Below are 57,671 nucleotides of genomic sequence, written 5' to 3'. Positions count from 1 at the left end.
ATACCTCTCATTTGCGGGAGTTAATGGTCATTATCAAGGAAACAGAAAATAAGCCGGATTTGGTAAACCAAAATGGCATGGCCAAAATCTGGAGAATATTCGCTTTACATCGGGTTACAGATGCCTACGGCGATGTGCCTTACAAAGAAGCGGTCGGGGCCCCCGAAGGTAAATTCAAGCCTGCTTACGATAAGCAATCAGAGATTTATCCGTGGATGCTACAGGATTTAGAGGCGGCCCTTAAGCAATTAGATCCTGCTAAAGCTTCGTTTGGGGCAGCGGATGTTATTTATAATGGAAGTGTGCCAAAATGGAAATCTTTTGGGTATTCATTAATGCTACGTTTAGCTATGCGATTAACCAAGGTGGATCCAGCTATGGCAAAAGAGTGGGCCCAAAAAGCTATTGCCGGAGGGCTAATTCAAAGTAATGCTGATATAGCCTTACTAAGACATGCGCCTAATAATGAAAATACCTGGAACTGGGATGCCCGTGAGCTGAAAAGGGAAAGTTTACCGGAAGGGAATCAAGGCTTAGGTTTGGTAAAAATGGGAAAAACTTTTCTGGATTTACTGCAGGCTAATAACGATCCCCGCATACCTTTTTACATGACTTTATGGGAAGGTAACATTGATGCCAGACAGGGACAGGTTATTGCACAAACTACTGCGGCTGATAAGCAAAAAGCCTTGCCTAATGGTTATGATCCGAACACCATTGCTACAGCCATTCCGGGTTGGAAGAATGAAATGCTAAAAGAATTATCAGAGCCAAATACAGCTACCATAGCCAATTTTTCTGCGCCATCTATTATTTTAAGTTACTCAGAAGTAGAGTTTTTATTGGCAGAAGCAGCTTTAAGAGGTTGGGGCCCTGGTACAGCAGAAGAGCATTACCACAAAGGCATCAGAGCAAATATGGAGTCTTCTACTTTGTATCCTAACAGTTCAGTGGCTAATGTGGTTATAACACCAGCTGAAATTGCCGAATATATCGCCTCTCATCCGTTAACAGGTAGCGATGAAGAGAAATTCAGACAGATACATACCCAGTTTTACCTGGCTCATTATATGTATTTAGACTTTTTCGAAGCCTGGTCTAACTGGCGCCGGACAGGTGTACCAAATCTTCAGACCATTAATTATCCTTTAAATGCTACAGGCGGACAGCCTTTAAGACGCCTGATGTATTCCTTCGAGGAAAAATCATTGAATACAGCAAGTGTAGAAAACGCTATTAAAAACCAGGGCCCGGATTTATATACTACCCGCGTTTGGTGGGATAAGCAATAACTACCAATAATTTATTGTCTTGTCCTGATTAATCAGGACAAGACATTCTTCTCTTTCCCGCAAATAATTTCCACCACCAAATTAAATTATCATGAAAGACAATAGAAGAGATTTTATTAAGAAAAGTGCTTCCTTAGCGGCAGCCTTATCAGTTGGCGGCGTAACAACTGCTTTTTCCCAAACCCAGGCAGCGAATAAAGCTCCCGCCTCAGCCAAGGCTTTTGCCAGAGACGGGGGAATGAAGTTTGCCTTTGCCATGAGTCCGGATTCGCCCCGGGTACCTTATGCCAAGCAAATAGATGTCATGCATGCAGTATCGGGGGTAAAACGTATAGAAGGACTAAAACCATGGGACCCAGAAGCTATAAAAGCAACGAAAGAAGCCTGGGAGAAAGAAGGTATGAAATGGACCGTAGTGGAAGGGCCACCCTCTTTAGGTGAGCAAACCAAGCTGGCCCTATCTGGCAGAGATGAAGAGATCAGTAACTTCATTACCTTCATGAAGAATCTGAAGCAATACGGAGGGGTAGATGTAATCTGTTATAACTGGATGCCGGTAATCAGCTGGGCCCGCACTACCATGGACAGACCCGGTAGAGGAGGCGCTTTGGTAACTTCTTTTGATAATGAGGATATTAAAAATAAGCCACTTACAAAATACGGCGAGGTTTCAAAAGATGCCATGTGGAAGAACCTGGAGTACTTCCTGAAAGCAGTTGTACCGGAAGCTGAGAAGATAGGTATGAACTTGTCGTTGCACCCGGATGATCCGCAGGTACACAGCATTCAGGGTATATCCCGCATCATGAACAGTGTCGAAAACTTTGACCGCATGCTCAAGATCATGCCGAGTAAGTACAGCGGTTTAACCATGTGTCAGGGCAACTTTTCCTTAATGGGTGCTGATATTCCGGCTTTAATAAGAAGATGGGGTAAGGCCGGTAAGATAAACTTTGTGCATTTTAGGAACGTGCAGGATTTGAGCGGTAAAATACCTAGTACCAAATTCACCGAGACCTTCCACGACGAAGGCCAGATAGATATGTATGCCTCTATGAAAGCCTACTATGATATTGGCTTTAAAGGCACTATCCGGCCAGACCACGTGCCTACCATGTACGGGGAAGAAAACACCCGCCCGGGCTACATGACCTTAGGCACCCTGTATGCCATTGGCTACATGCGTGGATTAGCTGAATCAATTGCCAAAGCTGGGGCGAAAGCCTAAAGAAATAAGATATAGGGGTATGTCTTAATTTAGAATACACTCCGGCCCGGCTTAGTGGGGGCCGGAGTTATTCCAAATTCATAGGCTAATAAAGAATAAATATGAAAGAAAACCGCAGAGATTTTATCATAAAAAGTACTGCTTTAGCTGCTCTTTCAGTTGCCGGCTTAAGTGGCTGTTCGGAGTCTAGAAGTAAAGAAAATGAGAAAAGGGCAGGGCTAAAATCGGTGGGTGCAACCAGCCAGGTAGAGTGGCCGGTAACATTCGGGGAGGGTATGCCCAAGCTTTGTGTACTTGCTGACCGGGATGCCTCATTGGCAGAAATGCGCAAGCTAAAACAGTTAGGAGTTGATTATGTGTTGGTAAACGGACCTAAAATGCCCTGGACAGAAAAAGGGCTACGGGAAATAATGGACCGGTTTAAACCAGAAGGCCTAACCGTAATTAACATGATGATTGGAGGCTTTCCAAATACCGTTTACGGGCGGGAAGGCCGGGATGAAGAAATTAAGCTTCTGCAGGATTCTATCCGGGCAGCCGGAGTAGCAGGGCTACCAGTAATAGAGTATAACTTTTATGCGCACCGGCTGATGGAAGGCTATTATGAAGTAAAAGCTCGGGGCGGAGCCGGTACTACGGCTTTTGATTACGAAAGAGGTAAAGATGCGCCACATGATCCGGCCTTAGGTACGCCACAAACGGCCGAAAGTCTTTGGAACAATTTAACTTATCTGGTAAAGGCCATAATTCCGGTAGCAGAAAAAGCCGGAGTACGCATGGCCATGCATCCCAATGATCCCCCAATTCCTGTATCACATGGGCATGCTCAAATTCTGGCCACATTCAATGATTGGAAGCGCCTGCTTGCTATTGTGGATAGTCCGGCTAACGGAATGACCTATGATTGTGGCGTAGTCAGGGAATTAGGGGAGGATCCAATTGAAGTACTTCGGTATATGGGGGCCCGCGATCGCATTAATCACATGCACTACCGCAATGTAACCGTTGAAAAACCTTATGTAAAGTACCAGGAGGTTTTCTTTGATGAAGGCCAGGTTAATCTGTTTGCAGTAATGCAGGAAGTGTTTCAACAGGGTTACCAGTTTGGCCTGTATCCGGAGCACCCGCGGGAATTAGACTATGACCGGGAACATACCGGCGGAACGGTAATGCAACCCGGAGGAATCAAATATCCGGGAGGAGGCGGGTATGCTGCCCAGGCGTATAATGTAGCATACGCCAAAGCTATGATGCAGGCAGTAGTATCTGCCAACGGCACGGGAGCCAAAGTTTAAATTTCTTTCCTAAAAATAATACCAATCCGAACCCTATTATCCACCCTAAAATTCACCTAAACATTTATTTATGAAAGATAACCGCCGAGATTTTATAAAGAAAAGCGCCTCCTTGGCTGCAGCCATTTCAATGGCCGGATTAAATGCTTGCTCCTCTAAATCCAATGCTACCAGCATAGAAGAAGGCAAGGAACCTACCTCGCAGGCAGATTTAGCTGGTATGGCCAAAGATGCCGGTATGGAGTTTTCACTTTCCATTAGAACCGTAGATTCCAAGAGGGTTCCTTTTGCCAGACAAATGGGCGTAAATGGCGTTGTAACAAGCCTGAGACCTGAAAACCCTTTATTAGCAGGATTAAAACCTTGGGAGCCTAAAGCTATTAAAACGGTAAAAGAAGCTTGGGATAAAACAGGTATGAAGTGGAACGTAGTGGAAGGACCTCCAACTTTAGGTGAACAAACTAAATTAGGTTTGGCCGGAAGAGATGAAGAAATAGCAAATTTTATTGCTTTTATGAAGAATCTGAAAGAAATAGCCGGAGTAAATGTAATTTGCTACAACTGGATGCCGGTAATTAGCTGGGCGCGTACCCAAATGGACCGCCCGGGACGGGGTGGGGCTTTAGTTACGGCTTTTGATTACGAAGATGTAAAAAATAAACCGCTTACCGAGTTTGGAGCCTTTACCAAGGAAGCTCTATGGAAAAATCTGGAATATTTCTTAAAGGCTGTGGTACCAGAGGCCGAGAAGATTGGTATGAACCTGTCGTTGCACCCGGATGATCCGCAGGTAGACAGTATTCAGGGTGTACCACGTATCATGAATACGGTAGAAAATTTTGACCGCATGCTGAAAATAATGCCTAATAAATACAGTGGTTTAACGATGTGCCAGGGCAACTTCTCTTTAATGGGAACGGATATTCCGGCTTTAATCCGACGTTGGGGTAAGGCAGGTAAAATCAACTTTGTGCACTTTAGAAACGTGCAGGATTTAAGTGGTAAATTACCTAGCACCAAATTTACCGAAACCTTTCACGACGAAGGCCAGATAGATATGTATGCCGCTATGCAGGCTTACTATGACATTGGTTTCAAAGGAGCCATTCGGCCAGATCACGTACCTACTATGTATGGCGAAACCAATGAGCGGCCAGGTTATATGGATTTAGGAACTTTATATGCTATTGGGTATATGCGCGCATTAGCCGAATCGGTAAGTAAAACTAAGGTAAAAGCTTAAGTTGCTGAAATAAAAAGTGATATGGCTTTAAAAGCCTCAACTACTCCCCGGTTAAGTTGCTTAAAAGAAAAAAAAATGCTTATTTGTATATCTTTCTGTAGTTGCCTATACATGCTGAAAGATTAAACTGCCACTAAATTTATTAAACAAACAAAAAACGATGAAGGATAATCGTAGAGATTTTATTAAAAAGAGTGCTTCTTTGGCCGCGGCACTTTCTATTGGAGGCGTTGGTTCTGCTGTGTCAGAATCTTTTGCTCAGAGTGCTAAAGCCAAGGCTGAATTACAATCCATGGCGAAAGATGCCGGGATGCAAATGAGTAATGCTTACTTTGCTGGTATTGAGGCGAATAAGCAATTAGTAGAACTGGCAAAACAAATTGATGCAGTTGGTGCAGTTGCTGGTATTGATCCCCGTTTATCTGGAGTTTCTGGCGTTAAGCCTTGGGAGTATCCAGCAATCAAGGGTGTGGTGGATGCTTATAAAAAAGTAGGATTAAACTATAATACCGTGGAAGGGCCTCCTTCGCTTGGCGAACAAACTAAATTAGGTTTAGCCGGAAGAGATGAAGAAATTTCTAACTTCATCACCTTCATGAAAAACTTAAAAAGAGCCGGGGTTGATGTAATTTGCTACAACTGGATGCCGGTAATTAGCTGGGCCCGTACCCAAATGGACCGCCCTGGACGTGGTGGAGCATTAGTAACAGCCTTTGATTACGATGATGTAAAAAACAAGCCGCTTACCCAATACGGCGAAGTTTCCAAAGAAGCCATGTGGAAGAATTTGGAATATTTCCTGAAGGCAGTAGTACCGGAAGCGGAAAAAATTGAAATGAAGTTAGCGCTTCACCCAGATGATCCACAAGTACATAGCATCCAGGGTATCCCACGGATCATGAATACGGTAGAGAACTTTGACCGCGCTCTGAAAATAATGCCTAGCAAATTTAATGGCGTTACTTTATGCCAGGGTAACTTCTCTTTAATGGGAACGGATATTCCAGCTTTAATCAGACGCTGGGGTAAAGCTGGTAAAATTCATTTTGTTCACTTCCGGAATGTTCAGGATTTAAGCGGAAAATTACCTAGCACCAAATTTACCGAAACCTTCCACGACGAAGGCCAGATAGATATGTATGCCTCCATGAAGGCTTACTATGACATTGGTTTCAAAGGTTCAATTCGTCCGGATCACGTGCCTACCATGTACGGGGAAGAAAACACCCGCCCAGGTTATATGGCATTAGGTAATTTATTTGCCATTGGTTATATGCGCGGCTTAATGGAAGCTGTTAGTAAAGCCGGACCGCGTAAAGCATAAAATGCAAGTTTAAAGTTAACTGTTTGTAATTCAACAAACAGTTAACTTTAAATTTTAAACAATTCTTTAGTGACTTGGCTCCTCTCCTTTATTTTATTGTGGTAGGTGAAATATTGGTGGGGCCAAGTAAAGAATTGACCCAATCTAATGGATTTTGATAAAATCCAAAATCCTGTACTTACACCAGGATCAGTAACCACCTGCTTCTGCCCACTTTTGTAAAGTGCTGATTTACCTTCTCTCAAGTTACTTCTAAAGTAATTCTGAAAAATCCTTAAAACTTTATACTAAAAGTAAATATAAGTTGATGTTTTATGATTGACGCTATTCCAAGAATAGTTCTAATTTAAATTAAATTAGGGATTATTCCCTAGATTATTAATCTTTGCTTATATTTTAGATAAAGAAAATAATCTGATAAGGGTAATTCTGCTGTTAAGCTAAAAAGTACTCCTCCTTAATAAATAAATTAATAATTGAAGAATTTCGGAGAATACCTGACCATTTCCCCTATCAATACTTCTTTTCTAAACCATAAGTGCTTAAATTAACTTAATAATGGTTAAAAGAAATTACCTTTTTTGCTTTATACTATTTAGCGTTTTCAGTTTTGCTTTTTCACTTGTTGATACCCGGCAGGTTGAAATTACTAATGGTTTGGTACGCGCTAAATTAAGCTTACCAAATAAAGAAACCGGATATTACCAGGCAACCCGTTTTGACTGGTCAGGGATTATTAATTCCTTAAATTATAAGGGACATAGTTATTTTGAAGAGTGGTTTGGTACATATGATCCAAAGAAAAATGATGCCATAACCGGACCGGTTGAGGAGTTTACCCAAATAGGTTATGAATCCGCTCCGGTAGGGGGCGAGTTTTTAAAAATTGGGGTGGGAATGTTACGTAAGGCAGATGAAAAACCTTATTCTATTTTTTCGCTTTATGATATTGCTAATGCCGGCACCTGGAAAGTGAAACCAGGAAAAGACAAAGTAGAATTTACGCATGAATTAAAAGATGCATCAGGGTATTCTTATATCTACCGGAAAACTGTAAAACTGGTAAAGGGTAAGCCTGAATTAGTTTTAGAGCATAGCTTAAAAAATACAGGGCAGAAGCTTATTGAAACTACTGTATACAACCACAACTTTTTTGTAATTGATAAAGAACCAACTGGCCCGGCTATAAAAATCAAATTTCCATTTGACATTGTGGGCAAAGGCCAGGGAATTGGTACTGTAGCCGAAATAAACGGAAGCGAACTAAATTATCTGCGGGAGTTAAAGCGGAATGAGAATGTATACCTTGGTGATATCACAGGTTATGGAGCTACAGAAAAAGATTATAATTTTCAGATAGAAAATCTAAAAACCGGGGCCGGTGTAAAAATTAAAGGAGATAAGCCTCTGGCTAAAATGATCTTCTGGTCTAGTTCTACAACATCTTGCCCGGAACCTTATATTAATGTTAAAGCTCAAGCTGGTCAGGAATTTAAATGGGTAAATTCTTACGAATTTTATGTGAAGGATAAGAAATAAAGCCTGCTTAATTCTGTTGCAAAAAATATAAATTTAAACCTGCTAGATTTAAATTAAATATAATTACCCTCCGCTTAGCCTTGGTATAGTTTAAATTTTTAAATAAATTTGATAATACTTAAACCGTACAAACTTAAATTGGGCTTCTGCGGGGAAGGTAGATAAGGGAAATTATCTTTCCAATAAAGAACTAATATTCAATATTTCAGACTTTTAATTAAAAATAGAAGCGCTGAAACACGTTTGCCACTTTAAATAAACTATAATAAACCATTTATGAAGTATACAATCAAACCCTTGGCAATAGGCTTATTGCTGTTAGGGAGTTGTGTAAATCCCGGAAGGGATAAAAATGCGGTTAGTGCCAATATCAAAGATTTGGATTACCCTAATTATGGGGGCAACAAAGCTGGTAACCGTTATTCGCCTTTAACCCAAATTAACCTGGAGAATGTGCAGAATCTGCAGATTGCCTGGGAGTATGATGCATCTGAACCAGTAGATCCGGCTAAACGCCAAGGACCTAAAGCCATTCAATGTCAGCCAATTGTGGTAAGAGGTGTTTTGTACGGAACAACACCTGAATTAAAATTATTTGCGCTTGATGCAAAAACTGGCCAACAACTTTGGCGGTTTGAGCCCCTGAAAGACGATCAGAAATTTAATACCAATCGGGGAGTTGCTTATTGGGAAAATGGCGACGACAGACGTATATTATATAGTGTAGGATCTAACCTATATGCTATTGATGCCAAAACAGGTTCTAAAATAGAATCTTTTGGTAAAAATGGAATGGCCGATTTACATGATGGTTTACAGACTGGTATGGACCATGATGTAAGTAAACTTTCGGTAACCGCTACCACTCCTGGCATAGTATATAAAAATACTTTTGTAGTAGGTTCAAGTGTGTCGGAATCAGGTGATGCTGCTCCGGGGCACGTGCGGGGTTTTGATGTGGTAACCGGTAAATTAAAATGGGTTTTCCATACTATTCCGCAACCAGGCGAATATGGTTATGATACCTGGCCTAAAAATGCCTATAAATACATTGGTGCTGCTAATAATTGGAGCGGTATTGTTTTAGATGAAAAACGGGGTACAGTGTATTTTGGTACTGGTTCTCCTGCTTCTGACTTTTATGGCGGCGATCGGGAAGGCGCTAATTTGTTTGCTACCTGTATCATGGCACTGGATGCCGAAACCGGTAAACGCGTTTGGCATTATCAAACTATTCACCACGACCTATGGGACCGCGATCATCCGTGTCCGCCAAACTTAACTACCGTAAAACATAACGGCAAAATGGTAGATGTAGTAGTACAGGCTACTAAAGATGGTTTGGTTTATGTACTAAACCGGGATACCGGGGAGTCTTTGTTCCCGGTAGAGGAAAGACCAGTTCCAACTAATGGTTTACCAGGCGAACATCCTTACCCAACGCAAAAGTATCCGTTAAAACCAGCTCCGTTTGCTCATCAGGTGTTTACAGACGATGATATCACCAACATCTCTCCGGAAGCCCATGATTATGTGAAAAAAGGTTGGGAAGCCATGCGTACCGATCACAAATTTACGCCGCCTAACGAAAAAGGTACCATCTTGTTTGGTTACAGTGGTGGTGCAGAATGGGGTGGTAACTCAATTGATCCGGGTGGGATCCTTTACCAGAACTCCAATGATGAACCCTGGATTCTGCAAATGGTTTCGCAACAAGACCGGAACAAAGAGATTGCTTCCGTTTCTAAAGGTAATGGCTTTTACCTGGCTAACTGTGCAGTATGCCATGGCCGGGACCGCAAAGGAAGTGGCTCTGATTTCCCGAGTTTAGTAAATATAGATAAAAAATACAACGCCGCTGGTATTATGGCGCTCCTGGAAAAAGGAAGTGGTCGGATGCCCGCCTTCTCGCATCTTCCAAAAGAAAACCGCGACGCAATTGTTCGGTTCTTGTTAAATAAAGAGAGCTCAGCCGATAAAGATGCCAGCGAACATGCTGAGAATGGTCCGGCTCAGGAGGCTGGTAAACAAAGCTTCCCGTACGTGCCGCAGTATGTAAACAAAGTTTGGAAAAGGTTTACTGATCAGAACGGTTATCCGGCTATCAAACCCCCTTGGGGCACGCTTAATGCTATTGACTTAAATACTGGTGAATACTTATGGCGGGTGCCTCTAGGTGAGTTCCCGGAATTAACTAAAAAAGGTATTCCAATTACAGGCACCGAAAGTTATGGAGGACCGGTTTCTACCGCAGGTGGTTTGGTATTTATTGCTGCTACCAGAGACGAACGTATCCGGGCTTTTGATAAAAAGACAGGAAAAGTTGTTTGGGAATACCAATTACCAGCCGGTGGTTTTGCTACCCCTATCACGTATATGGCCGGTGGTAAGCAATATGTGGTAATTGCAGCTGGTGGAGCCAGAGGCTTAAAACCAGGTGGCAAATACATTGCTTTTGCTTTGCCATAAACTTAGAACGGTAAATAGCTAAATAAAAACTCCAGTATATTCCTAGAATGTACTGGAGTTTTGTTTTTAATGAAATCGTTGCTAAGTCAAAAAATTTTACTGATTTAGAAGCCTGGCAATTAAAACGAGTAGCTTAAAATTTTAAATTCTATCCTTATATTGTAGCCATATTTATTTTCATTTTCTGAAGCATGGCTTTAAATTATCTCTGGATAGCCTTTTTCCTCATTGCCTTTGTTATTGCTCTTTTTAGATTAATATTCTTACATGATACCGAAGTATTTGCTTCTTTAGTAGGCAGTACTTTTGAAAATGCAAAAACAGGTTTCGAAATATCTTTAGGATTAACCGGCGTAATGACCTTATGGTTAGGCTTAATGAAAGTAGGGGAGCGAGGAGGAATTATAGCCATATTAGCCCGATTGGTAGGCCCCTTTTTTAACCGGTTGTTCCCGGAGTTACCCAAAAATCATCCGGTATTCGGCTCTATTTTAATGAATTTTTCAGCTAATATGCTAGGCCTGGATAATGCAGCTACTCCATTAGGATTAAAAGCCATGAAAGAAATGCAGGAGCTTAACCCGGTAAAAGATACAGCCTCTAATGCCCAAATAATGTTTTTGGTACTTAATACGGCTGGTCTTACTATTATCCCAATTAGTATAATGGTTTACCGGGCCGAATTAGGAGCTGTAGACCCCACTGATGTATTTATTCCTTTACTTCTGGCTACAGTAATCAGTGCATTGGTAGGTTTGATTACTGTAGCCATTTACCAGCGAATAAATTTATTTGACTCTGTAATTTTGGCTTATATAGGAAGCCTTTGCGTAGTAGTGGGTCTTTTAATATATTATTTTTCGACTATTAGCCAGGAACAGGTTTCGCTTATTTCGAAAGTAGCCAGCAATTTAATTTTATTTACCATTATTGTTTCTTTTGTGACCTTAGCCTGGCTCCGGAAGGTAAATGTTTATGAAGCCTTTATTGAAGGAGCGAAAGAAGGCTTTATGGTAGCCATCAATATAATTCCTTACCTGGTGGCCATGCTGGTGGCAATTGGGGTATTTCGGGCATCAGGTGCGTTGGATCTGGTGGTCAATGGGTTAGGCTATTTATTTCGCTTGGCGGGAGTAAACACTGATTTTGTGCCTGCCTTACCGGTTGCTTTTATGCGTCCTTTAAGTGGAAGTGGTGCCCGGGGGTTAATGTTGGATGCCATGAAAACCTATGGCGTGGATTCTTTTGTGGGTCGGGTGGCAAGTGTTATTCAGGGAAGCACCGAAACCACCTTTTATATATTAGCCGTTTACTTTGGCTCGGTTGGTATAAAGAAAACCCGCTATGCCGTTAGCTGCGGCTTAATTGCTGACTTAGCGGGTGCAGTAGCCGCTATCTGGCTTTCTTATCTTTTCTTTCATTAATTTTTAAGGTTTTTTGGCGCTTTGCCATTAACTAATATATTTGTGTAACTACTTACGTAAATAATGTCGCTTATGGATTTTTATGAACGAACTGGCAAAATGGCTTTAGGTAGCCGTTTACGAAAACTAAGTGAAATGCTAACTGAAGATGCTAATAAAATATATGCATTATATGAGGTAAATCTGGAGCCCAGATGGTTTCCGGTATTTTATATGCTGGCCGAACAAAAGGAAATGGGGGTAATGGAAATTTCTCAGGCTATCAAACAAAGCCATGCCTCGGTAAGTCAGGTAATAAAAGAAATGAAAAAGCAGGGGTTGGTTAAGGAAATAAAAGACCTGGCGGATGGGCGAAGAACCTTGCTCTCCTTAACTCCCGAAGGAGAAGCATTAGTGCCAAAACTAAAAAAACAAACAGATGCTGTAGGAGAAGCAGCCGAAGAATTATTAAATGAAATGCAGTACGATCTATGGAAAGGCATAGAAGAAATTGAGTATTTGCTGGAGCGGCAAAGCTTGTATAAACGTGTTGCTGTTAAGAAAAAACAAACCGACTGTATGGAAATAGAAATTGTAGACTATGCGCCAGATTTCCAGAAAGATTTTAAAAAATTAAATGTAGAGTGGATTGAAAAGTATTTTAGATTAGAAGAAAAAGACTTACTCTCTTTAAATAATCCGCAAGCATATATTTTAGATAAAGGGGGCCACATCATAATGGCTAAATATAAAGGCGAAATAGTGGGAGTAGTGGCTTTATTAAAAATGGAAGAAAATACTTATGAGTTAGCGAAAATGGCTGTTAGTCCAAAAGTACAGGGTAAAGGTATAGGTGAACTTTTAATGAAGGCTTCCATTGATAAAGCAAACCTATTACAGGCCGATAAATTATTTCTTGAAACCAATACGATGCTTAAACCGGCAATTAATTTATACCATAAGTTCGGGTTTTATAAAATTACAGGCAAGCCATCTCCTTACGAAAGAGCAAATTTGCAAATGGAGCTACGGTTAAACTAAACCTTTATATAAACATTTTACCAAGTAAAGCATTTCATAATCAAAATAATATATTTCGCTGCTGAATATTTAAGTTTATATTTGAAGTACAGAAATTCTTCAGATTTAATCTGTTACTTTATTAATTGCCAATGAAGTCCTTTTTGTTATAGGATTCAAAATGCTTTTAATCTTTTATGAAAAGCGAAGATTAAAAGTATAAATAAGATAAGAATAGCTTTAGTACCAGCGATATTTTGAAAAGATTATTTTTTGCCTTTGCCCTTTTTTGTTGTTTTTTATCCGAAGGGTTTGCCCAGGACACTAATTACCGGCTGCAGGGAGCCGCTGATGCTAATCCACCTTTTTTAAAGTATAACCAAAAGTGGGTAGATTCGGTTTTTGCTACCTTGTCTCCGGATGAACGCATTGCCCAGCTTATGATGATAGCGGCTTATTCTAATAAGAATAAAGCTTTTGAAGATTCTGTAGCCCGCGTTATTAAAAAGTATAAAGTTGGGGGATTGGTTTTTTTCCAGGGAGGTCCTGTTCGGCAAGCCAAACTTACCAATTACTACCAAAGTGTATCTAAGGTACCATTGTTGATAGCAATGGATGCCGAGTGGGGGCTTGGTATGCGTTTGGATAGCACTACCAAGTTTCCGTACCAAATGGGGTTGGGCGCCATTCAGGATGAGCAAATGATCTACGAAATGGGAGCTGAAATTGCCCGGCAGTTTAAGCGCATTGGCATGCATGTTAATTTTGCCCCGGTAATAGATGTAAATAATAATGCAGAAAATCCGGTAATTAATTTCCGCTCCTTTGGCGAGGATAAATACAACGTGGCACGTAAAGGGTATGCCTATATGAAGGGTATGCAGGATAATGGCATTTTAGCTAATGCCAAGCACTTCCCGGGTCATGGCGACACCAATGTAGATTCCCATTATTCTTTACCTAAAATTTATTACAACCGTAAGCGCCTGGATTCCCTGGAAATGTACCCTTTCCGGGAGATTATGAGAAAAGGGCTGGGTAGTGTAATGGTTGCCCACCTGAATATTCCTTCTTTAGATTCAACGGCTAATTTACCTTCCACGCTATCTAAAAAAATAGTAACCGATATATTGAAGAAAGAGCTTGGCTTTAAAGGACTGATTTTTACAGATGCCATGAACATGAAGGGGGTTACCAATAACTTTCCTAATGGTTTGGCCGATCTAAAAGCCATTTTAGCGGGCAATGATGTATTGGAGTTATCAGAAGATTTAGGCAAGGCTATTAGTATGGTAAAAGAAGCAATTGCCAAAAAAATGATTACCCAGCAAGAAATTGACGAACGGTGTAAGCGGGTATTGGCAGCTAAATATTGGGCAGGACTAAATAATTATAAATCGGTGCCACTTAAAAACCTTTACCAGGATTTAAACAACTCCAAAGCCGAGTATATCAACCGGAAGTTAAGCGAAATGTCGGTTACTTTATTGCGTAACAGTAAGTACATGCTGCCGCTGCAACGCCTGGATACGTTACGAATTGCAGCTTTAGCTATTGGTACCAATGCTCCAACTGCATTTCAGCAAAAGCTTTCCGATTATGTGGCGGTTGATTACCTGTACTTGCCTGCCAACAGTAATCTGGACTATTTACACAATTTAAAAAATAAACTAAAGCAATATAATTTAGTTATTGCCGGGGTGCATGATTTAAGCTCCCGTCCTGCGGCTAATTATGGAGTTGGCCCGGAAACAGTACTTTTTATAAAAGAACTGGCCCGCACCAAACCTACTATTGTCAGTGTTTTCGGAAATGCCTATGCCCTGGGAAAGTTTCAGGATTTAACCAAAGTTAGTGGATTGATAACAGCTTATCAGGAATCTAAAAACTCTCAGGAAATTGCTGCTCAGATTATTTTTGGAGGAAGTGGTGCTCAGGGTAAATTACCGGTAACGGTTTCCAGTACGTTCAAAGCTCAGGCCGGCTTACAAACAAAAGAAGGAAGCCGGTTTAAATACAGTTATCCCGAAGATGCAGGTTTGAGTTCAAAAACGTTTAGCCGGATAGATTCTTTAGTGAACCTGGCCATTCGGGAAAAAGCTATACCGGGTGCTCAGGTATTGGTAGCCAAAGGCGGAAATGTGATTTACCAAAAATCATTCGGATACCATACCTACGAAAATAAAGTGCCCGTTAAAAATACCGATTTATATGATTTAGCTTCTGTTACCAAAGTTAGTGCCTCTATGGCTGCTCTGATGAAGTTACAGGACGAGGGTAAATTCGACTTCAATAAAACTGTTGGCGACTATTTACCTGAATTCAAGGGGTCGAGTAAGGAAAATCTGGTTTTCAAAGAAATATTAGCTCATCAGGCCCGCCTGAAAGCCTGGATTCCTTTCTGGCAAAATACCATGAAGAAGAATGGTAAATTTAAGTGGTTTACCTTTAAAACTGATTCATCTGCCCGTTTTCCCATTAAAGTAGCGCAAAACCTGTATATGCACCGGAAGTATCCAAAAAAGATTTATGAACAAATAAAGGATTCACCGCTAAACGAAAAAGCTGGTTATGTATACAGTGATTTATCATTTTACTTGTACCCGATAATTGTTCAGCGATTAACCGGGCAAAGCTTTGAAGATTACTTGCAGAAGAATTTTTATGAACCACTGGGGGCTACTACGCTAACCTTTAAACCTGAACAACATTTTCCCAATAATCGGATTGTACCTACAGAGTACGATTCGTTGTTCCGGAAACAGTTGTTACATGGTACAGTAAACGACGAAGGTGCAGCCATGTTGGGTGGCGTATCGGGGCATGCTGGTTTGTTTGGTAACGCCAATGATTTAGCAAAGCTCATGCAGATGTATTTGCAAAAAGGGCAGGTAGCTGGCCGCCGGTATATTTCTGAAGCTACTTTAAATACCTATACCAATTGCCAGTTTTGCCCAACCAATCGTAGAGCCTTGGGTTTTGACAGAGTAAATTCACCTTATATAGAGAATGGCAATGCAGCGAAAGGAGCTAGCTCAGAAAGTTTTGGTCATTCCGGTTTTACCGGTACTTTTACTTGGGTAGATCCAAAACACAATTTGGTTTATGTTTTCTTATCGAACCGGGTATATCCGAGCCGGAATAATAACAAGTTAAGCCAACTTAATACCCGTACCAATGTGCAGCAGGTTATTTATGATGCAATAGAAGAGGCAAACAGAAAACAAGCCTCCCGACAATAGCTAACTAAAAAGCAAAAAGGCCGAATGTAATTTTCGGCCTTTTCGTTTATTCTGTATTAACGTTTATTATGTATTAACACGGCGCTTATACCTCTAAAGCCTTGCGGTTTATTCTATTTTTAGCCAGGTTATTTAAAATGGTGTCCGTTTTTTGTTCTTCTTCTAATGTCTGGCGGAGGAGCTGCGCAACATTATTTAATCCCAATTCTTCGGCCAGGTAGGCGGCGGTTCCATAACCAGAAATTTCATAGTGTTCTATTTTTTGAGCTGCGGCAAGCAGTACAGCATCCATTACTTCCGGCGCAGCATCTTTGTGCATTAATTTTTCACCTTCGGCAATTAAACCTTTTAAACTCGGATTGCCTACATCATCTGGGTCAATGTTAAATTGTTTAGCTATTTGCTCCAGGCGCTCCCGTTGGCGTTCTGTTTCTGCTAAATGCTGGGTAAAAGCTGCCTTTAATTCTTCGTTGTGGGCTTTCTCTATCATTCGGGGTAAACCAGCAATTATCAATGTTTCTGCACTATACAACGACTGAATTTCGTTCAGCAGCACGTCATTTAAATCTTTTAACTCTTTCATAGCTTCCGTTTTAATTTTAGTACCAAGATTATAAGGATACGGCAGTAAACTTTGGGAGTTAAATATCTGGTTTTAAATAATTATTAATCCTTAAAAGTCTCCTGATCAGGATTAGCAGAAAATAAGGGAATAATAAAGACAAGAAAAATAAAGCAGTTAATGTAGAAACAAAAAAATAGCCATCGACCTAAATTTTGGGGGCTTATTCTTTGCAAAACTGAGCAGAAAAATCCACTAAACTTACTCAATCTTAAATGCAAAAAATAAAAATAGAGTCGATGGCTATAAATGCTAACCAAAAGCAGGAACCTGTTTTAGATTTCTAACAGTTTAATTAAAGCAAATTATAATACCTACCACGAATATTATACTACGATATTACTACATAATTCTGAAGAAAATCTGAAGAATGATAAAAGTAGGTATTGATTTATAGTGGGTTATAAAAAACTCAAATAAAGTATTCTAAAAATCAATGGGTTTCCTTTTAAAGTTTTAATCTAATTGGTCTCCAATGAAAGAGTTATCAGAAATAAAAGGGAATAAAGCAGCTTAAAGATTTTTTTTTATCTTGCTGAAAAATATTATGATGAAGAAATTAGCCTTACTTGCCCTTTCTGTATTTTTTTATCAGTGCACAGCTAAGCAGCCGGCTGCCTCTGGTAATGAACAAACAGGTAGCGTAGTTGCACCGGGTGCCCAACTTCAACTTTTATCCAAACAATTTTCTTTTACAGAAGGCCCCGCGGCAGATAAACAGGGAAACATTTATTTCACGGATCAGCCCAATGATAAAATCTGGAAGTACAGTACAGACGGGGAATTCTCCGTTTTCCTGGAAAAGACCGGAAGATCAAATGGCATGTACTTCGATAATAAAGGCAATTTAATTACTTGTGCTGATGAGGAAGGGCAGTTATGGTCAATAAGCCCGGATAAAAAAGTAACTGTGCTGGTTAAAGATTTTAAAGGTCATACGTTCAATGGCCCGAACGACTTATGGATACATCCAAACGGAGATATTTATTTTACTGATCCTTATTACCAACGGCCGTATTGGGACCGAAAGAGCCCGGACCCTAACTTGGGAGGAAAAAAAGTTTATTATTTACCAAAAGGTAAAAATGAGGCCGTGGTGGCAGCAGAAGATTTTCAGCAACCTAATGGTATCATAGGTACGCCAGATGGTAAGACTTTGTATGTAGCCGATGTTGAAGGAAATAAAACTTATAAGTTTCAGATTAATAAAGATGGTTCCTTAACAAACCGCCAACTGTTTGTAGACCAAGGATCTGATGGCATGTCTATGGATAGCCGTGGCAATGTATATTTATGCGGAAGAGGTATTACAGTATATAATGCTAAAGGTGAAAAAATTGAGCATATACCGGTTCCTTCCGGCTGGACGGCAAATGCTACCTTTGGAGGAAAGGATCGTAAAACCTTATTTATTACAGCCCTGGAATCGGTGTTTATATTACCCATGCAGGTAAAAGGTGCAAACTAAAATCTAGCTTTAGTAAACACTTATTGTTAAATGTTTAAATTTAGGAAATGGTTGCTTTATCCAAGGCAACCATTTTTTTATGACAGAATTTGCTGAAGTTAAATCTTCTGAATTGCAGGCACCGCTTTTCATAAGTAGCTGCGGGTAAAAAATAAACTGGTTGTTTAGCGTTATACTTATCAGGTAAAGGGCAATCCTTCCTAAGGATAAAAACTTATTATTCTCAGGCTGGTTGGTAATAGTTCAGGAACTTGAGCTTAACTAATATAAATCAACCCTGTACCTGCTAATGCGTTACAATTGGTAAAGTTATTGCTTTACTAACATGGAGATTTTAATCTGGTAAAGGAGTTTAATATAGTATGAATATTATATTAATTACCAGGTAATTATTGCTTATTTACATTTTTTAATCGACTAAAATTTATATATGAAACCAACCTCTTTATTGGCTTTGGGTCTCTTTTTTGGTTCTTTAGGTGCAACTCAGGCGGCTGTGCCTGCACGGCAGACGTTGAGTATTGTAGCTGATACTGCAGGAAAAGCACCTATAAACTGGTTTAACCTGGATCCGGTACAAAATGGAGTGCCAGGAGTAAGTACTGAAAAAGCTTACGAATATTTAAAAAACCGTTCTTCCAAAACAGTAGTAGTGGCCGTAATTGATAGTGGTATAGATATTAACCATGAAGATCTGAAAGACAAAATCTGGACGAACGAAAAAGAAGTGCCCAGAAATGGAGTAGATGATGATAAAAACGGTTATGTTGATGATGTGCATGGCTGGAACTTTATTGGCGGGAAAGATGGCCGTAATGTAAAATATGACACCCAGGAGCTAACCAGGCTGTATGTAACCTTAAAAAATAGATTTGAAGGAGCCCAGGCAGAAAAGTTTAAGAAAAAAGATAAAGCAGGTTTTGAACAATACCTGCAAATTAAAAAAGCTTTTGAATATGAGTTGAAAGAAACCGAAGCCCAATATGAACAATTTCAGAAATTGAATGAAGCCTTCAAAATGGCTAATGGGATTGTGCAGGGAGCCATGGGCAAAGACGAATATACGCTGGAAGAATTAGAGAAACTAAAACCAGCCAATGAACAAGTAGCTCAGGCCAAAACTATGATCCAGTACATGGCTCAGAATAAGCTTACTAAAGAAGCTTTTGCCGAGGGGGAAGATTATTTTCTGGAAAAGCTAAAATATAACCTGAATCCTAATTACGATTCCCGGGAAATTGTGGGCGATGACCCGAATAACATAAAAGAAAAGGGCTATGGGAATAATGATGTAGTAGGTCCTTTTGCCGAACATGGTACCCACGTGGCCGGTATTATTGCTGCCAACCGTACCAATGCAATTGGAATAAAAGGTATTGCCGATAACGTGAAAATTATGGTGGTAAGGGCCGTGCCAAACGGAGACGAACGTGATAAAGACGTTGCTAATGCCATTTATTATGCGGTAAATAATGGGGCTAAAGTTATAAATATGAGCTTTGGTAAAGAATATTCTCCAAATAAAGAAGCTGTAGATGATGCTATAAAATACGCAGCTTCTAAAGGTGTATTATTGGTGCATGGAGCCGGAAATGATTCTAAAAACATTGATAATGCCCACAACTACCCTTCTAAAAAAATAGATGAAAATAAAGAAGTTAAAAACTGGGTAGAAGTAGGCGCTTCGTCCTGGGGAGATGCCACTAACTTTGTGGGGGATTTTTCTAACTATGGTAAGAAGACAGTTGATGTATTTGCACCGGGTGTAGATATTTATTCCACTATCCCTAGCCAAAAATATAAAAATAATAGTGGAACCAGTATGGCGGCTCCGGTAACAGCCGGAATAGGAGCTTTACTTTTCTCTTATTTCCCTAACTTAACTGCTGAACAAATTCGGGAGATTATTCTAAAATCTACAGTTAAGTATACTGATAAACGGGTAAATAAACCTTCGGAAGATAAGCGTCCGGAATTAGTAAAATTTGATGAGTTATCCGTAACGGGTGGTATTGTAAATGCCTATGAAGCGGTTAAGCTAGCGGAATCAATGAGCGCTAAATAAGAAAAATAATAACTATAAAAAAGCCTCCTGTACTTTTGGTGCGGGAGGCTTTTTTATAGTTATTATTTTAACGTTTTTGTTTCTGATTTAAATTGTAGCTCATGCCCAGGCCAAAGCCACCACGCTCATAAGTGGGTACTACCATTAACTGTTTATAGCGGCCTTGGGCAATTTTCTCTTGTAGCCACGGGTACACCACATACGCTATCCGGGTAGATAATATGCCAACACCTGCTCCCGCTACTACATCTGAAAACCAATGCCTGTTGTTTAGCATCCGCATAGCTCCGGTAGCTACTGCAAAGGAATAACCGGCAATGCCATACCAAGGACTAAGGTGTTTATATTCCTGACGCAATAGTTCAGCCTTGGCAAAGGCAGAACTGGTATGTAAAGAAGGAAAGGAATCGAATGTTGTATTATTTGGGCGCTGTTCCTTTGCCATGTTTTTCAAGTTTTTGGTAAATGTATTGCTTAGAAAGCTGGAGAGCACAAAAAGCATACTCATATTTACCAGGTCGTTTTTACCTTTTACTCCGGCCAGATTTAAGCCATATACAGCGGCTAGAGGAACATACCGGGTGTAATCGTCCAGTTTGCTGTTAAAACCGGGATATTGTTCTTGCAGTTGGTCTTGTAAAAATTCATTGGTTGCCAGTAAGGACCGGTTATTTAAAGTAATCAAGCCGTAACCGAGCATTAGCGAGGGCAAAACCAAACTTTTAACATCTACATTTGAACGGACTACATTGCGATAAGGGAGTGTATCTAAGTTGGCTGCATTTAAATAGCCGGCTTTACGATAATTATAAACTTCATTAGCAGCAGGCTTTGTTTTAGTGCCAGCAGGTAGCTGAGAATCTGAGGTATAGGTGGAATCAGACTGAGCATAGCTAATTTGTGCGCAGAGCAAAAGCAATAATAATAAATATTTCATCAAAGATTTATTTAAAACTGGCTGATTAAAGGGCTATGGGAGTATATGCTTTTTAGCCTTGTACCAGTTAAACCCAATACCTTTTCTAGGCTTAAATAGTTCCTGAAATAGTGTTATGTTATTGTTAGCCAGGTAGCTGATGAGAATATTAGTTTTTTAAAATATAAAAAAATCTTAAAAAAGTTCTGTTTTGGTGTTACTGTTTGTGTTGTTATCCGTAAAGAAACAAATGAGTACCTTGAAGGATAATAAGGAGATGGAATCCGAGAATTTTTATTACACAATCATTCACAAATTAAATGCTACCCTTGCTGCTTATCATCACATCGGAGAAATAGATAAATGTGGCGACTCGTTTGATTCTTTAGATATAGCTTTACATTCCAAAGACATTCAAATTAATCACTTACTTTCGATAACTATGTGTTTGTTAAAGCAGGTGCCTAATTCGCTGTATGTAGATGAATTATTTACTAATTTTTTAAAAGATTATGTTCACCTGGTAAATCCGGAGATGCCAATGCATATGGGCGAATTATATTTGTCGGAAGAATTTATTCGGAAGCATAACCAGGATGAAAAGTTAAGTAAGAATTATAAGGTTAATGCTTACCAGGCAAATAACCTTTGGCTTTAAGACTCTAATAATTTACCGCTTTTTAGAAAGTAAAATTTTCTACAGCCTAATACTTTTATTTTATAATTAGGCAACAGTTATCCTTTACTCTACTTATATAAAATAGAGTTAAATTATATTACCTTACTATTTCAGTTTAAGCTTTTTGCTTTATTATTGATACTGAATGTAAAGTGGTTGGGGCTGCAGACGTAATATTTCTTCCGGGGTCATCAGGCGCCAACCTTGTTTCCGGACATCGTTTTTATAAAAGACCTTGAACCCAGTAAACTGTACAGGCTCACGCTGAATGTAGCGGGAATAAGTACTTCTTTTTAGTGCCGGTGAGCCCCATCCATCCATATGCATTACAATCTGTACCCTGGGGTCTAACTTAATATTTTTATAGTTGGTTATCATGCGTTGGGTAAACCTATGAACAATGAGCAATTTGGGCGGAATTTGATGCTCATCAACTAACTTGGCCAACAAAGAAGTGGCATAATTGATATCAGCAGCATCGTAAGAACCAACACGTCGCCCGGGAACCCCATTGCCTTGCATGGCAAATTCAGCATCTATCCCTAAGTGCACATTTGGTTGTTTTAAAAAAGGTATCAGCCGGGGCAATTCCTCTTGTAAGGTGCTCTGCCCAATCTGAATATCGAGAAAAACTAAGGCGTCTTTTTGTTTGGCCCAACCAATTACCTTTTCTGCCACATGATCAGACATGCGCAGCCGGTATTTACCTCCGGGCCCGGGCTTACCCTGGGCAGTTACTACAATTACATGAAAAGCAGGTTTCACAGGTGTGTTCGGGTCGGCTTTTTGCCAGGCTGCTACCTCCTTATCCAGTCTTGCGAACATTTGTTCTGGTGGCAATTCCCCAAGGATACCCATTCTTTTTGAGAGCGGATTGCCGTAATAAGCTATGATCCGGTTACCGGGTAAAACGGCTCCGGGCAATGGTTCTGGTCCTTTAACCGGCCAACCGGGGAGATTTTTTCGCAGACTATCCTGATTAGCTTTTAAGGGAGCTTTAGCTGTTTTCCTGGTAGTGGAGTCTGCAATTGCCGTGTCTGGGGAAGATGCTGGCTTAACTGGCCGGACTGTACTATCTGCTTTTACTGGCCTAACCTGAGAGGAAACAGACTGGGCGGAAGTTTGCTTTTTATTTTCCTGACAACCGCTGGTAAATAGTAATAGTCCTGCGCTGGCCCAGATAATGTTTCTGAGAATTAGGTTAAAAGACCGGAAGCTAGTTTTATAAGGCACGCTAAGCTAGTTTAAAATGGTGGAAAACAAACAGTATAAGCCAATTCTAACAATAAGTAACTAAGTCAGGAAGATAAAGTTAAAACTTTAGCGATACGGCAAAAGGTGAAATAATATTTTATATTTATAAAGGCCTTATGCGGGGAATAATTGCCTCCATTAGTTGATTTGTACAATCTTCTATGGAATGATAACCAGTAAATAGCTCCAGCGAGGGTCGGTCCGGAGCTTCATAAGGAAAACTGACGCCCGATAGATTAACTACTCCACCACGTAAAGCCCGGCCATACAAGTTTTCCTCATCGCGTTGCACACAGGTTTCTAAAGAGCAATTCAAGTATACTTCCATGAAGTTAGTGACACCAATTATGTTACGGGCAATGGAGCGTATATGGCTAGTTGGACTAATAAAAGTACAGATGGTAATAATGCCACTTTCCAGAAATAACTTAGCTACCTCCGAAGAACGCCTGATATTTTCTTCCTGATCTGCATCACTAAAACTTAAATCGCTGGTAAGGCCCAATCGTAAGCTGTCTCCATCCATCCATTGGGTGAAATAACCTTCTTCTAACAATCGGGTTTCTAATGCTCTGGCTAAAGTACTTTTGCCGGAGGCAGGTAAACCGGTCATCCAAATAACAAGCGGACGCTGTTTTAAAATAGCATGCTTTAACGCCTTTGCATGCTGGGAGTGAATTCGGTGAAGAGCTTTGTTCAAAGTTATAATCTTTACCCTCGGCTGTACGTAGGATTTTTATAAACGTAACAATCAAATATATCTTAGCCTTTCAGAACGTTAGAATATAGGTTTTTTAAAATAAATTTACTTAAACCTGTATGTTCCGTATTTACAATAGTATAGGTTTATTCTTGCTTTATTTTTAGATTGATTTTTAGGTATCTAAGCTATTTTCCTAACACGTTTTAAATTGCTAAAAAGAATTTATGAAAATTTCAAAATTAGTTTTATTAGCACCTTTGGCGCTTATTTTTTCCAGTTGCGATCCTTCCTCCGGCCAAAAGGGAAACGATCCTTCTACAAATAATGCTGCTAGTGCTCCTTCTGTTCCTACTGGTCAATATACGCTTACTGCCGCTTTCCCTAATTTAGTTATCGATCTGCCAGTAGAATTAACCAGCCCCGATGATGGTACAGATAGGATTTTTGTGATTGCGCAAAAAGGTAAAATTCATGTTTTCCCTAACCAGGCGGATGTAAAAACTGCCCCCGTATTTTTAGATATTACGGATAGAATAGTTAGTGGCGGTGAAAGAGGGCTGTTGGGTTTGGCTTTCCATCCGAAGTTTAAAGAAAATGGCTATTTCTATGTAAATTATACCGGAGGCAACCCATTAACAACTTATATTTCCAGGTTTAAAGTAAATCAGGGCAATCCAAATACAGCTGATCCGAAGAGTGAAGAAATATTGTTGACCTACCGGCAGCCTTACAGCAACCATAATGGAGGTAAGGTAGCTTTTGGTAACGATGGATATTTGTACATTGCTTCGGGCGATGGAGGAAGTGGCGGCGACCCCTTAAATAACGGCCAAAACCGAAAAGAATTATTAGGTAAGATCATTCGGATTGATGTAGATAATGCAGCTGGTTCAATGAAGTATGGTATTCCTGCCGATAATCCATTTAAAAACAACACAGAAGGATTTCGGGAAGAAATTTTTGCTTATGGTATGCGTAACCCGTGGCGCTTTAATTTTGACCGGAAAACAGGACTACTTTGGGCTGCCGATGTGGGACAAGATGAAATTGAAGAAGTTGATATAATAGAAAAAGGTGGTAATTATGGTTGGCGTTTAATGGAGGCAAATAATTGCTTTAATCCGGCTAACTGCGACAAAACTAATCTTAAGTTGCCAATATGGACTTACCCACACGGTGCCAGTACCGGGTTGTCTATCACAGGCGGTTATGTAAGTCATGATAAAAATTTACCTGGTTTAGAGGGTAAGTATATTTATGGCGATTATGTGAGTGGTAATATCTGGGCACTTACCTATGAAGGAAATAAAGCAGTAAAAAATGAGCAGATAGGTAAATTAGATGTACCACTTTCTTCCTTCGGCGAAGATGCCCAAAATAATTTGTACGTGCTGGCTTATACCTCTGGCAAAATATATAAGCTAAAACCAGGAAGCTAAATTCTTGACTTTAAAAAATAAAACTCCTGTCAGACCCCCGGCAGGAGTTTTTTATTGCCTTATTTTAAGCTCACAGCTTCTTATACATTTAAAATTACCTATATTTGAAGCATTAGTTTTGAAATAATTTAATGAAAAAGGCAGCCACTTTTAATCAGATTTAAAGTATAATAATCTTCTATAAATATTTTCAGAAATTATAAAAAAGGAACAGAATTATGCAGCCACTTTGGGGAATTGATTTAGGTGGAACCAAAATTGAGGGTGTTGTATTAGAGCCCGGTAATCCTTTCAAGATATTAGCCCGCACCCGGGTAGGTACCGAGTCAGAAAAAGGGTATGAACATATCCTGAATCAAATTAAAACCCTGGTACAATTGCTGAAAGAGGAAACTGGTTTGCAGCCAACCAGTATTGGTATGGGTACACCAGGTATTATAGATCCGGTTACCAAGACCATGAAGAACAGCAATACCACCTGCATGAATGATAAGCCTTTCAGAAGTGATATAGAAGCTGTTTTAGGAGTGCCGGTTTTTACCAGTAACGATGCCAACTGCTTTGCGTTAGCCGAGGCTAATTTAGGAATTGTGCCTGATGTATTTCCTAATGCCGAAGTAGTAGTAGGTTTAATTTTAGGTACTGGCGTTGGCGGGGGTATTGTGGTAAATAATAGGGTCGTACAGGGCAAACAAGGTATAGCTGGCGAGTGGGGACATAATTTTCTGGATGAATCAGGTGGGAAATGCTACTGTGGCCGGATTGGTTGTGTAGAGACCGTAATTTCAGGGCCTGCCTTACAACGATTTTATGCAGATAGAAGTGGCCAAGCGTTAAAATTACCAGAAATTGTAAAACGTTACCAGGAAGGAAACGATCCGGTAGCTAAGGAAACCATGGATCGGTTAATTCATTTTTTTGGTAAAGCACTGGCCGTAGTTATAAATATTCTGGATCCGGATGCTATTGTTGTTGGAGGTGGTGTAGGTAATATAGAGTTACTTTATAACGAAGGGGTAGAAGCCTTAAAGACACGTGTATTTAATAATAAACCTGAAATTTCCTTATTGAAACCAAAGTTAGGCGACAGCGCAGGCGTATTTGGAGCAGCCATGCTTACCGCTTAATTTATTATAATTTATTTTTCTACTAGTAGTTTATAACCATAAATGACAGAGCCTTCTAAGCTACGGCAACTGCTAAAAGTACCCGTTATTGTAGCCGCACTCGGATATTTTGTAGATATATATGATCTGTTACTTTTTAGTATTGTAAGAATTCCCAGTTTAAAGTTTTTGGGAGTTCCTGAATCTGAATTGCTGGAGCAAGGAGTTCGGCTAATTAATATGCAGATGGCCGGCATGCTTATTGGTGGTATACTTTGGGGTATTTTAGGAGATAAACGAGGAAGGCTTTCCGTCTTATTTGGGTCAATTTTACTTTATTCTTTAGCTAATATTGCTAATGGTTTGGTAGTAACCGTAAATCAATATGCTATTCTGAGGTTTATTGCCGGAGTAGGACTGGCCGGTGAACTGGGGGCCGGTATTACCTTAGTTTCCGAAATTCTACCTAAAGAAATCCGGGGTTATGGTACATCTTTGGTAGCTTCGGTAGGGGTTTTAGGGGCAGTTTTAGCTTATTTTGTTGTTGATCTTTTTGATTGGCAGATAGCTTACTTTATTGGGGGTGGGTTAGGGTTATTGCTATTATTAATGCGAGTAAGTGTTTTTGAATCAGGAATTTTTAAAGAGGTAAAAGAAAAGCAGGTAAGCCGCGGCAATTTTTTGCAATTATTTACATCTGGTAAGCAATTTTCAAAGTATTTAAGCTGCATCCTGATTGGTTTACCTATTTGGTTTGTAATAGGCATTTTAGTTACCTTTTCGCCTGAATTTGGAGCCGCAATGGGCGTTCCCGAACCTATTATTGCCGGTAAAGCCATTATGTTTGCTTATATAGGGCTTTCAATTGGAGATTTTTCCAGTGGTTTGCTGAGCCAGTTATTAAGAAGTCGCCGGAAAGTAGTCCTTACATTTATATTACTTACCTCACTGTCTATTATCGTTTACTTATTTGTACCGCTTCAGCATTCAGGAATTGTTTATGGAGTTTGTATGGCGTTAGGTTTCTCTATAGGTTATTGGGCTTTGTTTGTGACCATTGCGGCCGAACAGTTTGGTACCAATTTACGTGCAACAGTGGCTACTACTGTTCCTAACTTTGTGCGGGGTAGTGTTAATATTATTACCCCTATGTTTTTAGCGCTTCGGGTGCAATTTGGGGTGCTAAATGGCGCAGCAATAGTGGGCGGAATTACAGTTATAATTGCGCTGCTTGCGCTATCGCAGCTAAAAGAAACCTTTGGTAAAGACCTTAATTTTTTAGAAGAATAAATAAACTTGCTTGCTGAAGTTGAGAAAACATAACCAGCTTGGCTTATTTGGAAAAGAGTAACCGAGATAGTTAAAGTATAAATGGTAAGGTCTAAAATTAAATAAAAAACAGGCGTAAACATTCAGGTTTAGAATAGTTACGCTTGTTTTTAAGTTGGATGGTAAGGCCTCAGATACTAATGTAACAATTATCCAGATAAGGCGCAGCTTCTGCTTCCGATAAAATCTTGTAGGTCGTAATTAAGTTATCTTTCTCTTCGTCAAAACGGGTAATTTCCAATAAGTATAAATCAGTAATGGTCTTATAAAGAGAAAAAGTAGTTGGCACAAGAGATGGGTCATCTAAAAACTTCTCACTTTGCAAAACGCCAAGGGCTAATTGATCAAAAATATCAATCTTAAACTTCTTCCCGCACTCCGTTTCGATAAACCCTGTAAAGTCCAAATCCATACAAACCCTTTTAAGATCTTTTATAGATTTTTATACGAAAGTTAATATAAAAAGGTGTTGCTGCCAGTTTGGGTCCTGTAATCTGTTTATAACAGTTTAATTAGAAGAAATTTTTTAAATATTTTAAATAAGAAGCAATATATAAGGGAAGGTGTATCCAAAATATTAGATCTCACCTTATTAACTGCCCAGAGAGTGATTAAAAATCCCGGATTGAGGTAAATGGCCTTTAATAGAAAAACCTTAAAGCACCTATAAGCTTTTGCCTTTAGGTACTTTAAGGTTTGGATAAATTTAACTTTCTGTTAAAACAAACTATTGAATGGAATTTGCCTTGGCTGCCCGGGCAACTTCTATATCTTTAGCTACTTCTGGCCGATAAATAGACCAGTGGAAGCGCAGCTTATCATTTTGTTCTTTAGTATTTCCTGGCTGCTCACTAAAATGAACCAGTGGCATTTCTTTGTAAATAGGAGAAGTAATGGCTACTACTTTATCCCAATATTCTAAAGATTTTTCCAGGTGTTTTACAGCGTTCTGTTTGTTTGCTTCGCCACCTTTGGTTCGGTAGGTTTGTAAGTCCACCGCTCCCCGCAATTTTTCGGCAAAATATAATCCCAGGTTACCCCAGACTTTTACATCGGCCACTTCATACATAAAGGTATTGTTATTGCCAGGATTTATGTCCTTAACTAAGTCTAATGCTTTATTACTATCATCCTCCAGCATCTTAGCCAGTACCAGGGGGGTAATTTTATTCTTTTCAAAAGTACCGCCGGTAGTTATAGTCTTTACATAATCTTTCACCGAAACATAATCCGGGTCCAATACCGGTTGATTAATCTGACGATCAACTGAAATATAATCTACACTTTTCTTTACCGGATCGAGCGCCAGAAAGCCTTCACTATATAGAGAAAAGTCCCAGGTAAAGTCGAATGAAGAAGCTAAGCGTAGGGGAGTAGTACCGGCATGGGTATAAGCAGCCAATAAGTTTTCGGCTTTCGGGCCATAGCGACGGGTAAATTCTGCTTTAAATAAGGCATCAGGAGTAGTTGGATTATACAGTAACCGGCCCCATGTTTTATAAAATAACCATTGCCGTTCAAAAGCATATTTCCAATCTACTGGTCCGCCTATTTTGGTAAAATAATCTAAAGCAGGAATATACGTTTCAGAACCTATGAAATAACCACCTACATATTCGGGGCTATTCTGAGCAATATGTTCCCGCACAAAGCCAGGTACACCCCAGCGTAGGCAAAAGAAATCCTCGTTGCGGGCTGTCCAGGTTATTTTGTAATCTTTAGGTACGGGATTCCAGTAGGTGCCATATAATTTACCGCCGTGTACTTTAATTAATTTAGGGGTAGAGTGCGCATGCGACCAATTAAATTTTAAATCGGCCCAAACCGGCCCTTCTATAAAAGGCATGGCGGCTTCTTTTTCTATTCCCCGGCGGGTTATCTGTTCCATTTCTACGGAGGTGGCTCCTAAAGAGCCGGTATTGCCGGAGAAAGGAATGCGGTGTACTAGTTTCGTTTTACGGTTGGCATTACGCATGCCAGCAATTATAACTTCTTGCATCCAGTCTTCCCGTTGCTGCGGAGTCATGCCTCCCATACCCTCGCCAAGCGTTAAACCAAAACCTGTTAAATCCGGGTATTCCTGCAAAACCTGGGTTACACTTTCGCGGGTATAGCGTTTTATAATAGCCGAGGTATCCCCGTCTACAAAGAAATGATGTTCCAGGTTATCCATAGCCACATTATGAGCTTTGGCAAATTCGGGACTTACAAATATGTTAAAAGGGATAAGGTAAGTATCTATGCCTCGTTCTTTAGCCATTCTAAAAATTCCCCGATGCAACTCCTGCCACTGTTTTAATTCTTTATCACTGAAGGGGGTGGCCTCTGGGAAATTCTTGGCTTTAATCATGTAGGTATAAGGGTGCAGGTTCCAAAGCGTTAGTGCATTGAACCGGTTTTCTACCATCATATCCAGAAAAGCTTTCCAGTAATTTAAATCCCGGCAGGTTTCGTAGTGCTGATCCAGGGAGTAACTGTGGCGGTAGGTATCCCAAGGCAAGTCAAATTTTATGGCCCGGAAAGGTAGATTAGGCTTTTCGCTAGCGGCTTTAATATTCTGTAAAGCTGTTCCATTGCCTAAGTCTTCGGCTATAGCTAAACTGCCATAGATTAAGCCCGTAGCATCGCCGCCAGTAATGGTGATTTTTTTATTCTCGGTCGTAATTTTGTAAGCTTCTTTACCTAAGGCACCTGATTTAATTTCCAGATTAATAGTATAATCAGTACTTCCGTTATTCAGGGTATAACCTTTCTTTGCTAACGCTTTTTGTAGCCGATCGGCAGCATAACCAGCCTGAGGTAAGGCTTTGTTATAAACCACTTTCACTTTTTGGGCAACGGCAATTTTTAAGAACAAAAAAAAGAATAAAAAAAGAAAGGGGACTCTTTTCATAAAGAAGCTTTTAAAAGTTTATAGAAAAGGAAATTGTTTAAATGCCAAGCTTTTTCCGAAGCTTACTGTAAAACAAACAATAAATTAAGGACGGAAAAGGGAGAAAAGGAAATATAAAAGCAAATTTAATTTTACTAAAATAATCTTAATGAAGTTATTAGGACTACCAAGCTCATCTGCCATAGCCCTTAAAGTCTACGGCCAAATTTTTTTTGATAACAACCGTTATACTTTTTAAAGGCTTTAAGTAATTATTTTACTATAGTTTTACTCTTAGTACTTGGTTTGATTTTTTATTACTAATGCTAAAGCAGCAGTCAGGTTTCTAATCAAGGCATTCCATCCTTTCTTTTCGCCGCTTAAGAAAAATTTCTGATTTACTTCTAATTCAAAGCCTGCGTAGTGCGGGTCGGTAAATTGTTTTCGTAAGTAGGTTGGTAAGCCGTCGGCTATACCTGGGTAAGGCGAATTATATTGAACTTTAAGATCAGAGTTTTGGGCAAGTAATCCGATTTTAAATATATCTGCTATTCTTTGTTCAAAAGAACGGACCGGGTCAAATAAAATTCCAATGTCGGTTTCGCGTACTTTTCCATCCATAGCTGGAGTAAAGGTATGCACTGCTAAATGAATGACTTGGTTGCCATTTGTAATCTCACTTTTAATGGCAGATTCTACCTGTTTCCGGTGTGGGAAGTAAAATTGTTCCAGTATCGTTTCCTTAGCTGGTTCGGGTAAGTTTTTGGTGTATTGGGAAAACAATTCTTCATTATCTAAAGACCGGTTTGCTTCTACCAGTAAACGTGAAGTACTGGTAAAATAAAACGGCAACTTATTATATTTAGCCATAGATTTTGCTAACCATAAGGCCCCAAAATCTATGGCTTTATGGCTATAAAGTACTTCTTCCTGTCCGTAGAATAGGTGCTCGTAGGCAGCAGGAATATTATTGCCGGCGTGTTCACAAGTAAGGATAAAGGATTGGGGCATAATCGAATATTTAAGGCTTGCGTTCAAATAACTCCGGGAAATATTTTAGTATTTATTCCATAAAACGAATGGTGGAACCTGACGTTGTTACCTGGAGCCTAACCGGAATTCCAAATTTTAAAGCCAGATTAGGGCTGCTATGTCCAGCCGGGAAACCAAAACAAACCGGAAAATCTAATTCTTTAACAGCATTATGAATAATTTCTTCCGGGGTCATGCCAAAAGGCGGTTCGTCTTCCAAAATGTCGGTCAGGTGCCCAATAATCAGTCCTTTTAAATACTTGAATTTACCGGCCTTTTTCAACGACATAATGTAGCTGTCTAAACGAAAATGCTTTTCTCCAACTTCCTCTAAAAATAAAATATTACCGTTTGTGTTAACCTCAGAAAAAGTACCCTTGGCATTACATAGAATACTGGCAGTTCCTCCTACCAGGATGCCTTCTGCCACTCCCGCTCTGTTTAAAGGATGGGTTTTAATGGTATAAGATAATTCTTCGCCAAAGAGTGCTTTGCGTAAACTTTCCCACGAGGCTTCCTCATATCCTGCTTCTAAATCGGCGGCCATAGTGGCCTGGATGGAGGCTGTACCAAGCGAACCTTGCAGGTGGCTATGTAAAAAGGTGGTATCGCTGTAACCCACTATCCACTTGGGCTTGTACTTGTAGTTGCGAAAGCTTACCTGGTCTATTATCCGAAATATCCCATAGCCTCCTGTAGTTTGTAGAATAGCTTTAATTGCATCATTATCCAGCATTTCCTGCAGATCGTTTTTTCGCAACTCATCTGGTCCGGCAAAACTGCCCGCCCGGGGGCCGATGGTTTTACCTAGTACAGGTTCTAGTTGCCAGGACTTCAGGATATCTAAGAGCTGGTTTATATAGCTTTCTTCAGTAAAATTACTGGTACTTATAACGCCTATTTTATCACCTGCTTGTAAATAAGACGGTTTTATCATAGCTCCTTTTTTATCTTTATCCGCTACGAAATTTATCCCGGAGAGTTAAAGCAAGGGCTAACACTAATGCTTAGGAATACCTTTGCAGGTTTATCACATTTTTAGCCGTTCAGTTGTTTCCTGTTTTAATTAGAAGCAATTAAGCGTTGAGTCTTTTTGTTTATTCTGGCGTTGCCCGTCATAAAAACTACCGTATTATATACATATTTGCCATCATAAATGGTGTGGATGCCAACGCGGGTATATTGGGGAGTAAGTATAATAGCATTATGACCAGGAGACCGCTGGTATTGGGTAAACATTAATTGTTCAAGGCTCTTAAATGGACTTATGGCCCTGTTTAACGGTTGGTTGTTCATGCCTGCCTTGGCATAACAAATCTCGGCACAGTTCTCACCTGCGGTTGCTACTCCAACTGCACTTACCCGGTCCCGGATACGGGGGAAACGGGCGTTTTGATGAAGTTTATTCACATCATCGCCCCGTTTTTTAAATTTCTTTTTTATATAGTTATCCAGTACCTGGAGGCGGGCCGCTTCTTCTAACCCATCATCATAAACTACTTTGGGTAAACCATAAGCTGCCCGGTACTGATTAATATAATTAAGCAGGTTCTGATTTTTAGATTTTGGATATTTATTGTATTGGGCGGTTGCGGTACTAAAAAATGATAATAAAATTAGGGCAAGTAAAAATAGTCTTCTCATTCCAACTGGTCTATTCGTTTAGTTTGAAGCTAACCTTCATAGGCTTTTGATAAATGAACGAACAGCCGGAAATTTTGATATACCTCAAATTAATTTTTACTACAGGATTTTAAAATATACCGTTCCCCTTATTCTTAATTAAAATAACCTCCACTATTTTATTTGCTAAATCTACTTCCATATCCAAAGCAGAATAAAGGTATTTAATCAATTCTCTTTCTTTTTCGTCTATTCTTCCGTCCGCCAAAACCAACTCAATAATTAGGGCAAATAAGGTCGCCTTATATTCTGGTGAAATAAAATCAACACTGTTATCAATTAATTGTTTGCTGCCAATCTGGGTATGAGCCAACATTACCGTTTTATAATACTCCAGGATGTTATGGCCTTCAAACAATTCTTTATTAGCCAAAGTTTGAGCCAACTCGTCCAATTCTTCTTCGGCTACATCTTCATCAACAGCAATACAAGCATGCATAATGGCTATCCAGGCTTCTTGTTCATTCTGAGGTTGGTAAGTAATATGGGGTAAATTTGTCGATTCGTTAAAAACTCCCATTTGTAAAAGTTTAGTTAAAAGATCAGATATAGTTTAAAACAAAAATAGAATTAAACGCTTATATTCTTTATAAGCAAAATGAATTAACCGTGTACGAAAGTTGTTGCAGTAGTGGCGAAGATAAAAGCTAAATATTAAAATATAAATTAATGTAAATATTTTACCTTAAATTTGTATTATTAAAACAAAAATAAGCTTTTTTTGCTTATATTATATAATTTATCTAATTTAATAGCCTCATGTTTATTAGGAACAGAATAGATATGGTTGAAGTTCGAACATTGAATCTTAAACTACGTCTGGAACCAAATTTGTACGGGAGTGATCGGGGCAAAGGAAATTACCTTATTGAATTAATGGGGGAAAGCCCATTTGATGTAAGTAAGTCTTTCTCTGAAAAGATTTATACCGATAAAGACCAAAAGCCTTTTACTACGGTAGAAGATGCGGCCAAATTTGTAAACCAAACAGCAGTTTTTTGGCAAGGGCAAATTAAGGAGTTTCCTTTGTTGGATATTACCGGTGTACAAGAATTAGCAGATATATGGGAGCAGTTCTCTACTTCTATAAACTCTTTTTACTCTGGTTTGGGTGATCAAACACCTTCACCTAAAGAGAATTATCATAACTAATATACTTTCCATAGAAAATGGAGAGTTGACATTTTATAATTAAGAGACTAAAAAAAAGGCCTGGATTACCAGGCCTTTTTTAATTTAATATTGGGTCTGTTTATTTAGTAGCTAATTTTTCCAGAACCAGGTAACGGTCACGGGTGTTATCAGTTTCTAATCGGGTATTAACATCAATATGCATAACTGGAGCTGGTGCCCCATTTTTGATAGCTGGCCAAGTTGGTAAACCTTTTCCATTTGGGTTGCCAGTTTTAATAAAGTTCTCAAAATAACCTTGCATCACTTCTGATACCTTATAATCCTCCGGAGTCCAGGCATAAACCTTGTTTGTCCCCAGGTTCCCTAGGGCGTATTCAATTTCAGCGGAGTGTACTGCTCCACGTGCCGGAGCTGCTTTTTTAGCGGATGCATCCGGGTTTCTGATTACCCCACCGGCTAAACCTGGTACAGCGTTACCCATTTCTGGGGTCATTTCTGGTCGCGGACGGGAGTACATGTACCGGTAAACCGGTTTTCCGCCCGTTTTGCTATGTACATCTATCCACTTCCAGGTACTAAAACCAATAAATCGGTCGCTAGCCAAATTGGTAGCAGCCTGGGTTGCGTCGGCATCAGTAGTGGCCGGATAAGCTTTTAATACTTCCCCTGCATTTTCTCCGTAAAGTTTTTGTAAGGCTTTTGTGTAGTTTTCCAGGGTCGGAGCATCCTGACCTAGAACAGATCGGGCGTTTTGTTCTTCTGAGTTCCAGCCCGCCAGTAATGGCACATGGGCTTGCTCCCCGGCTGCAAAGATATCGGCCGGTGCCTTAGGAAAAAAGTAACCGTCTACTACTACCGGAAAGCGCGGAGTACCCGGTTTGCCGGTAGCTTCTAAAAGCTCCTGGGCCGGTAGTGCCCGTAAAGCGGTCAAAGAGTTTGCTCCTAAGCTCTGAGCAAATTTTACGCCCTCCTGTTCAGCCTGAGCGAGTTTGGTAGTTGGTTGTAGGGCTAACAAAGACCCACTTTCACCAATTGCTCCGGCAATTAAATGTCGCGATAAAGGCGAAGCCATTTGGGCACTCACGGAAAAAGAGCCAGCAGATTCTCCGGCAATAGTTATTTTATTAGGATCGCCACCAAAAGCAGCTATGTTTTGTTTTACCCATTTTAGGGCAGCACTTTGGTCCATCAGGCCGTAATTGCCGGAAGCCTTATTCGGCGATTCCTGCGTTAGTTCCGGATGAGTCATAAATCCAAATACACCCAGCCGGTAATTTACGGTTACTGCTACTATACCTCGTTGGGACATACTTTCGCCATCGTACCGGGGTTCAGAACCATCGCCAGCCACAAAGCCTCCGCCATAAAAGTAAACCAGAACAGGTAAACGTTCTTTGCCCGTTTTGGCCGGCGTCCAGACGTTTAGGTAAAGGCAGTCTTCACTTACCCCATTAGAGCGAAAATTCATGTCGCCGAACAATGGCAATTGCATTGCACGTGGCCCAAATTGTGTCGTTTTTTTTACGCCTTGCCAATTTTTTACTGGTTGAGGAGCTTTCCAACGGAGTTCACCAACCGGAGGAGCCGCAAACGGAATGCCCTTAAAGGACCGGATACCACTCTTTTCAACAGAGCCTTCCACCTGTCCGTTTGCAATAGTAACACGGTTGGAAGTACTATTCGAAGTGCTTTTAGTTTGGGCCTGGGTTAAGTGCAGTAACGGAAAAGTTATCAGCCAGGCACAAAACATTTTATTAAGAAAGTGCATAGATTATTTAGTTGTTGAATATTGGTTTAAAGTAATGAGTTTATTCAGGTCTTTTGAATAAGCCGGAATAAGCAGCTTTCCCTAAAACATGCCCCTGAATAGCCTGCATTACCTTGGTGCGGGTTTCAAATGCATCAGTGGTAGGAGGAAGGTTTACTTTAGTATCTAAGGCATAAATTTCAAAAATATAATGATGCAAAGGGCCATTTGCGGCGGCACCAGGCCCCCGGTAAACTAGACCGGTAGCGCTAATCTGGTAAGAACCATCTTTTAGTTGAGCTCCTTTGGGTACTCCTTCCGGCAAGCCAGTAGCAGTAGCCGGAATATTCCATACCAACCAATGTAATTGGTCGTCGGTAGTTTTGTTTCGGGTTACATCAACATCGTGCATGTGAAGTAAAAAGCTCTGGGTTCCGGCTGGCACATTGGTCCAGGTTAGAGCGGGCGAGGTACCTTCGCCGGGTGCTGCTCCCGGGGCCGCCTGGCTAAATTTTATCGGAATACGGCTTCCATCCGGAAAAGCAGTAGTAGATAAAGTCATGGGGGAAGGAGTGGCTGCAGTTTGTGCCTGACTAAAAGATACCGCACTTAGAAATAATGCAGAAAAAAGTAATATCCTCTTCATATTAAATAAGTTTTAAGGTGGATAACCTACAATACAAACAATTTAACTGATTGATGTAGTACTACAAACTTATTTAATAATATTAAATAATACTGATTAACCTTCCAAAATATAAAGTCGGACTGAAGTGAATTCAAAGTTGAAGGGGGAAGAATATTCTTTAAGTTTTAATCAAAAATTTAATTAAAGAACAATTTTAATTTTAACGTTTAAAATTGAATTCTTGATTATAGGTTTAACGATCTACATTACCTCAATTTCCCAGGAGCGAATTATAATTGTATCTTGTTTAAACTTCTTTTCCAGTTCTTCTTTAAATTTTTCCCACCAAACCCGGTCTAAATTTTCTGCCATTACTTCATAAATAATTATATCATCTTTCACTGTTTTGTTTTCATTTTCCTTCCATAAACCAGTAGCCGGTGTACGGGAATAGGTAGTAATACCACCAAACTTTTCAGTTAACTCTTCCCGGATTTCTATATAATGGTCCTTTGGGAATACCTCAAATTCATTGTTAAACAATGGGAGTAAAATTTGAACGAGCCTCACGTGGTTTTAGGTTGTAGTGTGGGTTTTACTTATTACTTTTACTTATTACTTAAATCAGTTGTTAGTCATAAAAAAATGGAGTTTGACTATTCTTCTTTACCAAGTATGTACCCATAGGGTTGCAGTGCAGGTATTTCATCAAAAATTACTTTTAGTATACCAAATAAGGGTACAAATAATATCATACCGGGTACTCCCCAAAGTAAATTGCCCAATAAAATAATCATTATAGTAGCCAACGGATTTAATTTTACCCGCGAACCCGTTATATAAGGAGTTAAAAAGTTCGCTTCTAATAATTGGGTAACCATAAAAAACAGCACCACTATTACCGGGTACCAAAAAGAGTCTTTTGTAAGAATGGCAAAGGCTATAGGAAAAGCAATGCCTAAAAAGGAGCCAAAATAGGGTACAACTCTTAGTAAGGCTGTAATTACGGCAAATAGCAGGGCATGCTCCAGTCCGATGGCCCAAAAACCCAAAGCATATATGATACCCAAAAGAGAGATTACCATAATTGTGCCTTTTAAATAATCGTGGGCAACTCGAGAGATGCGGGCCAGTAAAATTTTAGATTCTTTTTGATTATTAAAAAGTTTTAACCTGACAAAGAAGGTTTGTATTTTATGCTGATAAATAAGAAAGAAGAAAGTATAAGTAAGTACAATAAAAGTCTGTAATAATAAGAATAAACTTTGTACCGTTACATTTTTTAATACTTTATACATTGCTTTTACAATATCCGGTTTTTTCTCTTCTATAATATTGTCCTGTTCCTTTGTAGTGATATCAGTTGTTTGAGATAAAAGCCATTGCAACCGGTGCGTTTTCTCCTCAAGTTTTACTTCCAATTCCGGTAAGTCTTCTTGTAAAGCTGATATTTGGTAATTGATAATCACACCTAAAAAGCCGAGCGTAATCAGGAGCATACCTATGGCACAAAGGGCGGCAAAAGACTGAGATAAGCCCCGGCGGTGCAAAGTTAAAGTTATCGGGAAGAGCAGCATCGCAAAAAATGCCGCTATAGCTACTGGTACCAGAAATAATTTTCCCAGGAACATTAGCAACGATACCAGCGAAATGGCAATTAAAATTTTATTGAGGCGACCTATATTTATGCGTTCAGTATTCATCTTGAAAAATGACTAACGGAAAAAAAGAAAGCTATGTTTTTAGAGGCATTTAAAGTGGCGAAAGTATTGAAAGGGGGAGGAAAGGATGAATTTTGATTGTGTTGCTTAATAAGGAGTTACCTTTACTAAATATTTTTACTAGTAAAGTATAAACCAGTTTTTTGTAAAGTACTGAGGCAAGTATCATGAGGCCTGGAAAAGTAATTACAAAATAAAATTTGCAGGAGGCGCGTTATTTCTTTTAATTGTTTTTGATCTTAACAAACAATAAAGCCTACTTTTGCGGTCTGCAACGGAAAGAAAGGAGACTATGGGATTATTTAATTTTTTAACTCAGGATATAGCAATTGATTTAGGAACTGCTAATATCCTGATAATGCATAATAATGAGATTGTTCTAGACGAACCATCTATCATTGCTTTTAACCGAACTACAAATGAAGTTGTGGGAGTTGGTAATAAGGCTATGCAAATGGAAGGAAAAACCCATGAGAATATTCGGACTGTTAGACCATTAATGGATGGCGTTATTGCTGACTTTAACGCTGCGGAACATTTAATCAGAGGCCTTATTAAGATGCTGGACCTGCGGAGAAGTTGGCTTTCTCCTTCCTTGCGCATGGTAGTTTGTATTCCGGCGGGTATTACGGAGGTAGAAAAAAGGGCTATCCGGGATTCAGCTGAAACAGCTGGAGCTAAGGAAGTTTATTTAATTCAGGAACCCATGGCCGCTGCATTGGGCATTGGTATAAATGTAGAAGAGCCTACCGGCAACATGATTATTGATATTGGTGGCGGTACTACCGAAATAGCGGTTATTGCGCTAAGTGGTATTGTTTGCGACCAGTCTATAAAAGTGGCAGGCCAGGCTTTTGATGCTGAAATTGTACAGTATATGCGGCAGCAGCATAATTTAATGATTGGTGTACGGACGGCGGAACAAATAAAACTGGCAGTTGGGTCAGCATTAACCGATTTGGATAATCCACCTGAAGATTATCCTGTTCTGGGGCGGGATCTTATGAGTGGAGTTCCGAAACAAATAAAGGTTAGTTACTCAGAAATAGCCCATTGTTTAGATAAAATAGTGGCTAAAATGGAAGATGCCGTTATGAAAGCGCTGGAAATAACCCCCCCCGAACTTGCCGGCGATATTTACCAGAACGGTATTTACCTTACCGGTGGCGGTGCCTTACTACGTGGTTTAGATAAACGAATTGCCGCTAAATCTAAACTTCCGGTACATGTAGCCGAAGACTCATTAAGGGCTGTAGCCAGAGGTACCGGCATTGCCTTACAAAATATTGGCCGTTTTACTTTCCTGATGCGCTAATTCAGTTGTAATAAAATTCTTCGGTTCCTCTTTTAATTTAAAAGGCGAAAAAGCACCTAACTTAATTTTCGGCTATGGACGTATAAGGCCATAGCTGAAAAATTGTATCTGTCTGTTTAATATAAATTATGCGGCTGCGTCACCTGGTTTTCTTTAGTAGATAGATTTTATGAAACCAGCATGAATGTATATTTATAATTCGGACAGATAGAACATTACTTACTTCAAAAAACTACTAATGAGTACTGTTGGGTTGCTATATAAAACATCTGCCTATGTGAGGAAAATCTATGTGCAAAACCCACGGAAGGAGTTTACCTATCATAACCTGAAGCATACCGAAGAGGTTGTACGCATGGCTGATGTTATTGCAGGGCAGTTTAGTTTAACTGAAACAGATTATTTAGCTTTACTGATTGCGGCCTGGTTTCATGATGTAGGCTATTTGTTTACCTCCCACGATTTGCACGAAGAAAAAAGTGCAGAAATGGCAGCTTCCTTTTTAAGAGAAGAAAGCTCTTCGGAGAATTTTATAACGGAGGTGCAGAAAGCCATTATGGCGACCAAAATGCCCCAAAATCCGGTTTCCGAAATAGGTAAAATATTAGCCGATGCAGATGTTTTTCATTTTGGCACCAGCCATTTTCAGTTTACCGACCGGCAGGTTAAAGAAGAAACCGAGCTACGCATAAAACAGGAAATAACGAACGATGTGTGGTACAATATAGGGTTTAAGCTGTTAGAAAAGCACGAATTCCAGACCGAATATTGTAGAAAACTACTGGCAGAAGGTAAGAATGAAAACCTGCAAAGGTTAAAAGTATTAGCTTCTGAGGCCGAACAAGCAAAATCCATAGTTCCGGAAAAACCAAATGAAGCAGATAAACCTAAAATAAAGGACAAGGAAAATAAGGCTAAAAAGCCCGAACGAGGGGTTGAAACCATGTTTCGGATAACAGCTGCTAATCACATGCACCTAAGCGATATGGCTGATAATAAAGCGCATATTTTACTTACTATTAATTCGGTTATTGTTTCGGTTATTGTTTCTTTTCTTTTCCGGAAAATTTCCGATGAACCTCACTTTCTTATTCCAGCCATTCTTTTCCTGATTACTTCGTTGGTGACTTTAGTGGCAGCTATTCTGGTTACCATGCCTTCAGTTCAGGGAGGGACTATAACTTTAGAGGATATAAAAAGAAAAAAAGGAAACCTATTGTTCTTTGGTAATTTTTATAATATGCGTTTTGAAGATTATGAATTCGGTATTAATGTAATGATGGAGGATAAAGATTATTTGTACGGCAGCATGATTCGCGACAATTTTAACCTGGGACTTGTTTTAGAGAAGAAATATAAAAAGCTTCGTTTTGCTTATGCCTTCTTTATGTTTGGATTCGTTATATCGGTTATTTCATTTATGATAGCCGAGTTTTTTTCCTTCTGAAGAGCCTTCCTTGTATTTGCTTCGCAGAAAATAGCTAGTAAAAGTCCGAAGTTATTTCATCTCTCCCAATGTTCTGTTTTAGGTTTACATAGTAATACTAGAAAAGTGTACTTCACAAATACCCCGGAGTTTATTGAATATGGGTAAAGAAACTACCTTCTGGGCCTTCGGGGAAAAAAGGTATCTCTTAATAATACTCCTGCGATTACTGCAAAAGCAATCAGAATATAGTCAACCATTCCATGATCTAAAAACGGCAAAAAGATATTTGATATTTTACATTTGAACCTGTTTTTTCGGCTGCTCAACCACCTATTTGCGGTTACCGGACTTTTGATTTTTATCCTGCTTTTTACTAACCCAGGCCCTAAACCATAAGGCCAGCGTAATAACTGCTAACCAAATTAACCAATGATACCATTCCATAAAGTTTAATTACTTTATTTTAATAACGTCAAATTTAGGTAGTTGAAGTTTACAAGGGCATAGTTAATAATAAAAAATTTCTTCTATATTAAGCCACAAAGACTTGTGCTATAAATAAGTATTTAGAAAGTAAATAAATGGTTTTTTAGAGCCAAAGGTCAAAAAGTTATCAATAAATCTCCTTTATTTAGTTTCCGGAGAATGCAATCTAATTTTATTATTTTACATGGATAAAAGAGTAAACATTGTTAAAACAGAAGTACTTGCTGATGATTGGTATGTCCTGAAAAAGATAACATTTGATTATCTTAATAAAGATGGCACTTGGGAAAGGCAAAGCCGGGAAGCATATGATAGGGGTAATGGCGCCACCATTCTACTCTACAATCGGGAACAAAAGACAGTTGTACTTACCAGGCAGTTCAGAATGCCAACCTATGTAAACGGGAACGAATCGGGGATGCTAATTGAATCTTGTGGAGGTTTGCTGGATAAGGAACACGAAGAAGATTGCATCAGACGGGAAACAGAAGAGGAAACCGGGTATCAGGTAAAAGACGTTCAGAAAATTTTTGAGGCGTATATGTCGCCTGGTTCTGTAACCGAACTTGTTCACTTTTTTATAGCCGAATATTCTAAAACCATGCAGGTACATCAGGGAGGAGGATTAGCCGCAGAGCAGGAAAACATAGAGGTAGTGGAAATAGCCATAGATGAAGCCATGCAAATGATTACCACCGGGGAAATCAAAGATGGAAAAACCATTATGTTATTACAGTATATAAAACTGCATAATATTCTATAAAGTTGTAAAAGAGTATTAAGGTTGAATTTATGGCGGTTAAAAAGTAAAATCTGGTTTAATAGAAAAGCTTGGGATTAGACCTTAGTTGCTTAAAGGTTATAAATTATTTAGATAACGAAATAAATAAAATAGTAAATAACCAAATGGATGTTTGCAGGTGGAGGATTAGCTAAATGAATGCCTACCCAACCTTATTTTTGAACTTCTTTTGCTATTATTATATAATTGCTTGATTAAAAATTTTATTAATAAAATACAAGTTATTTTTATTTAGTATAATTCCTTTCTTTTAAATTAATAGCTACTTATTTTAGATTACATAAAACAAAATATTACCCTTTATTAATACAAGGTGCTTAGTTTTGTTTTGGTGAATTAGTAGACCAATTATATACACACTTTAAATTTTATACCTATGAGATGGAATAATACAAAAATGGCAGGAAGGTCTTTAGTAGCGTTGAGTTTGCTTTCAATCTTTGCTTTAGGAAGTTGTGAAACCTCGTTAGAAGGACCATCGGCTACTGCAGAAATCACTCAAACCGCAGATGCCGCAGGGGAAGCGGGTAAAGATTATGTGGCCAATGAGGTGCTGGTTAAATTTAAAGCTGGGGTTTCTGAAAATGCTAAAAATAATGTGCTGGCCCGAATAAGTGGAAGAGTAAATGAAAAGATTCTGACTAAAGCCATGGAACGAATTGGCGACAAGGAAGGCGTTTTAGTTTTAAAAACGCCACTGGCAGCTTTAGAAGCTATCGCTAAAGTAAAGGGAGCAGAGGAAGTGGAATTTGCAGAACCAAACTATATATATAATCATAGTACTGCTTCTACAGATACTTATTTTACAAATAGCTCGCTTTGGGGCATGTACGGTGATGCTTCTTCACCGGCTAATCAATTTGGTTCTCAGGCAGCTGAAGCATGGGCCAACGGAAATACAGGTTCTGCTTCTGTGGTAGTTGGTATTATTGATGAAGGGGTGCAGTTTAACCACCCGGACCTAAATGGGCAGGTATGGACTAACCCATATGATCCGGTGGATGGAAAAGACAATGATGGCAATGGGTATGTAGATGATGTTAACGGCTGGGATTTTGACGGGAATAACAACACCATATATGATGGTGGTAATAAAGGCTCTTTAGATGACCATGGAACCCACGTGGCCGGTACTATTGGAGCCAAAAGTAACGGTACTGGTGTTGTGGGAGTGAATTGGAACATAACCATGATTTCTTGTAAATTTTTAGGGCGAAGAGGTGGTACTACTGCCAATGCCATAAAAGCAATTGATTACCTGACAGACCTGAAAAACCGGCATGGATTAAATATTGTCGCCAGCAATAATTCTTGGGGTGGCGGAGGTTACTCACAGGCTCTTTATGATGCAATTGCCCGCGCTAAATCTAAAGAAATTTTATTTGTGGCGGCAGCCGGTAATGGTGGCAGTGATGGGGTAGGAGATGATAATGACGTTACGGCCAACTATCCAGCTAATTATAATTTAGCGAATGTTATTTCTGTGGCTTCTATTACTTCTGCCGGAAATAAATCATCCTTCTCTAACTTTGGTGCTACTACTGTGGATTTAGGAGCTCCGGGTTCCGGAATTTATTCCACTACAGCATTTAATTTGTATGAATCTTATAGTGGTACTTCCATGGCTACGCCGCACGTAACGGGAGGAGTGGCTCTTTATGCTGCAAAAAATCCAGGGGCATCTGCCGCGGCCATTAAAAATGCTATTCTAAGTACTACTATTCCAACAACTTCATTATCGGGTAAATGTGTTACCGGTGGTCGCTTAAATCTGAGCAACTTTTAAGGAAGAGTCCTGGAAACTTTAATTACCAGAAACAAGCAAGGCGGGAAAATTCTCCCGCCTTGCTTGTTTCCATTAGAGGTGCTTGGTAATATTCTGCTTTCAGATAAGCTATTTTGCTAATACTTGACTTTTTGCTCTAAATTGAATGGGAGTTGCTTCCCGGCCTCCTTCAAATAAAATGGCATCAGCAGCACGATTTTGAGCTCTTTTTACCATTTGTTGTACATCCTCCTCAATAGAATTGTTAATTACACCGCCGGTAACAATTGATTTAACTTTTATTCCGCCGGATTTACTGCCAAGAGATTCGTATTCTAACACAGGTTCGTTCATTACAAAAACAGGGTAACCATTTACTTTTGATACTTTAGCTAATCCTTTGGTTTCAGGAGTTGCTTTATCTTTAAACTGCACACCCACAATTCTTCTGCCTGTACTATAAATTACCGCATCCACTCGGCCATTTTCTTTGGTCACTTTTCTGATAAATTGCTCTACTCTATCTGATATTGTTTTATTTACTATACCTCCGGTTAAAAGAGATTCTGCTTTTAAGCCAGTTCCTGCATCTACCAGAACCTCATAGTCCCTCAGGGGTTCACATAAAATGTACGCTTCTACCCCGTTAATTCTCCTCACTTTCGCTAGATCTTTCTGGTCTTGAGATTGTGCTTCACTAAAATTAATGGTGGAGCAGATAAGGGCGGTGATTAGTAGAATTCTTTTCATACAGCAAAAGTTTTAGGTTAGTGAATAATACTTTATAAAATATATTGATAGAACATAGTTATATGCTAGGTTAAAGGTATAGTGCTAAAGATCAGGTGATTGTATATTGTTACTACTCCTCAAATTTTGTATTGTTTCATAATTTCAATATTTATTTTAATATTTTCAAGTTCATATATAAGGATAATTATATAAATACAGGTTAAAATGATGTAATTTTGCGAATAATATAAGGGTATACTAATTGAATTTTGAATAAATGGTAGGCCTTGAATGTCTAACTAGTTTATTTATTGTTTATAAGGGGAGTACTTATGAGTTAATTCGAAAGGAGGCAATTAGGTTTAATTTATTATAGGGGCGAGATTCCTGCCGGAAGTAGCTAATAAGCCGGATAATATAATGGGTAAAAAAGAAGAATGGTCTAATTTAAATCGTCTAAGCTTATCAGTTCTAAGTATGGTTCTAAACAATTTATGCTTTTAAAACCCTTTACATAAATAATATTGTTCATAGCAGGATTGTACCAAACCTCCGCAAAAAACTTGCCCATATTATAAAGCAAAACACTGGCATCATCTGTGCACCTGACACAAAGCATAGATCCGCTGTCCCAAACAATTTCAGCCCGTTTAGGAACAGAATTACGATTAAATTCAGAAAGCTCCATAATGATCTTATACGGTTAAATTAATATAAGCTTTAAAATTTAAATCTCAAATAAGACAACCAGAAAATAAGTTAATCTTTTAGCTGTGTTATTGGGTATGATTTCCAATGGCTTAAAACTTAAAGTTACTAACACATTAAACGTAACCTATTTGTTTCTGGTGCAGATTACAACTTTATAAATACTATATACGGTACCATTTATATAATACCTGATTTAACTTAATAAGTTACTCTTTTACCGTTTAATATATACCAGTTATTGCATTTTTAGCTATGCTTCTATTTTTTTTAAAATTTATTGTAATCTATAAAAGTTGTTTTTATTTAAATAAGTAAAACCTTAAGTTTAATTTATGCTCTCAAATTTCAATATTGTGCTGGTTTATTATTAATAATGGTATATTAGTTAAGGTAAATGTTTCACCTGTATTAGGAAGGTAAACGAAAAAAGTAAATACGCCCTATATAAATGTAGGAGTTGCAATGGGTCTATATAGAAAAGATGAGTTTAACTAGTGTTAATATTTTATTTTTTCTGGTTTGCCCCTGGAGATTGCATTAGGTAAATAGGTAGTAAAAGGCTAGTGGCCAGGAGTGAATTATCCAGTAACTATTGGGTACAATAATTCACGGTGTAACTTGCTCCTGCCTTGCAAAAGAGCAGGCATCAGATTTGGTTTAAACAGAAAGTATTAAAAAAGTTTAAAGGAGAAAATAATTAGTAAGTGGAAGTAACCAATACCTTTCTTTATACCCTGGCCACTAGGTATATTTATTATATTTTGTTGGTTAGTTTAGGAATTCTTTCAGCTTGTAGTAATGTGCAAAAAGTAGTTTCTAGCAAATCGGAACCACCCTCTTTTGGGCCGCAGGCAATCAAACTGCGCATTCTGGATTCAGAAACTAAATACCAGCGGTTTATAGGCTTTGCTCTATACGATCAGCAACTCGACTCCATGGTAGTAGCCCATAACGCTGATAAATATTTTGTGCCAGCCTCTAACACCAAACTATTTACCTTTTATGCCAGCCTCAAGATGCTAGGTGATTCTATTCCGGCTCTTAAATATTTTGTAACTGGCGATTCTTTATTATTCTGGGGCACCGGCGATCCATCCTTTTTGCATATGGATCTTAAGAATGTTACTGCTTATGAGTTCTTAAAGAATAGAAAAGAGAAACTTTATTATATAACCGCACCTTTTGCCAGTACTGCATTTGCACCTAATTGGAGTTGGGACGACTACAATTACTATTACCAGCCGGAACGAAGTATATTTCCCATTTATGGTAATGTAGTAAAGTTTACCAACAAAGCTAAACCATATTCGATTACCCCAACAACCTTCAAAAGTAATGTCAGCGTAGTAGCAGGTCAGCAAACTAGTCAAACCGCTATTTTACGGGATTGGCGGACTAATAATTTCACTTATTTCCCAAAATCTGCTGCCCCTGATTTTTCTATGGAAGTACCTTTTATTACTTCTGCTGAACTTACAGTAAAACTTTTGGCAGATACCCTAAAGCGACCGGTAAAATTGGTAAAAAGAACAGTTCCTAAAGGAGGGAAAGTACTTTTGGGTTTACCGGCCGATTCAGTTTATAAGCGCATGTTGCAGGTAAGTGACAACTTATTTGCGGAGCAGTTAATGGTCTTAAGTTCGGGAACTAAATCAGACACGCTTTCGGTAGAAAAAGGCATTCAGTTTGCCTTAAAAACTTATTTAGCTGATTTACCTGATGCTCCTGTTTGGGTAGATGGCTCTGGGCTATCTACCATAAATTTATGTACTCCCCGTACCATCATAGCCTTGTTGCAGAAGCTGCAAAATGAACGTTCCCATAACCGGCTGCTTCCTCTGTTGGCTACCGGTGGTCGGCCTGGTACCTTCCGGAATATTTATAAAGCTCCGGTTCCCTTTGTTTTTGGTAAATCCGGAACCTTGGCTCATGTGCATAACCACAGTGGCTACCTGCTTACTAAGAGCGGCAAAACTTTACTCTTTAGTTTTATGAATAATAATTATAAAGTGGCTTCCTCGGTTATCAGGGATGAAATGGAACGGATAATAACTGAAATACATGAGAAGTATTAACAGGAAATTTCTTAGCTTTTGAAAGAGGCTTCCAGTTACCTGGGGGTGCGTTTTTAAGAGGAATTTGGAAAACTGGTTTGTGCTTATTTTGGATGGTAGTCTGCACGGTCAAGGTTACGGTTCTAAGCTTTTGTTAAAGTTTAAAGAACAGGAAACAAAATTTAGCGGTTGGGTAATTAATCATGGTTGTTACTTAAAACAAAACCAGGAGTATTATAGATCACCATTAAAATTTTACCTGAAAAATGATTTCGTGGTACAGCCAAATAGTAAGTTAGCGTCAGAAACTATAGCTGCGAATAAATTAGAATGGATTTGAAAATAAAATAAGTTTACTACGATCGCCAGGCTCAAATTCCGCAAGATTTGTTATGGGGAACCACCATATTAGCGACATTATGATTAGTTTATTTAGTAATTGATTTGCGTTTTTCCCTTGGACGAACTTAGCTGTTCTTTTTACAATTGATAAACAGGTACAGTTGGGTTTAAGCTAAAGAAATTTTTCATAGTCCATTTAAAATATAAAGTATCTGAAGCATATGCCTGATGAGCAACCAGGAAGTAATCTCTTAATATAAGGCCAAACGAACTATTTAATAGCTGTGCCGCCCAACATTTGGGGCGATACTAAGCTAGTTAGGTGCCTGCTGCCCAAAGCCGTGACCCAATTACTTCCTCAATGTTTTCTAACTTAAATGACCAAAAAGGATTATATAGTTTCCTTTTACTGTAGATATTTCCTCAGGAGAATTTTCCGCTAAGGCAGGCTCATTTGGTTTATTTCTGTTTATGCAGTCGAAATGGTTAAGCAGCAGTGGCTTCCATGCTTCTGATTTTACTTTTAAATACTGAACCTAAAATAGTTTTAGCATAGTTTTTTAGTTGTGGGTACAAAAAGCCGGAAGGTTGTGCATATGCTTTAATATCTGAATTAACTTCGTTTTTGAAAGATTCAAATTCAGCTTGTCCTTCTCCCCAGGTGGTAGCGCCATCGCAAAATTCCCATAAAGTAGCGTAGTCGGTGTTATTCATGTTGTTTTTTTGTTTTAACTAAATGGTTTCTAAAAATTAATCAAGCTGCTTTTTTTGTTCTTCTTTAAAAATGCAACGTTTATAAATTGTTTTGTTAAGCTTTAAAATATTAAAAAACAAAGCTTATGTAATATAATAAAATTGCATTTTATTATTAATTTTTTAAATTTTTATAGGTGCTTGTAAAAATGTTTAATGCCTAAAAAACACAAAAATTAAATAATTCAGATTGTTGCAGTATTGTACTCTTGTGCCCTGTAATAATCTTAATGCAAATATATTTAATGGTTATTTATAAAAAAATATAATATTTAAAGAAGTTATTAGAATGTTTGTTGAAAATAGTGCAATTTAGTTTTGATTGTTGTGGGTGTAGTAAAGTATGAAAATGGAGATATAATAAGTTTGTTTATAAATATGAATTTTCTTAGATGCTGTAACCTTTCTTGAAACATATAGGTGCTGCGATTGAAAAGGATTATTCTCTCAAAAGAATCTATCAAAAGTGTTAAGTTTTATTCCTTCTATAGTACCTAATAAGATTTTGAACCCATTAAGATAAAATTGCCCATTATTAGAGTTATCTATAAAGAGGTTTAATCTAATGCTTTTGAAATTTAGGTTTATCGCCTGTTGGAGGTAGTTTGTCTGGTTAAGGCATAGGTTAAACGAAATATAGTAACGGGCTATATTAGGTAGCGTATCTTTGGGTATACTTAAAACAACCAGGATATGAAAAGCAGCATTATCACATTAGCCTTAACCCTAGTAGTAACCGTAACAGGATTTGCCCATAGCTTAACCGGTCAGCATCAGTTACAGGTTTCTATCGAGCAGGCTGCCCGTGTGCAGGTTCGGCAGATGCAGGAATCTATCCGGTTCAATGAGTTTGAGTATATCCAGATCAAGAAATTAACAGGCGCTTATTTAGCGGCCGTACAACAAGTAAAACAAACTACAGCAGCAGATCAGCCGGAAAGACTAGCTCAGCTAGAAGCTGCTTATAAAACTGCTATAGCAGGAATGCTGACAGAGGTACAAAAGCAGGCTTTTACTACTTATGCTGCTGCCCATTCGCTCCAGAGCCTGTTAGCTGCTAAGTAGTAGTTTGCTTAATCAGGTTCAATATACTGCCGCAATGGTTAGTAGGAAGTAATTAATCTCAGCTTCGTGTATTCCCAGGCTTAATTAAAATGTTTATTCGGGATAAGTATAAAAGTGCAAATGCCGGTATATATTTCCAAATTTATTGAGCAGGTAATTTAGTTGCCATTTTTACTTTTTAAAAATATTAAATATATATAAACCAGCAGGTTTTAAGTTTTAAATGACTATATAGGTAACCCTTTTAAATTTTTTTAGTTAATACTATAGTATTAGTAAATAAAGTTTAAAAAATATCCAGTTATGATGGGTTTTCCTATATTTGATGTTGTTGTTTTTGTTGCCCTTATTAGTTGTTTTAGTTTTATTTTAGTTATTTTTTTAAAAAGTTTGAAAGAAGCCAATGAGCGAAAGCTGCTAATGCGGGGAGGAAAACGAAAAGGAATTAAAAATTACCATTAATAAAAAGCTCTCATTTGGGAGCTTTTTTCTTTTTATCAGGAAAGCTAATTGTATATATAAGTAATTATTAAAGTTATTTGGTGTTGCTATTTTATGAAATATAGACGCTAATGGAGTTTTTGCCACAACCAAGTCTAATTAAATTCTCCCTAACCATTGGCTGTTGAGAAAACCCCGCAAGGGTAGGAGTATCATCTAACCTGTAAAATGTCATACAATTTGGTTAATATGCTCTTCATTATTTGCTGTAAAGGATAAAATAATAAGTTTGGGTTTCGTTTAATATCCCATTATTCTTAGCCTGAGTTAAGTAGAGGCTTTGAGTATATAAAAGGCTGGAAGCGAGATATATTAAATTTTATTTTATCCCTTTTCTTTAAAGGTGTTTTAACCGGTTAAAATCTAAATCCTAATAAAAATCTATTTCATTTCTACTCACCATAGTGCCCTTCCTAAAAAGAGGAAATTGAAATATTATTTGTCTGGTAAAATTGCTGCACAAGAAAATAAGTTTTTTCAACTACGTTTTCTAAAACAATAGGCGGTTTAGCTATAAATTTATGTTTAGGAAAGTCTGTTAATGTTCTTCCTAAATAATATTTCTGCCTTCTGGGGTAATAACGGGATGTCATCTCCAAATTTATTGACAGTATGTACTAGAATTATATGTTAAATGAAATAACCTGTTGATTATCTATTCGTTAATTAATACTTAAAAGATGTTTCTTTTGTATTCTTAAGAGTGGTTTAAACCTGAGGGTTCAATTACTTCACATTTTGAAAAGGATTTTTTCATAAATGTAAAATATTTTATAACTTTCGTTTTAATAAATTATTGTATGAAAACACAAGAAACAGATTGGCTATTTATATTTTTTGTTTTAGTAACATTAGCCGCCCTTCTTTTTGCTGTTGCTAAAATTGTAGATTCTCTTTTGTACGAAAGAAAACTTCGGAAAAGAAGAATGGGACAAAACGATATTGAAATCAGATCCCAAGCTTCAAAAGTAAAATGGATGAATGCTAAATCCTGATCATTTCAGGAATTATATTCTCTGCATTAAAAAAAGATAAAATAATCTTAGATAACTCTCCAAGATAAGGAGAGCTTGGGTGTAAAGCCGTGACCAGGTAAAATAATGAAAGCCTTGCCAGGCTAATATTACCAAGCAATATACCCACCTTTATACATTTCCTGTTCTGCCCTTATATTCCCTTAGTGCATTTCTGATAAATTATAATCTACTTATCCCATTTAATAAATTATTAGCTGCTTATTTACATTTATATAGCAAAGGCAAATAACTTAGTTGTTTAAAAAAGGTATATCACCATAATACTTAGTTTTTATTTTTTTATTTAGCTCCTATTCCTGCCAAAACATTAAAGAATAATATTTAAATAAGGGAAAGAGGTATTTATTTTTTCTTGTTATTCTCTCAGTTTTTTAAGTCTTTTCAAAAGTATAAGGTGGAAATAAAAAACAAGAAAAAGCATTTTTGTGGCCTAAACCCTGGTTTGATTCCTTTTAATAATATTCAATATATATGACGAAATTACAAGCCTGTCTTTTTGATTTGGATGGGGTGATTGTGGATACCGCTGTTTACCATTATAAAGCTTGGAAAAGACTAGCAAATGAATTAAGATTTGATTTCTCTGAACAGCAGAACGAGCAGTTAAAAGGCATAAGCCGTATGGATTCCCTGGAACTGATTTTAGGCTGGGGTGGAGTTACAATATCCGAAGCAGAAAAGTTGGATTTAGCAACCCGGAAAAATAATTGGTACGTGGAAATGATTACCCAAATGAAGCCAGAAGAAATTTTGCCGGGTGTCCGAGAATTTCTTACGATACTCAAAGGAGCCGGCTATAAAACAGCCTTAGGTTCAGCAAGTAAAAATTCCGGAATAATTTTGGAAAAAGTAGGTTTAGCTGACCTGTTTGATGCTGTAATAGATGGGAATTCGGTTACTGCTTCCAAACCAGATCCGGAGGTTTTTTTAAAGGGTGCTGAAGCTTTAGGTGTTGCACCAGAAGCATGTGTAGTGTTTGAAGATGCTATTGCAGGCGTGGAGGCCGCAAAAGCTGGCAGAATGAAAGTGGTGGGAATTGGGGTGCCAGAGGTTTTGAAAGAGGCCGATATAGTGATTCCTGGCTTACACGTTATGAGCCTGGAAAAATTAGCGGCACTTAATCGCAGCTAACTTATCTTTATCATATTATTAACTGTTTCGGATAATAAAAAAGCACGGCAGCTGGCCGGAAAAAGGAAGCCAGTTTTAAGTAAGTACACTTTATGAAAGATTATATCAAAATAGACGAGTGGAATATCATTGAAGAAGGCTTTGATCCGCACCTGAATAAGATTTCCGAAAGCATATTTAGCTTAGGCAATGGCCGCATGGGGCAACGCGCTAATTTTGAGGAAACTTATTCCGGCGAAAGTTTACTTGGGAATTACGTAGCCGGTGTTTATTACCCCGATAAAACCCGGGTAGGCTGGTGGAAAAATGGCTATCCGGAATATTTTGCTAAAGTTTTAAATGCTGCCAACTGGATAGGAATTACTATTAAGTTGGGGGAGGAGGTGCTGGATTTAAACCATTGCACGGTAACTGATTTCCGGCGCGTGCTGAATATGCAGGAAGGTTATTTGTTGCGCACATTTACGGCTACCCTTAGAAGTGGTAAGCAGGTTAAGGTAGTAGCCCAGCGTTTCTGCAGCATTGTGGATGATGAAGCAGGTGCTATCCGGTATAGTATTACCCCACTAAATTTTGAGGGTGAGGTTACCATTACTCCTTTTATTGATGGCGATATCAAGAACCAGGACGCCAATTACGACGAGAAATTCTGGGACGAGGTGCAGCAGGAGGTTAACCTGGATTCCGCTTATTTAATCATGCGCACCAAGAAAACAGCTTTTGAAGTGTGTACGGGTATGCAGTTTCAAATTGTACAGGGTGGTCAGGTTTTACCGGTTGCTTCCCGGTCGGTGCAGCGGGAAAAATTGGTGGCCTGTGAAATAAAAGTACCGGTTGCGGCAAACCAGGAAACAATAATTTACAAATACGCCGCTAATGTATCTTCTGAAAATTACCCTAAAGACGAATTATTGGCGGCCTGCCAGAAATTAATGGCCCTTGTAACAGCCAAAGGCTTTAAGCAAATGTTGCAGGAACAGGCGCAAGCCTGGGCCAATAAATGGCTGGAAAGCGATATAATAATTTCAGGCGATGCCGCAGCGCAGCAGGGTATCAGGTTTAACATTTTCCAGTTAAACCAGACTTACACCGGAGAAGATGCCCGCTTAAACATCGGACCTAAAGGTTTCACCGGCGAGAAGTATGGTGGATCAACTTATTGGGATACCGAAGCGTATTGTGTGCCTTTTTATTTGGCCACTGCCGATCCGCAGGTAACCCGAAACTTATTGATATACCGGTACAAGCATTTACAAAAAGCTATTGAAAACGCTGAAAAACTTGGGTTTAGTAATGGGGCAGCGCTTTATCCTATGGTAACCATGAATGGGGAAGAATGCCACAACGAATGGGAAATTACCTTCGAAGAAATTCATAGAAATGCAGCTATTGCTTTTGCTATTTATAATTATGTTCGCTACACCGGCGATACCAATTACCTGAACGATTACGGACTGGAAGTACTGTTGGGTATTGCCCGGTTTTGGGCCCAGCGGGTAAACTGGAGTGAAGCCAAAAAACAATATGTAATGCTAGGTGTTACCGGACCTAATGAGTACGAGAATAACGTGAACAATAACTGGTATACCAGCAGTATGGCCATTTGGTGCCTGGAATATGCTTTAGAAGTAGTTGCCTATGTAAAAAGCCATGCTCCGGATGCTTATGCAGCTTTAGTAAGTAAAGCCCGTTTTAAGGAAGAGGAAGAAACGGATCAGTGGCAACATATTTTGGAAAACATGTACTTGCCGGAGGATACTGAAAAAGGTATTTTCTTGCAACAAGATGGTTACCTCGATAAAGAACAATTACTGGTAAAAGATCTACGGCCGGAAGATAGACCTTTAAACCAGAAGTGGAGCTGGGATCGTATTTTGCGTTCACCGTTCATCAAACAAGCTGATGTATTACAAGGCTTATACTTTCTGGAAGATCGCTTTGATCTGGAAACTATCCGCCGCAATTTCGATTACTACGAACCCCGTACTGTCCATGAAAGTTCTTTATCGCCGTGTGTGCACGCCATTCTGGCTGCCAAATTAGGCGATGGAGAAAGAGCTTACCAGTTTTACCTGCGCACCGCCCGTCTGGACTTGGATGATTACAATAACGATACTGAAGATGGCTGCCATATAACTTCTATGGCTGGTACCTGGATGAGTGTGGTGGAAGGATTTGGCGGTATGCGGGTAAAACAGGATACATTAAGTTTTAGTCCGTTTTTGCCGGCTAAATGGGAGTCCTTCTCGTTTAAAATCAATTTTAGGGCAAGGTTGCTAAAAGTTAAGGTGAGCAGAAAAGGAATACAGATAATTAATCAAAGTCCCAAAGCCGTAACCGTTTTGGTATACGATAAACCCTATCACATAGAAGGGCAAGGCGAAATAACGGTCACATCTTAAAAAAAGGTTATACCACCGCTTCGCTCTAATCAACCGTACAAAGTACTTTTAATCTAATACAACTAAGATACATACGATGCTAAATCCGGCCAATACCACCGAGGAAGAAATAATTGATAATAAAATTATTATTTACCAGATGATGGTGCGACTGTTTGGAAATAAAAATACCACCAATAAAACGCACGGTACGCTGGAGGAAAACGGGGTAGGCAAATTTGATGACATAACCGATCTGGCTTTACAGGAATTAAAAAAACTGGGTGCTTCGCACATATGGTATACTGGCATTCTGGAACACGCCACCATGACCGATTACTCTTCATATGGCATTTCAATGGACGATCCGGATGTGGTAAAAGGACGGGCTGGCTCACCGTATGCCGTTAAAGATTATTATGATATTGATCCGGATTTGGCCGTAAATGTTCCCAACCGGATGCAGGAATTCCAGAATTTGGTTTCCCGGACGCATCAAAACGGGTTGAAAGTAATTATTGATTTTGTACCCAACCATGTGGCCCGCACCTATATCTCGGATGCAAAACCGGCAGGAGTAAAAGATTTTGGCGAAGAAGATGATGTAACCAAAGCCTTTAGTCCGCAGAACGATTTTTATTACATACCCGGAGTTCCTTTTAAAGTGCCTTACGGTACCAATGCCGGTGGCCCTGCCTGGCAGCACCCACTAAAGGATTATCATTTCCACGAATTTCCTGCCAAGGCCACGGGTAATAATGTATTTTCTGCCACGCCAGGCCTGGACGATTGGTACGAAACTATAAAACTGAACTATGGCGTAGACTACCAGAATAATTACCAAACCTATTTTGATCCGGTGCCACCAGTGTGGTTAAAGATGCGCGATATCTTGGTTTTTTGGGCCCAAAAAGACATAGACGGTTTCCGGTGCGACATGGCCGAAATGGTACCGGTAGAGTTTTGGAGCTGGGTTATCCCGGAAGTAAAGAAAGTAAATCCTGAGATTATTTTTATCGCCGAATCCTACAACCCTCAGGAATATACCCGATACTTTACAACTGGTAAATTTGATTTTCTCTACGACAAAGTAGGCTTGTATGATGTCCTGAAACCGTTGATAAAAGACGAATACCACGGTAATACAGAAAGGATCCGGTACGTCTGGAGCCAGGAAAGCCAGGGTTTTTCTTCCCGCATGGTCAGGTTTCTGGAGAACCACGACGAAGAACGGGTTGCTTCAGAAGGCTTTGCCCGGGATCCCTGGTATGCCATACCGGCTATGGTGGTCTCAGCTACGTTATCTTCTGGTCCGGTTATGATTTACTTTGGTCAGGAAGTAGGAGAGCCTGCAAAAGGAGAAGAAGGTTTTGGCGGGGAAGACAACCGCACTACTATTTTTGATTATTGGGGCGTGCCTGAGCACCAGAAATGGATGAACAATGGCTTGTTTGACGGCGGCGGTTTAAGCGAGGATCAGAAAAAGCTTCGGCTATTCTACCAGATTCTTCTAAACTTTTGTGCCTGTAATCAGGCCATTCGTTCAGGAAAGTTTTATGAACTGCCAAATCTGCCTGGGTTTAACCACAAGCAGTATGCCTTTCTCCGCTTTACCAATACAGAAAGAGTGCTGGTGGTAGCTAACTTCGACCGTTACCAAACCCTGGAAACCTGGATTTATCTGCCCCAGGATGTAAAAGAAGCCTTGGCATTAGGAGAAGAACAACCACTATTTTTTGACAATGTCTTAACTGGAGAATCAGGGGAGGCGCAAAACCTGGACCAGGGTATACCGGTAAAAGTAGCGCCATCAAAGGCTTGTATTTTAACTTTTTAATTCAGAAGATTCTGCATGTTGATTGCTTTCTAGGTGAAACATGCTGGTAAAGCTTACCTCTTGGTTATGTCGGTCCTGAACCAGCGCTTAAAGGTTAGCTATGCCTAATTTATTTTGCAACAGAAAAAATAGGTTGTTTAGGACTAAAGCCTAAGCAACCTATTTAGTTTTTATTTATCCAGATTTCAGATTGTTTAACTTAAGGAAGGACCTATTTAAGTACCTATTTTAGCTTGATAAACAACCAAACTGCACAACCTGATACGGGCAAATTTACCCTCCTAATCATTCTTACCTTAGGTGTCCTGACGGCAATAGGCTCTATCTCCATTGATATTTACCTCCCGGCGTTTCCGGCATTAGCTAATTATTTTGGGGTGCCTATTGTCAGCATCGAAAACACCGTTACCGCATTTTTGTTTGGAATGGGACTTGGTCAACTATTTATCGGGCCCTTATCCGATGTATGGGGAAGAATGCGTCCTTTGAAAATAGGTTTAATAATCTATATTATTTGTGCTGGCTGTAGCATAGTTACCAATAATTTTGAATTGTTTTTACTAGTCCGATTTATCCAGGGGCTGGCCGGGAGTTCCTGTCAGGTTATATCGCGGGCTTTGGTAAATGACCTGTACGGAGATAAAAAGGCCGCTCATGTTTTTACCTGGCTTCAGATTATTATGGGTGTTTCGCCCATTCTGGCACCTATTATAGGTGGGTACTTCTCAGATGAGAGTACCTGGAAATACCTTTTTTTAATCATGGCCTTGATTTCGGGAATTGGCCTTATTAGCTGTTTAACCATTATGCCAACAGGCAAAGCACCGGTTAAAAACCTAAGTGTTAATTTTTCGGATATTCGATCTGGCTATCAAGA

The 57,671-nt window shown here is 39.0% G+C and carries 45 protein-coding genes (2 of these 45 cut by a window edge); 28 read left to right on the top strand and 17 right to left on the bottom strand.

Going from position 1 to position 57,671, the window contains the following annotated elements:
* From ADHAQ_RS0102565 to ADHAQ_RS24320, 10 genes are all read left to right on the top strand, one after another.
* Positions 1-1,292 carry the 3' portion of a SusD/RagB family nutrient-binding outer membrane lipoprotein gene (locus ADHAQ_RS0102565; protein WP_034256526.1) on the top strand. Its footprint begins 313 nt before the window's first position, so only the last 1,292 of its 1,605 coding nucleotides appear in the window; the start codon falls outside the window, past its left edge; the stop codon is at positions 1,290-1,292.
* A gap of 91 nt (positions 1,293-1,383) precedes the next feature.
* Positions 1,384-2,520, top strand: coding sequence for a mannonate dehydratase (locus ADHAQ_RS0102560; RefSeq protein WP_026461591.1), 1,137 nt, complete (start codon positions 1,384-1,386; stop codon positions 2,518-2,520).
* A gap of 101 nt (positions 2,521-2,621) precedes the next feature.
* Positions 2,622-3,815, top strand: a complete 1,194-nt coding sequence (locus ADHAQ_RS24325) for a mannonate dehydratase (protein WP_051359672.1) — start codon at positions 2,622-2,624, stop codon at positions 3,813-3,815.
* A 70-nt stretch (positions 3,816-3,885) separates the two neighbouring features.
* Positions 3,886-5,058 (top strand): mannonate dehydratase, encoded by a 1,173-nt coding sequence (locus tag ADHAQ_RS0102550; protein ID WP_026461590.1) that lies wholly within the window; start codon positions 3,886-3,888, stop codon positions 5,056-5,058.
* Positions 5,059-5,218: 160 nt separating this feature from the next.
* The gene (locus ADHAQ_RS0102540) at positions 5,219-6,382 is read left to right on the top strand and encodes a mannonate dehydratase (protein ID WP_034256524.1); all 1,164 of its coding nucleotides are present in this window, start codon (positions 5,219-5,221) and stop codon (positions 6,380-6,382) included.
* Between the two features lie 558 nt (positions 6,383-6,940).
* Positions 6,941-7,921, top strand: a complete 981-nt coding sequence (locus tag ADHAQ_RS0102535) for a hypothetical protein (protein WP_026461588.1) — start codon at positions 6,941-6,943, stop codon at positions 7,919-7,921.
* 276 nt (positions 7,922-8,197) lie between these two features.
* On the top strand, positions 8,198-10,390 hold the full coding sequence (locus ADHAQ_RS0102530) for an outer membrane protein assembly factor BamB family protein (RefSeq protein ID WP_026461587.1): 2,193 nt from the start codon (positions 8,198-8,200) through the stop codon (positions 10,388-10,390).
* A gap of 191 nt (positions 10,391-10,581) precedes the next feature.
* Complete coding sequence (locus ADHAQ_RS0102520; protein ID WP_026461586.1) at positions 10,582-11,814, top strand: nucleoside recognition domain-containing protein; 1,233 nt, start codon at positions 10,582-10,584, stop codon at positions 11,812-11,814.
* 72 nt (positions 11,815-11,886) lie between these two features.
* Complete coding sequence (locus ADHAQ_RS0102515; RefSeq protein WP_026461585.1) at positions 11,887-12,834, top strand: bifunctional helix-turn-helix transcriptional regulator/GNAT family N-acetyltransferase; 948 nt, start codon at positions 11,887-11,889, stop codon at positions 12,832-12,834.
* Positions 12,835-13,070: 236 nt separating this feature from the next.
* Positions 13,071-16,055, top strand: coding sequence for a serine hydrolase domain-containing protein (locus tag ADHAQ_RS24320; RefSeq protein ID WP_051359671.1), 2,985 nt, complete (start codon positions 13,071-13,073; stop codon positions 16,053-16,055).
* A gap of 85 nt (positions 16,056-16,140) precedes the next feature.
* Here the strand turns inward: ADHAQ_RS24320 and ADHAQ_RS0102505 are convergent, their stop codons facing one another.
* Positions 16,141-16,638 carry a YciE/YciF ferroxidase family protein gene (locus ADHAQ_RS0102505; protein ID WP_034256522.1) on the bottom strand — a complete coding sequence of 166 codons (498 nt, stop codon included), beginning with the start codon at positions 16,636-16,638 and terminating at the stop codon, positions 16,141-16,143.
* 589 nt (positions 16,639-17,227) lie between these two features.
* On the opposite strand from ADHAQ_RS0102505, the gene ADHAQ_RS0102500 reads away from it, so the two are divergent.
* On the top strand, positions 17,228-18,145 hold the full coding sequence (locus tag ADHAQ_RS0102500; RefSeq protein WP_026461583.1) for an SMP-30/gluconolactonase/LRE family protein: 918 nt from the start codon (positions 17,228-17,230) through the stop codon (positions 18,143-18,145).
* 430 nt (positions 18,146-18,575) lie between these two features.
* Positions 18,576-20,210 carry a S8 family peptidase gene (locus tag ADHAQ_RS24315; protein ID WP_071781083.1) on the top strand — a complete coding sequence of 545 codons (1,635 nt, stop codon included), beginning with the start codon at positions 18,576-18,578 and terminating at the stop codon, positions 20,208-20,210.
* A 67-nt stretch (positions 20,211-20,277) separates the two neighbouring features.
* On the opposite strand, the gene ADHAQ_RS24310 is transcribed toward ADHAQ_RS24315, so the two are convergent.
* Positions 20,278-21,147 carry a phosphatase PAP2 family protein gene (locus tag ADHAQ_RS24310; protein WP_051359670.1) on the bottom strand — a complete coding sequence of 290 codons (870 nt, stop codon included), beginning with the start codon at positions 21,145-21,147 and terminating at the stop codon, positions 20,278-20,280.
* 229 nt (positions 21,148-21,376) lie between these two features.
* On the opposite strand from ADHAQ_RS24310, the gene ADHAQ_RS0102485 reads away from it, so the two are divergent.
* Positions 21,377-21,784 (top strand): hypothetical protein, encoded by a 408-nt coding sequence (locus ADHAQ_RS0102485; protein ID WP_034256520.1) that lies wholly within the window; start codon positions 21,377-21,379, stop codon positions 21,782-21,784.
* A 153-nt stretch (positions 21,785-21,937) separates the two neighbouring features.
* Here ADHAQ_RS0102485 and ADHAQ_RS0102480 read toward each other — a convergent pair whose 3' ends face one another.
* The gene (locus tag ADHAQ_RS0102480) at positions 21,938-23,038 is read right to left on the bottom strand and encodes a hypothetical protein (RefSeq protein ID WP_245590564.1); all 1,101 of its coding nucleotides are present in this window, start codon (positions 23,036-23,038) and stop codon (positions 21,938-21,940) included.
* A gap of 124 nt (positions 23,039-23,162) precedes the next feature.
* Positions 23,163-23,759, bottom strand: a complete 597-nt coding sequence (gene cysC / locus ADHAQ_RS0102475; protein WP_051359669.1) for an adenylyl-sulfate kinase — start codon at positions 23,757-23,759, stop codon at positions 23,163-23,165.
* A gap of 227 nt (positions 23,760-23,986) precedes the next feature.
* Here cysC and ADHAQ_RS24305 point away from each other — a divergent pair, with 227 nt between their 5' ends.
* From ADHAQ_RS24305 to ADHAQ_RS0102460, 3 genes are all read left to right on the top strand, one after another.
* Complete coding sequence (locus ADHAQ_RS24305; protein ID WP_034256519.1) at positions 23,987-25,201, top strand: PQQ-dependent sugar dehydrogenase; 1,215 nt, start codon at positions 23,987-23,989, stop codon at positions 25,199-25,201.
* Positions 25,202-25,419: 218 nt separating this feature from the next.
* The gene (locus tag ADHAQ_RS0102465; RefSeq protein ID WP_026461579.1) at positions 25,420-26,328 is read left to right on the top strand and encodes an ROK family protein; all 909 of its coding nucleotides are present in this window, start codon (positions 25,420-25,422) and stop codon (positions 26,326-26,328) included.
* 42 nt (positions 26,329-26,370) lie between these two features.
* Positions 26,371-27,597 (top strand): MFS transporter, encoded by a 1,227-nt coding sequence (locus ADHAQ_RS0102460; RefSeq protein WP_026461578.1) that lies wholly within the window; start codon positions 26,371-26,373, stop codon positions 27,595-27,597.
* A 169-nt stretch (positions 27,598-27,766) separates the two neighbouring features.
* On the opposite strand, the gene ADHAQ_RS0102455 is transcribed toward ADHAQ_RS0102460, so the two are convergent.
* From ADHAQ_RS0102455 to ADHAQ_RS0102430, 6 genes are all read right to left on the bottom strand, one after another.
* A complete protein-coding gene (locus ADHAQ_RS0102455) occupies positions 27,767-28,048 on the bottom strand; it encodes a hypothetical protein (RefSeq protein WP_026461577.1) in 282 nt (93 codons plus the stop codon).
* A 315-nt stretch (positions 28,049-28,363) separates the two neighbouring features.
* Positions 28,364-30,529 carry a glycoside hydrolase family 20 zincin-like fold domain-containing protein gene (locus ADHAQ_RS0102450; protein ID WP_026461576.1) on the bottom strand — a complete coding sequence of 722 codons (2,166 nt, stop codon included), beginning with the start codon at positions 30,527-30,529 and terminating at the stop codon, positions 28,364-28,366.
* Between the two features lie 273 nt (positions 30,530-30,802).
* On the bottom strand, positions 30,803-31,519 hold the full coding sequence (locus ADHAQ_RS0102445; RefSeq protein WP_026461575.1) for an N-formylglutamate amidohydrolase: 717 nt from the start codon (positions 31,517-31,519) through the stop codon (positions 30,803-30,805).
* Between the two features lie 52 nt (positions 31,520-31,571).
* On the bottom strand, positions 31,572-32,477 hold the full coding sequence (locus tag ADHAQ_RS0102440; protein ID WP_026461574.1) for a S66 peptidase family protein: 906 nt from the start codon (positions 32,475-32,477) through the stop codon (positions 31,572-31,574).
* Positions 32,478-32,602: 125 nt separating this feature from the next.
* Complete coding sequence (locus tag ADHAQ_RS0102435; RefSeq protein WP_026461573.1) at positions 32,603-33,184, bottom strand: CAP domain-containing protein; 582 nt, start codon at positions 33,182-33,184, stop codon at positions 32,603-32,605.
* A 109-nt stretch (positions 33,185-33,293) separates the two neighbouring features.
* Positions 33,294-33,743 carry a tellurite resistance TerB family protein gene (locus tag ADHAQ_RS0102430; RefSeq protein WP_026461572.1) on the bottom strand — a complete coding sequence of 150 codons (450 nt, stop codon included), beginning with the start codon at positions 33,741-33,743 and terminating at the stop codon, positions 33,294-33,296.
* Positions 33,744-34,006: 263 nt separating this feature from the next.
* Here ADHAQ_RS0102430 and ADHAQ_RS0102425 point away from each other — a divergent pair, with 263 nt between their 5' ends.
* Complete coding sequence (locus ADHAQ_RS0102425; protein ID WP_026461571.1) at positions 34,007-34,375, top strand: hypothetical protein; 369 nt, start codon at positions 34,007-34,009, stop codon at positions 34,373-34,375.
* A gap of 100 nt (positions 34,376-34,475) precedes the next feature.
* Here the strand turns inward: ADHAQ_RS0102425 and ADHAQ_RS0102420 are convergent, their stop codons facing one another.
* The 4 genes from ADHAQ_RS0102420 to ADHAQ_RS0102405 form a co-directional block, all read right to left on the bottom strand.
* A complete protein-coding gene (locus ADHAQ_RS0102420; RefSeq protein ID WP_034256518.1) occupies positions 34,476-36,125 on the bottom strand; it encodes a carboxylesterase/lipase family protein in 1,650 nt (549 codons plus the stop codon).
* A gap of 40 nt (positions 36,126-36,165) precedes the next feature.
* The gene (locus ADHAQ_RS0102415; protein ID WP_026461569.1) at positions 36,166-36,750 is read right to left on the bottom strand and encodes a YbhB/YbcL family Raf kinase inhibitor-like protein; all 585 of its coding nucleotides are present in this window, start codon (positions 36,748-36,750) and stop codon (positions 36,166-36,168) included.
* Between the two features lie 243 nt (positions 36,751-36,993).
* Positions 36,994-37,302 (bottom strand): hypothetical protein, encoded by a 309-nt coding sequence (locus ADHAQ_RS0102410; protein WP_026461568.1) that lies wholly within the window; start codon positions 37,300-37,302, stop codon positions 36,994-36,996.
* Positions 37,303-37,388: 86 nt separating this feature from the next.
* Entirely contained in the window at positions 37,389-38,435 is a 1,047-nt protein-coding gene (locus ADHAQ_RS0102405) for an AI-2E family transporter (protein ID WP_026461567.1), read from the bottom strand.
* A gap of 310 nt (positions 38,436-38,745) precedes the next feature.
* On the opposite strand from ADHAQ_RS0102405, the gene ADHAQ_RS0102400 reads away from it, so the two are divergent.
* From ADHAQ_RS0102400 to ADHAQ_RS0102380, 4 genes are all read left to right on the top strand, one after another.
* The gene (locus ADHAQ_RS0102400; protein ID WP_026461566.1) at positions 38,746-39,768 is read left to right on the top strand and encodes a rod shape-determining protein; all 1,023 of its coding nucleotides are present in this window, start codon (positions 38,746-38,748) and stop codon (positions 39,766-39,768) included.
* A gap of 238 nt (positions 39,769-40,006) precedes the next feature.
* Positions 40,007-41,215, top strand: coding sequence for a Pycsar system effector family protein (locus ADHAQ_RS0102395; RefSeq protein ID WP_026461565.1), 1,209 nt, complete (start codon positions 40,007-40,009; stop codon positions 41,213-41,215).
* A 652-nt stretch (positions 41,216-41,867) separates the two neighbouring features.
* Positions 41,868-42,446 carry a GDP-mannose pyrophosphatase NudK gene (nudK, locus tag ADHAQ_RS0102385; RefSeq protein ID WP_026461564.1) on the top strand — a complete coding sequence of 193 codons (579 nt, stop codon included), beginning with the start codon at positions 41,868-41,870 and terminating at the stop codon, positions 42,444-42,446.
* Between the two features lie 415 nt (positions 42,447-42,861).
* Positions 42,862-44,271 (top strand): S8 family peptidase, encoded by a 1,410-nt coding sequence (locus ADHAQ_RS0102380; protein WP_026461563.1) that lies wholly within the window; start codon positions 42,862-42,864, stop codon positions 44,269-44,271.
* Between the two features lie 108 nt (positions 44,272-44,379).
* On the opposite strand, the gene ADHAQ_RS0102375 is transcribed toward ADHAQ_RS0102380, so the two are convergent.
* Together ADHAQ_RS0102375 and ADHAQ_RS0102370 are read right to left on the bottom strand one after the other, a co-directional pair.
* Positions 44,380-45,000: a hypothetical protein gene (locus ADHAQ_RS0102375; RefSeq protein WP_026461562.1), complete on the bottom strand. Its 621-nt coding sequence runs from the start codon at positions 44,998-45,000 to the stop codon at positions 44,380-44,382.
* Between the two features lie 424 nt (positions 45,001-45,424).
* Entirely contained in the window at positions 45,425-45,670 is a 246-nt protein-coding gene (locus tag ADHAQ_RS0102370) for a hypothetical protein (RefSeq protein ID WP_026461561.1), read from the bottom strand.
* Between the two features lie 823 nt (positions 45,671-46,493).
* On the opposite strand from ADHAQ_RS0102370, the gene ADHAQ_RS0102365 reads away from it, so the two are divergent.
* A complete protein-coding gene (locus ADHAQ_RS0102365; protein WP_157433328.1) occupies positions 46,494-47,768 on the top strand; it encodes a D-alanyl-D-alanine carboxypeptidase in 1,275 nt (424 codons plus the stop codon).
* A gap of 807 nt (positions 47,769-48,575) precedes the next feature.
* Here ADHAQ_RS0102365 and ADHAQ_RS0102355 read toward each other — a convergent pair.
* Positions 48,576-48,803, bottom strand: a complete 228-nt coding sequence (locus tag ADHAQ_RS0102355; protein ID WP_026461559.1) for a hypothetical protein — start codon at positions 48,801-48,803, stop codon at positions 48,576-48,578.
* Between the two features lie 732 nt (positions 48,804-49,535).
* Here ADHAQ_RS0102355 and ADHAQ_RS0102350 point away from each other — a divergent pair.
* The 6 genes from ADHAQ_RS0102350 to ADHAQ_RS0102315 all read left to right on the top strand — a co-directional run.
* Positions 49,536-49,907 carry a hypothetical protein gene (locus ADHAQ_RS0102350; protein WP_026461558.1) on the top strand — a complete coding sequence of 124 codons (372 nt, stop codon included), beginning with the start codon at positions 49,536-49,538 and terminating at the stop codon, positions 49,905-49,907.
* Positions 49,908-51,208: 1,301 nt separating this feature from the next.
* Entirely contained in the window at positions 51,209-51,403 is a 195-nt protein-coding gene (locus ADHAQ_RS0102335) for a hypothetical protein (RefSeq protein ID WP_026461556.1), read from the top strand.
* A 513-nt stretch (positions 51,404-51,916) separates the two neighbouring features.
* A complete protein-coding gene (pgmB, locus tag ADHAQ_RS0102330; RefSeq protein ID WP_026461555.1) occupies positions 51,917-52,576 on the top strand; it encodes a beta-phosphoglucomutase in 660 nt (219 codons plus the stop codon).
* 92 nt (positions 52,577-52,668) lie between these two features.
* Positions 52,669-54,978, top strand: coding sequence for a glycoside hydrolase family 65 protein (locus ADHAQ_RS0102325; protein WP_026461554.1), 2,310 nt, complete (start codon positions 52,669-52,671; stop codon positions 54,976-54,978).
* A gap of 76 nt (positions 54,979-55,054) precedes the next feature.
* The gene (locus ADHAQ_RS24295) at positions 55,055-56,794 is read left to right on the top strand and encodes an alpha-amylase family protein (protein ID WP_051359667.1); all 1,740 of its coding nucleotides are present in this window, start codon (positions 55,055-55,057) and stop codon (positions 56,792-56,794) included.
* Positions 56,795-57,027: 233 nt separating this feature from the next.
* Positions 57,028-57,671, top strand: partial view of a multidrug effflux MFS transporter gene (locus ADHAQ_RS0102315; RefSeq protein WP_026461553.1) — the 5' portion only. Its footprint extends 553 nt past the window's final position; the window shows 644 of its 1,197 coding nt (coding positions 1-644); it begins with the start codon at positions 57,028-57,030; the stop codon falls past the right edge of the window.

This window comes from Adhaeribacter aquaticus DSM 16391, assembly GCF_000473365.1.
Lineage (GTDB): Bacteria > Bacteroidota > Bacteroidia > Cytophagales > Hymenobacteraceae > Adhaeribacter > Adhaeribacter aquaticus.
The sequence above is the reverse complement of the archived record's forward strand: the minus strand, read 5'-3'. Positions and strand labels throughout refer to the sequence as shown.

Bases quoted from the DNA above. Each gene is read 5' to 3' on its own strand.
- ADHAQ_RS0102335 (WP_026461556.1), top strand. From the start codon at position 51,209: ATGAAAACACAAGAAACAGATTGGCTATTTATATTTTTTGTTTTAGTA.
- ADHAQ_RS24295 (WP_051359667.1), top strand. From the start codon at position 55,055: ATGCTAAATCCGGCCAATACCACCGAGGAAGAAATAATTGATAATAAA.
- ADHAQ_RS0102455 (WP_026461577.1), bottom strand. From the start codon at position 28,048: ATGGATTTGGACTTTACAGGGTTTATCGAAACGGAGTGCGGGAAGAAG.
- ADHAQ_RS0102520 (WP_026461586.1), top strand. From the start codon at position 10,582: ATGGCTTTAAATTATCTCTGGATAGCCTTTTTCCTCATTGCCTTTGTT.
- ADHAQ_RS0102405 (WP_026461567.1), bottom strand. From the start codon at position 38,435: ATGAATACTGAACGCATAAATATAGGTCGCCTCAATAAAATTTTAATT.
- ADHAQ_RS0102450 (WP_026461576.1), bottom strand. From the start codon at position 30,529: ATGAAAAGAGTCCCCTTTCTTTTTTTATTCTTTTTTTTGTTCTTAAAA.
- ADHAQ_RS0102350 (WP_026461558.1), top strand. From the start codon at position 49,536: ATGAAAAGCAGCATTATCACATTAGCCTTAACCCTAGTAGTAACCGTA.
- ADHAQ_RS0102445 (WP_026461575.1), bottom strand. From the start codon at position 31,519: ATGCCCCAATCCTTTATCCTTACTTGTGAACACGCCGGCAATAATATT.
- ADHAQ_RS0102425 (WP_026461571.1), top strand. From the start codon at position 34,007: ATGGTTGAAGTTCGAACATTGAATCTTAAACTACGTCTGGAACCAAAT.
- pgmB (WP_026461555.1), top strand. From the start codon at position 51,917: ATGACGAAATTACAAGCCTGTCTTTTTGATTTGGATGGGGTGATTGTG.
- ADHAQ_RS0102485 (WP_034256520.1), top strand. From the start codon at position 21,377: ATGAGTACCTTGAAGGATAATAAGGAGATGGAATCCGAGAATTTTTAT.
- ADHAQ_RS24305 (WP_034256519.1), top strand. From the start codon at position 23,987: ATGAAAATTTCAAAATTAGTTTTATTAGCACCTTTGGCGCTTATTTTT.
- ADHAQ_RS0102465 (WP_026461579.1), top strand. From the start codon at position 25,420: ATGCAGCCACTTTGGGGAATTGATTTAGGTGGAACCAAAATTGAGGGT.
- ADHAQ_RS24310 (WP_051359670.1), bottom strand. From the start codon at position 21,147: ATGAAATATTTATTATTATTGCTTTTGCTCTGCGCACAAATTAGCTAT.
- ADHAQ_RS0102460 (WP_026461578.1), top strand. From the start codon at position 26,371: ATGACAGAGCCTTCTAAGCTACGGCAACTGCTAAAAGTACCCGTTATT.
- ADHAQ_RS0102560 (WP_026461591.1), top strand. From the start codon at position 1,384: ATGAAAGACAATAGAAGAGATTTTATTAAGAAAAGTGCTTCCTTAGCG.
- ADHAQ_RS0102430 (WP_026461572.1), bottom strand. From the start codon at position 33,743: ATGGGAGTTTTTAACGAATCGACAAATTTACCCCATATTACTTACCAA.
- ADHAQ_RS0102435 (WP_026461573.1), bottom strand. From the start codon at position 33,184: ATGAGAAGACTATTTTTACTTGCCCTAATTTTATTATCATTTTTTAGT.
- ADHAQ_RS0102550 (WP_026461590.1), top strand. From the start codon at position 3,886: ATGAAAGATAACCGCCGAGATTTTATAAAGAAAAGCGCCTCCTTGGCT.
- ADHAQ_RS0102530 (WP_026461587.1), top strand. From the start codon at position 8,198: ATGAAGTATACAATCAAACCCTTGGCAATAGGCTTATTGCTGTTAGGG.
- nudK (WP_026461564.1), top strand. From the start codon at position 41,868: ATGGATAAAAGAGTAAACATTGTTAAAACAGAAGTACTTGCTGATGAT.
- ADHAQ_RS0102420 (WP_034256518.1), bottom strand. From the start codon at position 36,125: ATGCACTTTCTTAATAAAATGTTTTGTGCCTGGCTGATAACTTTTCCG.
- ADHAQ_RS0102540 (WP_034256524.1), top strand. From the start codon at position 5,219: ATGAAGGATAATCGTAGAGATTTTATTAAAAAGAGTGCTTCTTTGGCC.
- ADHAQ_RS0102505 (WP_034256522.1), bottom strand. From the start codon at position 16,638: ATGAAAGAGTTAAAAGATTTAAATGACGTGCTGCTGAACGAAATTCAG.
- ADHAQ_RS0102375 (WP_026461562.1), bottom strand. From the start codon at position 45,000: ATGAAAAGAATTCTACTAATCACCGCCCTTATCTGCTCCACCATTAAT.
- ADHAQ_RS0102500 (WP_026461583.1), top strand. From the start codon at position 17,228: ATGAAGAAATTAGCCTTACTTGCCCTTTCTGTATTTTTTTATCAGTGC.
- ADHAQ_RS0102515 (WP_026461585.1), top strand. From the start codon at position 11,887: ATGGATTTTTATGAACGAACTGGCAAAATGGCTTTAGGTAGCCGTTTA.
- ADHAQ_RS0102325 (WP_026461554.1), top strand. From the start codon at position 52,669: ATGAAAGATTATATCAAAATAGACGAGTGGAATATCATTGAAGAAGGC.
- ADHAQ_RS0102440 (WP_026461574.1), bottom strand. From the start codon at position 32,477: ATGATAAAACCGTCTTATTTACAAGCAGGTGATAAAATAGGCGTTATA.
- ADHAQ_RS0102415 (WP_026461569.1), bottom strand. From the start codon at position 36,750: ATGAAGAGGATATTACTTTTTTCTGCATTATTTCTAAGTGCGGTATCT.
- ADHAQ_RS24315 (WP_071781083.1), top strand. From the start codon at position 18,576: ATGAAACCAACCTCTTTATTGGCTTTGGGTCTCTTTTTTGGTTCTTTA.
- ADHAQ_RS0102355 (WP_026461559.1), bottom strand. From the start codon at position 48,803: ATGAATAACACCGACTACGCTACTTTATGGGAATTTTGCGATGGCGCT.
- ADHAQ_RS0102535 (WP_026461588.1), top strand. From the start codon at position 6,941: ATGGTTAAAAGAAATTACCTTTTTTGCTTTATACTATTTAGCGTTTTC.
- ADHAQ_RS24325 (WP_051359672.1), top strand. From the start codon at position 2,622: ATGAAAGAAAACCGCAGAGATTTTATCATAAAAAGTACTGCTTTAGCT.
- ADHAQ_RS0102395 (WP_026461565.1), top strand. From the start codon at position 40,007: ATGAGTACTGTTGGGTTGCTATATAAAACATCTGCCTATGTGAGGAAA.
- ADHAQ_RS0102380 (WP_026461563.1), top strand. From the start codon at position 42,862: ATGAGATGGAATAATACAAAAATGGCAGGAAGGTCTTTAGTAGCGTTG.
- ADHAQ_RS0102370 (WP_026461561.1), bottom strand. From the start codon at position 45,670: ATGGAGCTTTCTGAATTTAATCGTAATTCTGTTCCTAAACGGGCTGAA.
- ADHAQ_RS0102400 (WP_026461566.1), top strand. From the start codon at position 38,746: ATGGGATTATTTAATTTTTTAACTCAGGATATAGCAATTGATTTAGGA.